This is a genomic window from Streptomyces sp. NBC_01428, from assembly GCF_036231965.1.
GTDB lineage: Bacteria > Actinomycetota > Actinomycetes > Streptomycetales > Streptomycetaceae > Streptomyces.
The window spans coordinates 4,001,306-4,058,777 of record NZ_CP109499.1; the positions used below are offsets into that span (position 1 = coordinate 4,001,306).

Annotated in this window: 53 protein-coding genes and 4 tRNA genes (2 of these 57 cut by a window edge); 12 read left to right on the forward strand and 45 right to left on the reverse strand. The window is 68.2% G+C overall.

Features of this window, described 5'->3' with window-relative positions; genetic code table 11:
* The 6 genes in view from rpsS to rpsJ are tightly spaced (at most 39 nt apart) and all read right to left on the reverse strand, a layout consistent with a single transcriptional unit that may run on beyond the window.
* A protein-coding gene (rpsS, locus tag OG406_RS17260) for a 30S ribosomal protein S19 (RefSeq protein ID WP_024755409.1) crosses the window boundary here: on the reverse strand, positions 1–210 show its 5' portion. 72 nt of this gene lie to the left of the window's left edge; 210 of the gene's 282 nt are visible here — the first part of the coding sequence; its start codon is at positions 208–210; its stop codon lies off the left edge, out of view.
* A gap of 12 nt (positions 211–222) precedes the next feature.
* The gene (rplB, locus tag OG406_RS17265; protein WP_081218889.1) at positions 223–1,059 is read right to left on the reverse strand and encodes a 50S ribosomal protein L2; all 837 of its coding nucleotides are present in this window, start codon (positions 1,057–1,059) and stop codon (positions 223–225) included.
* A 39-nt stretch (positions 1,060–1,098) separates the two neighbouring features.
* On the reverse strand, positions 1,099–1,515 hold the full coding sequence (gene rplW / locus OG406_RS17270) for a 50S ribosomal protein L23 (protein ID WP_189190335.1): 417 nt from the start codon (positions 1,513–1,515) through the stop codon (positions 1,099–1,101).
* Positions 1,515–2,171 carry a 50S ribosomal protein L4 gene (rplD, locus tag OG406_RS17275; RefSeq protein WP_164373152.1) on the reverse strand — a complete coding sequence of 219 codons (657 nt, stop codon included), beginning with the start codon at positions 2,169–2,171 and terminating at the stop codon, positions 1,515–1,517. Before rplD ends, rplW begins: the two co-directional genes overlap by 1 nt.
* 4 nt (positions 2,172–2,175) lie before the next feature.
* Entirely contained in the window at positions 2,176–2,820 is a 645-nt protein-coding gene (gene rplC / locus OG406_RS17280; RefSeq protein ID WP_081218886.1) for a 50S ribosomal protein L3, read from the reverse strand.
* Between the two features lie 17 nt (positions 2,821–2,837).
* Positions 2,838–3,146, reverse strand: a complete 309-nt coding sequence (gene rpsJ / locus OG406_RS17285) for a 30S ribosomal protein S10 (RefSeq protein WP_003948644.1) — start codon at positions 3,144–3,146, stop codon at positions 2,838–2,840.
* 522 nt (positions 3,147–3,668) lie between these two features.
* Here rpsJ and OG406_RS17290 point away from each other — a divergent pair.
* On the forward strand, positions 3,669–4,376 hold the full coding sequence (locus tag OG406_RS17290; protein ID WP_329186523.1) for a hypothetical protein: 708 nt from the start codon (positions 3,669–3,671) through the stop codon (positions 4,374–4,376).
* A gap of 53 nt (positions 4,377–4,429) precedes the next feature.
* On the opposite strand, the gene OG406_RS17295 is transcribed toward OG406_RS17290, so the two are convergent.
* From OG406_RS17295 to OG406_RS17320, 6 genes are all read right to left on the reverse strand, one after another.
* Positions 4,430–4,924 carry a hypothetical protein gene (locus OG406_RS17295; RefSeq protein ID WP_329186525.1) on the reverse strand — a complete coding sequence of 165 codons (495 nt, stop codon included), beginning with the start codon at positions 4,922–4,924 and terminating at the stop codon, positions 4,430–4,432.
* 197 nt (positions 4,925–5,121) lie between these two features.
* Positions 5,122–5,592: a hypothetical protein gene (locus OG406_RS17300; protein ID WP_329186527.1), complete on the reverse strand. Its 471-nt coding sequence runs from the start codon at positions 5,590–5,592 to the stop codon at positions 5,122–5,124.
* Positions 5,593–6,340: 748 nt separating this feature from the next.
* Entirely contained in the window at positions 6,341–10,933 is a 4,593-nt protein-coding gene (locus OG406_RS17305) for an RHS repeat-associated core domain-containing protein (protein WP_329186529.1), read from the reverse strand.
* A gap of 141 nt (positions 10,934–11,074) precedes the next feature.
* Positions 11,075–11,719, reverse strand: a complete 645-nt coding sequence (locus OG406_RS17310; RefSeq protein WP_329186530.1) for a hypothetical protein — start codon at positions 11,717–11,719, stop codon at positions 11,075–11,077.
* A 46-nt stretch (positions 11,720–11,765) separates the two neighbouring features.
* Positions 11,766–11,966, reverse strand: coding sequence for a DUF397 domain-containing protein (locus OG406_RS17315; RefSeq protein ID WP_443067084.1), 201 nt, complete (start codon positions 11,964–11,966; stop codon positions 11,766–11,768).
* A 5-nt stretch (positions 11,967–11,971) separates the two neighbouring features.
* A complete protein-coding gene (locus tag OG406_RS17320; RefSeq protein WP_164373159.1) occupies positions 11,972–12,826 on the reverse strand; it encodes a helix-turn-helix domain-containing protein in 855 nt (284 codons plus the stop codon).
* 413 nt (positions 12,827–13,239) lie between these two features.
* Between OG406_RS17320 and OG406_RS17325 the strand changes: the two genes are divergently transcribed.
* The 3 genes from OG406_RS17325 (at position 13,240) to OG406_RS17335 (ending at position 16,240) form a co-directional block, all read left to right on the forward strand.
* Positions 13,240–14,331, forward strand: coding sequence for a helix-turn-helix domain-containing protein (locus OG406_RS17325; protein WP_329186535.1), 1,092 nt, complete (start codon positions 13,240–13,242; stop codon positions 14,329–14,331).
* Positions 14,315–14,944 carry a Uma2 family endonuclease gene (locus OG406_RS17330; protein ID WP_329186537.1) on the forward strand — a complete coding sequence of 210 codons (630 nt, stop codon included), beginning with the start codon at positions 14,315–14,317 and terminating at the stop codon, positions 14,942–14,944. The genes OG406_RS17325 and OG406_RS17330 overlap by 17 nt, the downstream gene beginning before the upstream one ends.
* Positions 14,945–15,007: 63 nt before the next feature.
* A complete protein-coding gene (locus OG406_RS17335; RefSeq protein WP_329186539.1) occupies positions 15,008–16,240 on the forward strand; it encodes a cytochrome P450 in 1,233 nt (410 codons plus the stop codon).
* A 122-nt stretch (positions 16,241–16,362) separates the two neighbouring features.
* On the opposite strand, the gene tuf is transcribed toward OG406_RS17335, so the two are convergent.
* The 15 genes from tuf to OG406_RS17410 form a co-directional block, all read right to left on the reverse strand.
* A complete protein-coding gene (tuf, locus tag OG406_RS17340) occupies positions 16,363–17,556 on the reverse strand; it encodes an elongation factor Tu (RefSeq protein ID WP_081218875.1) in 1,194 nt (397 codons plus the stop codon).
* A 143-nt stretch (positions 17,557–17,699) separates the two neighbouring features.
* Entirely contained in the window at positions 17,700–19,829 is a 2,130-nt protein-coding gene (fusA, locus tag OG406_RS17345) for an elongation factor G (protein WP_164373162.1), read from the reverse strand.
* Positions 19,830–19,868: 39 nt separating this feature from the next.
* On the reverse strand, positions 19,869–20,339 hold the full coding sequence (rpsG, locus tag OG406_RS17350; RefSeq protein WP_055517367.1) for a 30S ribosomal protein S7: 471 nt from the start codon (positions 20,337–20,339) through the stop codon (positions 19,869–19,871).
* A 2-nt stretch (positions 20,340–20,341) separates the two neighbouring features.
* Positions 20,342–20,713: a 30S ribosomal protein S12 gene (gene rpsL, locus OG406_RS17355; protein ID WP_003948652.1), complete on the reverse strand. Its 372-nt coding sequence runs from the start codon at positions 20,711–20,713 to the stop codon at positions 20,342–20,344.
* 642 nt (positions 20,714–21,355) lie between these two features.
* On the reverse strand, positions 21,356–25,255 hold the full coding sequence (locus tag OG406_RS17360; RefSeq protein ID WP_164373163.1) for a DNA-directed RNA polymerase subunit beta': 3,900 nt from the start codon (positions 25,253–25,255) through the stop codon (positions 21,356–21,358).
* Positions 25,256–25,369: 114 nt separating this feature from the next.
* Positions 25,370–28,855 carry a DNA-directed RNA polymerase subunit beta gene (gene rpoB / locus OG406_RS17365; protein ID WP_164373164.1) on the reverse strand — a complete coding sequence of 1,162 codons (3,486 nt, stop codon included), beginning with the start codon at positions 28,853–28,855 and terminating at the stop codon, positions 25,370–25,372.
* Positions 28,856–29,494: 639 nt separating this feature from the next.
* Entirely contained in the window at positions 29,495–29,875 is a 381-nt protein-coding gene (gene rplL / locus OG406_RS17370; RefSeq protein WP_164373165.1) for a 50S ribosomal protein L7/L12, read from the reverse strand.
* A gap of 110 nt (positions 29,876–29,985) precedes the next feature.
* Positions 29,986–30,516, reverse strand: coding sequence for a 50S ribosomal protein L10 (rplJ, locus tag OG406_RS17375; protein WP_164373166.1), 531 nt, complete (start codon positions 30,514–30,516; stop codon positions 29,986–29,988).
* Between the two features lie 321 nt (positions 30,517–30,837).
* On the reverse strand, positions 30,838–31,683 hold the full coding sequence (locus OG406_RS17380) for a DUF1396 domain-containing protein (RefSeq protein ID WP_266849448.1): 846 nt from the start codon (positions 31,681–31,683) through the stop codon (positions 30,838–30,840).
* A gap of 185 nt (positions 31,684–31,868) precedes the next feature.
* Positions 31,869–32,783, reverse strand: a complete 915-nt coding sequence (locus OG406_RS17385; RefSeq protein ID WP_329186541.1) for a hypothetical protein — start codon at positions 32,781–32,783, stop codon at positions 31,869–31,871.
* A gap of 189 nt (positions 32,784–32,972) precedes the next feature.
* Positions 32,973–33,698 carry a 50S ribosomal protein L1 gene (gene rplA, locus OG406_RS17390; protein WP_081218866.1) on the reverse strand — a complete coding sequence of 242 codons (726 nt, stop codon included), beginning with the start codon at positions 33,696–33,698 and terminating at the stop codon, positions 32,973–32,975.
* Between the two features lie 94 nt (positions 33,699–33,792).
* Positions 33,793–34,227 (reverse strand): 50S ribosomal protein L11, encoded by a 435-nt coding sequence (gene rplK, locus OG406_RS17395; protein ID WP_164373168.1) that lies wholly within the window; start codon positions 34,225–34,227, stop codon positions 33,793–33,795.
* Positions 34,228–34,420: 193 nt separating this feature from the next.
* Positions 34,421–35,299, reverse strand: a complete 879-nt coding sequence (gene nusG / locus OG406_RS17400) for a transcription termination/antitermination protein NusG (RefSeq protein ID WP_164373169.1) — start codon at positions 35,297–35,299, stop codon at positions 34,421–34,423.
* 77 nt (positions 35,300–35,376) lie between these two features.
* Positions 35,377–35,655 (reverse strand): preprotein translocase subunit SecE, encoded by a 279-nt coding sequence (secE, locus tag OG406_RS17405; RefSeq protein WP_081218863.1) that lies wholly within the window; start codon positions 35,653–35,655, stop codon positions 35,377–35,379.
* 108 nt (positions 35,656–35,763) lie between these two features.
* Positions 35,764–35,836, reverse strand: a tRNA-Trp gene (locus tag OG406_RS17410).
* Between the two features lie 247 nt (positions 35,837–36,083).
* Between OG406_RS17410 and OG406_RS17415 the strand changes: the two genes are divergently transcribed.
* The gene (locus OG406_RS17415; protein WP_081218862.1) at positions 36,084–37,310 is read left to right on the forward strand and encodes a pyridoxal phosphate-dependent aminotransferase; all 1,227 of its coding nucleotides are present in this window, start codon (positions 36,084–36,086) and stop codon (positions 37,308–37,310) included.
* 172 nt (positions 37,311–37,482) lie between these two features.
* Positions 37,483–38,502: an adenosine deaminase gene (locus OG406_RS17420; protein WP_081218861.1), complete on the forward strand. Its 1,020-nt coding sequence runs from the start codon at positions 37,483–37,485 to the stop codon at positions 38,500–38,502.
* Positions 38,503–38,512: 10 nt separating this feature from the next.
* Here OG406_RS17420 and OG406_RS17425 read toward each other — a convergent pair whose 3' ends face one another.
* On the reverse strand, positions 38,513–39,145 hold the full coding sequence (locus tag OG406_RS17425; protein ID WP_267048298.1) for a TetR/AcrR family transcriptional regulator: 633 nt from the start codon (positions 39,143–39,145) through the stop codon (positions 38,513–38,515).
* Between the two features lie 136 nt (positions 39,146–39,281).
* On the opposite strand from OG406_RS17425, the gene OG406_RS17430 reads away from it, so the two are divergent.
* Entirely contained in the window at positions 39,282–39,914 is a 633-nt protein-coding gene (locus OG406_RS17430) for an NAD(P)-dependent oxidoreductase (RefSeq protein WP_266615773.1), read from the forward strand.
* A gap of 101 nt (positions 39,915–40,015) precedes the next feature.
* Here OG406_RS17430 and OG406_RS17435 read toward each other — a convergent pair whose 3' ends face one another.
* From OG406_RS17435 to OG406_RS17470, 8 genes are all read right to left on the reverse strand, one after another.
* On the reverse strand, positions 40,016–41,071 hold the full coding sequence (locus OG406_RS17435) for a UDP-N-acetylmuramate dehydrogenase (RefSeq protein ID WP_267048297.1): 1,056 nt from the start codon (positions 41,069–41,071) through the stop codon (positions 40,016–40,018).
* 155 nt (positions 41,072–41,226) lie between these two features.
* A complete protein-coding gene (locus OG406_RS17440) occupies positions 41,227–42,849 on the reverse strand; it encodes an MFS transporter (protein ID WP_329186546.1) in 1,623 nt (540 codons plus the stop codon).
* Between the two features lie 94 nt (positions 42,850–42,943).
* Complete coding sequence (locus OG406_RS17445; RefSeq protein ID WP_329186548.1) at positions 42,944–43,513, reverse strand: TetR/AcrR family transcriptional regulator; 570 nt, start codon at positions 43,511–43,513, stop codon at positions 42,944–42,946.
* A gap of 146 nt (positions 43,514–43,659) precedes the next feature.
* Positions 43,660–44,088 (reverse strand): MaoC family dehydratase, encoded by a 429-nt coding sequence (locus OG406_RS17450; protein WP_266615768.1) that lies wholly within the window; start codon positions 44,086–44,088, stop codon positions 43,660–43,662.
* 1 nt (position 44,089) lies between these two features.
* Complete coding sequence (locus OG406_RS17455; protein WP_081218857.1) at positions 44,090–44,542, reverse strand: MaoC family dehydratase N-terminal domain-containing protein; 453 nt, start codon at positions 44,540–44,542, stop codon at positions 44,090–44,092.
* A gap of 168 nt (positions 44,543–44,710) precedes the next feature.
* Positions 44,711–44,875: a 50S ribosomal protein L33 gene (gene rpmG / locus OG406_RS17460; protein ID WP_004571794.1), complete on the reverse strand. Its 165-nt coding sequence runs from the start codon at positions 44,873–44,875 to the stop codon at positions 44,711–44,713.
* Positions 44,876–44,962: 87 nt separating this feature from the next.
* A tRNA-Met gene (locus OG406_RS17465) sits at positions 44,963–45,035 on the reverse strand.
* Positions 45,036–45,081: 46 nt separating this feature from the next.
* Positions 45,082–45,154, reverse strand: a tRNA-Thr gene (locus OG406_RS17470).
* A 417-nt stretch (positions 45,155–45,571) separates the two neighbouring features.
* On the opposite strand from OG406_RS17470, the gene OG406_RS17475 reads away from it, so the two are divergent.
* Positions 45,572–46,819 carry an amidohydrolase family protein gene (locus OG406_RS17475; RefSeq protein WP_327409148.1) on the forward strand — a complete coding sequence of 416 codons (1,248 nt, stop codon included), beginning with the start codon at positions 45,572–45,574 and terminating at the stop codon, positions 46,817–46,819.
* A gap of 367 nt (positions 46,820–47,186) precedes the next feature.
* Here the strand turns inward: OG406_RS17475 and OG406_RS17480 are convergent, their stop codons facing one another.
* Complete coding sequence (locus OG406_RS17480; RefSeq protein WP_329186552.1) at positions 47,187–48,209, reverse strand: hypothetical protein; 1,023 nt, start codon at positions 48,207–48,209, stop codon at positions 47,187–47,189.
* A gap of 267 nt (positions 48,210–48,476) precedes the next feature.
* Here OG406_RS17480 and OG406_RS17485 point away from each other — a divergent pair, with 267 nt between their 5' ends.
* Both OG406_RS17485 and OG406_RS17490 read left to right on the forward strand, forming a co-directional pair.
* The gene (locus OG406_RS17485; protein WP_329186553.1) at positions 48,477–49,133 is read left to right on the forward strand and encodes an SDR family oxidoreductase; all 657 of its coding nucleotides are present in this window, start codon (positions 48,477–48,479) and stop codon (positions 49,131–49,133) included.
* A gap of 139 nt (positions 49,134–49,272) precedes the next feature.
* A complete protein-coding gene (locus tag OG406_RS17490) occupies positions 49,273–49,485 on the forward strand; it encodes a hypothetical protein (protein ID WP_081218853.1) in 213 nt (70 codons plus the stop codon).
* Positions 49,486–49,597: 112 nt separating this feature from the next.
* Here the strand turns inward: OG406_RS17490 and OG406_RS17495 are convergent, their stop codons facing one another.
* Complete coding sequence (locus OG406_RS17495) at positions 49,598–50,116, reverse strand: hypothetical protein (RefSeq protein WP_329186555.1); 519 nt, start codon at positions 50,114–50,116, stop codon at positions 49,598–49,600.
* 212 nt (positions 50,117–50,328) lie between these two features.
* Positions 50,329–50,410, reverse strand: a tRNA-Tyr gene (locus OG406_RS17500).
* Positions 50,411–50,610: 200 nt separating this feature from the next.
* Here OG406_RS17500 and OG406_RS17505 point away from each other — a divergent pair.
* Complete coding sequence (locus OG406_RS17505; protein WP_081218834.1) at positions 50,611–51,099, forward strand: YajQ family cyclic di-GMP-binding protein; 489 nt, start codon at positions 50,611–50,613, stop codon at positions 51,097–51,099.
* A gap of 152 nt (positions 51,100–51,251) precedes the next feature.
* On the opposite strand, the gene OG406_RS17510 is transcribed toward OG406_RS17505, so the two are convergent.
* Entirely contained in the window at positions 51,252–51,518 is a 267-nt protein-coding gene (locus OG406_RS17510; RefSeq protein WP_081218833.1) for a GlsB/YeaQ/YmgE family stress response membrane protein, read from the reverse strand.
* Positions 51,519–51,702: 184 nt separating this feature from the next.
* On the opposite strand from OG406_RS17510, the gene OG406_RS17515 reads away from it, so the two are divergent.
* Entirely contained in the window at positions 51,703–52,953 is a 1,251-nt protein-coding gene (locus tag OG406_RS17515; protein WP_329186558.1) for an APC family permease, read from the forward strand.
* Positions 52,954–53,074: 121 nt separating this feature from the next.
* On the opposite strand, the gene OG406_RS17520 is transcribed toward OG406_RS17515, so the two are convergent.
* The 5 genes from OG406_RS17520 to OG406_RS17540 all read right to left on the reverse strand — a co-directional run.
* Complete coding sequence (locus OG406_RS17520) at positions 53,075–53,641, reverse strand: SMI1/KNR4 family protein (RefSeq protein ID WP_164373179.1); 567 nt, start codon at positions 53,639–53,641, stop codon at positions 53,075–53,077.
* A 51-nt stretch (positions 53,642–53,692) separates the two neighbouring features.
* Entirely contained in the window at positions 53,693–54,889 is a 1,197-nt protein-coding gene (locus OG406_RS17525; protein WP_329186560.1) for a barstar family protein, read from the reverse strand.
* Between the two features lie 3 nt (positions 54,890–54,892).
* A complete protein-coding gene (locus OG406_RS17530; protein WP_081218829.1) occupies positions 54,893–55,285 on the reverse strand; it encodes a YccF domain-containing protein in 393 nt (130 codons plus the stop codon).
* On the reverse strand, positions 55,282–56,145 hold the full coding sequence (gene htpX, locus OG406_RS17535; RefSeq protein ID WP_081218828.1) for a zinc metalloprotease HtpX: 864 nt from the start codon (positions 56,143–56,145) through the stop codon (positions 55,282–55,284). The genes OG406_RS17530 and htpX overlap by 4 nt, the downstream gene beginning before the upstream one ends.
* 262 nt (positions 56,146–56,407) lie before the next feature.
* Positions 56,408–57,472: the 3' portion of an NADH-quinone oxidoreductase subunit N gene (locus tag OG406_RS17540; protein ID WP_329186562.1), read on the reverse strand. It continues 435 nt past the right edge of the window; the window shows 1,065 of its 1,500 coding nt (coding positions 436–1,500); its start codon lies off the right edge, out of view — the gene reads right to left on this strand; its stop codon occupies positions 56,408–56,410.

The following is a 57,472-nucleotide window of genomic DNA, read 5'->3' on the forward strand; positions in this document are numbered from 1 at the left end:
CTTGTGGCCGACCATCGACTCGGTGACAAACACCGGGATGTGGGTCTTGCCGTTGTGCACCGCGATCGTGTGGCCGAGCATGGCCGGGATGATCATCGAGCGACGGGACCAGGTCTTGATGACGTTCTTGGTACCGGCTTCGTTCTGTACGTCCACCTTCTTTACAAGGTGTCCGTCGACGAAGGGTCCCTTCTTGAGACTGCGCGGCATCTAAACCCGCTCCTAGCGCTTCTTGTTCGTCTTGCGGCGGCGGACGATGTACTTGTTCGAAGCCTTCTTCGGCGAACGAGTACGACCCTCCTTCTGACCCCACGGGGAGACCGGGTGGCGACCACCGGAGGTCTTGCCCTCACCACCACCGTGCGGGTGGTCAACCGGGTTCATCGCCACACCGCGGACGGACGGGCGAACGCCCAGCCAGCGCTTACGGCCGGCCTTACCCCAGTTGATGTTGCTCTGCTCGGCGTTACCGACCTCGCCGACCGTGGCGCGGCAGCGCTGGTCGACCAGGCGGATCTCACCCGACGGCATGCGGAGGTGGGCCATGGTGCCCTCCTTCGCGAGCAGCTGCACCGAGGCACCGGCGGAGCGGGCGAACTTGGCGCCGCCACCGGGACGGATCTCGATCGCGTGGATCGTGGTACCGACCGGGATGTTGCGGAGCGCCAGGTTGTTGCCCGGCTTGATGTCGGCCCCGGGACCGTTCTCGACGCGGTCACCCTGCGACAGGTTGCGGGGGGCGAGGATGTAGCGCTTCTCGCCGTCCGCGTAGTGAAGCAGCGCGATGCGCGCGGTGCGGTTGGGGTCGTACTCGATGTGCGCGACCTTCGCCGGCACGCCGTCCTTGTCGTGACGACGGAAGTCGATCACTCGGTAGGCGCGCTTGTGTCCGCCACCCTGGTGGCGAACGGTCACACGACCGGCGTTGTTACGGCCGCCCTTGCTGTGCAGCGGGCGGACCAGCGACTTCTCCGGCGTGGACCGCGTGACCTCGACGAAGTCGGCGACGCTGGAGCCACGACGGCCCGGCGTAGTCGGCTTGTACTTGCGGATTCCCATTTCTCAGTCCTCGTCCGATATTCGGACCAGGGCGCTCCGTTAGGAGGCCTGGCCGAAGATGTCGATACGGTCGCCCTCAGCGAGGGTCACGATCGCGCGCTTGCTGTCAGCACGCTTGCCGAAGCCCGTCTTGGTGCGCTTGCGCTTGCCCTGACGGTTGATCGTGTTGACCCCGGTGACCTTGACCGAGAAGACCGCCTGGACGGCCTGCTTGATCTGGGTCTTGTTGGCCCGCGGGTCGACGACGAAGGTGTACTTGCCCTCGTCGAGCAGCGCGTAGCTCTTCTCCGAGACGACCGGCTTGAGGAGGACGTCACGGGGGTCCGTGAAGCTCTTGCTCAGCGGGGTCTCGACGGTGTTCTTGCCTTCGGCCTCGTGGCGCTTCGCCTTGGCGACGCGCGCGACCTTCTTGGCCTTGGCGGCCTTCGAGGCAATGCTCGGGTGACGCGTAGCCATCAGGCTTCGCTCCCTTCGGTGTCAGCGGCCTGGGGGCCAGACACGAAGGACTCGAAAGCGGCCTGGGTGAAGACCACGTCGTCCGAGACGAGAACGTCGTACGTGTTGAGCTGGCCCGGCTCCAGGATGTGGACCTGGGGCAGGTTGCGCGCGGAGAGCAGCGCGGCCTCGTCGGAGCGCTCGATGACCAGGAGCACGTTCTTGCGCTCGCTGACCTTGCCGAGGAAGCTCTTCGCGGCCTTGGTGGAGGGGTTCTCGCCCTCGATCACGCCGGTGATGACGTGGATGCGAGCGTTGCGGGCCCGGTCGGTGAGGGCGTGGCGCAGGGCCGCGGCCTTCATCTTCTTCGGGGTCCGCTGCGAGTAGTCACGCGGGGTGGGGCCGTGAACGACGCCACCGCCGGCGAACTGAGGCGCGCGGGTCGAGCCCTGACGGGCGCGGCCGGTGCCCTTCTGGCGGTAAGGCTTGCGGCCACCACCACGGACCTCGCCACGACGCTTGACCTTGTGCGTGCCCTGACGGGCCGCGGCCAGCTGCGCGACGACAACCTGGTGGAGCAGCGGGATGCTGATCTTCTCTACATCGAAGATCTCGGCCGGGAGCTCTACGGTCCCGGCGTTGTCGCCGGAGGGCGACAGAATGTCAATGGTGCTCATGTCCTCAGGCCCCCTTGGCCGCGGTACGGACCAGGACGAGGCCGCCGTTCGGACCAGGGATCGCTCCCTTGATGAGGAGCAGGCCCTTCTCCGCGTCAACGGCGTGAACGGTCAGGTTCTGGGTGGTGACCCGCTCGTTGCCCATGCGGCCCGCCATGCGGACGCCCTTGAACACACGGCCCGGGGTGGCACAGCCACCGATGGAGCCGGGAGAGCGGTGCTTGCGCTGGACACCGTGTCCGGCGCCGAGGCCCTTGAAGTTGTGACGCTTCATGACACCGGCGAAGCCCTTGCCCTTGCTCTTGCCGGTCACGTCCACCTTGAGGCCGGCCTCGAACACCTCAGCGGTGATCTCCTGGCCGAGGGTGTACTCGCTGGCGTCAGCGGTACGGATCTCGACGAGGTGGCGGCGGGGCGTGACGTCGGCCTTGGCGAAGTGACCCTTGAGGGGCTTGTTCACCTTGCGCGGGTCAATCTCGCCGAAGGCGATCTGGACCGACTCGTAGCCGTCGGAGTCATTCGTACGGACCTGGGTCACGACGTTCGGGCCGGCCTTGACGACGGTGACGGGAACAACACGGTTGTTCTCGTCCCACACCTGCGTCATGCCGAGCTTCTCGCCCAGGATTCCCTTGATCTGCTTAGCCATTCTCAGATCACCGATCCCTAGAGCTTGATCTCGATGTCGACACCGGCCGGAAGGTCGAGTCGCATCAGGGAGTCAACGGTCTTGGGCGTCGGGTCGAGGATGTCGATGAGGCGCTTGTGCGTGCGCATCTCGAAGTGCTCGCGCGAGTCCTTGTACTTGTGCGGCGACTTGATGACGCAGTACACGTTCTTCTCAGTGGGCAGCGGCACCGGGCCCGCGACCGACGCACCAGTGCGCGTCACCGTCTCGACGATCTTCTTCGCCGAGGAGTCGATGACCTCGTGGTCGTAGGCCTTGAGCCGGATGCGGATCTTCTGTCCCGCCATGGCTACTCAGTAGTCCTTTGTCTAGTGAAACGCTCTGGAACCCGGGGGTTCGCGTCCTGGTCTCCGACCCACGCGGTCGGGTGTGTCGCGCTCCTGCCGCACAGATATCCGTCAACGGATTTCCCTGCGAGGGACGCGGCTCGCCCGAAAGCAACCGCTGGACCGGGGGCTGAACACCCACCGGGCGCCTGGCCTGCACCCCGCTGACACTTCCCGGAAGATTCCCGTACGTCCGCCCGAGCGCTGCCTTACGGCAGATCGAGCGACGAGTACTGTGGGACTCGCTTCCAGTCCTCCCGACGGGAGGCGCGCAGCATCGGCACTCGACCGAGCAACCCCGCTAGTCTGCCATACGGGGCAGGGACCTGGCCAATCGAGCCGAGGATCGTACCCCTAAGGTGACGCAGGTCAAACCCAGGACCCCTTGCACTCTCCGGCCGACGCCGAATTGGGTGGCGTGAACATGCCCTGAGAGGCAGACGACACCGGCCCGCGGGATCGCGTTGCGGCAGGATCACCGACGTGACGCGAGATGACATACCCCTGGAGCGGATGGCAGAGGTCCTGGACTTCCAGAGAGGGCTCTGGTCGACCGAAGGGCTACAGCCCTCTCGCGTGCTGTGGTCGGAGGACGGCGAGCACCTGGGCATCCGGATCGCGTCGGCCGACTGGCACGTCCTGCTGACCGTGGACGTGCACCGAAGCGGCTGGGCCCGCCTCTTCTTCTCCTCCCCCACGCATACCGCCGAGGAGCCACGCCGCATCCGCTCCGTCGATGCCTGGAGCGCCCTGCTGGACGAGGCTGTCGCCCGCGCCTCCCGGCTGCGCCTGCTGCCCGCCCGTCTGCTGGCTCGCACCTGTACGACGGGGTGGCTGGACTGGATACACGGCGAGCTGTGGCTGCTCCCGGACGCCCTGATCCGCGTGCGCAGCGGCCTGATGGATTCCGTGGCGAACTCGGCGAGCGGCTCGGGCGTCTCGGCGAAGGACCCCTACGAGGTGATCCCCTTCGACGCCGAGAGCGTTCGCTCGGTCCACCGCACGAACAAGGTGATCCCCCTCGCCGAACTGTCGGAGGCCAGCCTCCACCGGGGCCTCTCGACGTCCGGGATGACGGCGACCATGCGAGACGGCAGCCGCCACAAGCTCCTGTGGCTGTCGACGGAGCCGGCGGGCCGCCTGCTGAGGGATCGGCTGCTGCCGGTGCTGGGGCAACGCCTCACGCACTGAGGGTCGTTGCCCCGATTGCTTCCCAGCACAGCGATACTCCGCCGCCTCGATGATCAGTCCCAGGGATCACGTAGCGGCCTGCGCTTCCACCACACTCCGAGTTCCGCCTCGGGCCTCGTCCTGGTCGGACGCACCCAGGCACGGAGCGAATGCTCGGGATCCGGAACTGTCGCGGCCACGAAGCGCTCGTCCAACTGCGACAGCAGCCGGCTCAGGCTGCCCTCCCGCGCCTCCGCGAGCTGTGTATTCATCAACTGCCCCAGCGAGTCACGGGAGTCGAGGTCGTTCGCATAGGCGCTGATGGGATAGAAATCATCGCTCGCCCACCCGGGCTCCATGCGGCGGACCACACGCTCCCAGGATGCGAACCGCTCCTGGACCGAATAGACGGGGGACGTGATCCTCTCCCGCAGCTCCGGGGCGACCCGGGAGCGCTCCACTTCAAGGCGCTCCGCGTCACACCCAGCGACGGCGTCCCTGACCGCCGCGGGCAACGCGGCCCATGCAGCATTGGTTTCCGGCGCGGAACGAAACATCTCGTGCGCCACGAGGCCTTCCTTCCGGTGCGCTCCGAGCCTCAAGGGAACTCATGGTCCGCGAAAGGCTCGGCGTGCGCACCCCAGTTGAAGCTGTAGTCGCCATTCCCGGCAACGGGGACAACGCACGGACCAAGGCCAGGCAAGTTGAACTCGCGTTCCACCCAGCCGTCCATCGAACGCGTCCGTCACTCGCTCCCGGACACCGGTCAGCTCTTCCTGCGCAGGGTCTTCCGGACATCACCGACCGCGTACACGAACTCCAGCCGCCAGGTCTCCAGCTTGTCCCGAATCCTCGACTCGACCTTCCACCACTTGAGCCACAGCGGCAGATCGCGGAACGGCACGAAACACAGGGTGTCGGCGATCGCGTTCACAGCGATACTCATGCGGCCGGGGCCTTCCGCGCGCAGCGCGGCGTACAACTCCGGCGTCAACGCCCCATTGAGCCGGGCCGCGACACCGGCCGCGGTGAACGCAAACACGCGCTGGTCGATGTCCGACAGCCGCATCGCCCTGCCGATCCGCGGCGAGGCTTCCTCCAGAGAACAGTTGAAGGCCAGCCCGATCACCGCGGTCCCGAGGTGTCCGTTGCCCCGCTCGAAGGCGGCGTCCACCTCGGCGGGGTCATGGACACGGATCAGACCCTCGCCGGTGTCCCAGTTAGGACCGGATGTCATGCCGGTACTTCACCGCTCCCCCTGACGCTGGCCCACACAGCGATCCTCCACCGCTTCGATGATCAACCACGCGCTCCCAGGACGCGAACCGCTCCGCGACTGAATAGACGGGAGCCGTGACGCAGTCCCGCAGCTCCGGCGCTACCCGGGAACGCTCTACACGAGTGCCGCCTAGAACATCCCGTAGGACGCTGCCTACTCGTACGGATTCGGGGAGAACACAGGGCGGGGGCTCGGGAAGTCCTCCGGAAAGAACGGAGGTTGAAGCTCTCTGGTCAAGAGGTCCAGCACGACCCCCGTTGAAGTTCTCGACGAGACGATGAAGTCAAGCTGCCCAGCCTGGATGATTACGGTCGGCCAGTCGGCAGGGTCCCCGTCAGGAATCCACAGTAGAGAGTCCCCGTTGTCGGTCGTACCCCACTGGATGAGGTCTCCTGGCTCCGACTGGTGTCGTGCAAGAGCTTCACGGAGATCTGGAGCGGCTTTGCTGTCCAGGATGGACCGCATTGTTCCGGTAGCGATTCCGATGTCGAGGTTCGCGTTGTCCGCACCCGCCGCGAAGATCCATAGGAATTCGTCAAAGCATCCGGTTCCATAAGCGTCAACCAGAGCATGATGGCTTTGAGGAAGTCTCGGGACCTCACACGGTGACGGCAGACGGGGCATTTCTGGAGGCGGACAGAGTGATGTGAGATCCGAGAGATCGTCCGCACCCACACGATCCGATCCAGTCATGAGATACACCTCTCTACAGATTCGACAGTCGCCGACTGAACGACCAGCCGAAGTCATCCGCAGCCTCTATAAGCACGTGGCTGGGAACATTTCCACCGTTGGCATATTCAGGAGTCACACTCATGGTGACGGTGTTGCCGGAAGATCTAACATGCCCAGCGATCAGGTCTTCGGCATCGGAGATCGGTCCATTGTTTTGTGCCGTACCTTGCGTGACGATATTCCGCATGTCCCGACCGTCCCCTCCGAACTGCTGGCCGATCAGATGTCCCCTCGAATGACCGGCGGCACCACCCTGGAATCCAGGGGGCGCGTACCTGGGCCCGCGCCCCGGAGGACTCCCGATCAGCTTGTTGGCCGCATCGTCCAAAGTCTGCGGGCTGACCTCCGCATAGGCAGGACCTCGCTGGCCGTTCGGCGCGATATCGCTGTAGTAGGGGCTCAACCCGAGCGGGTCTATTCCAGTGTGCGGGTTGTGGACGTAAGCAACTGGATTCGGAGCGGGCGCCAGGCCGAGAGGGTCAGGCGTCAGGTAGCGCGCACTCTCCGGATCATACAAGCGGAAATAGTTGTAGTGGAGCCCCGACTCTGGATCATAGTACTGGCCAGGGAATCGCAATGGCGTGTAAGCCGTAGCATCGGCATTCCACGCCGCTTTGCCCCAGAGGTTAGACCGTGCTCGCCACGCGACTGCACCACCTTCGTCGAAGAGCTCTGTCGGCGTACCGATGAGATCGGTAATGATACCGAAGAACCGTGAGTCTATTTCCTCCTGAGGCGCTTCGGCCTCCGCGATACGTTCCGTCTGCGCTATCGGGTGGAAGCCGTCATAGTCCCATGTGACCGTTACCGCATGAGAGTAAGACCGTTCACGCGTGGTCTGCTCGCAAAGAGTGGCACCGTCCCATGTGAAAACCACCTGCTCCGCAACGGTTCGCCCGTCCTCAGCGATGCGCTGCTTGGCCGTACGCCGCCCAAGCGGATCGTACATGTATCGCCAAAGCGTTCCGTCCGGTGTCGTAACCGATGTCAACCTGCTTTCGACATCCCATGTGTAACGCCAGGTGTCAGGCTTGCGCGACAGTCGTTTTTTCCGTCGGAGAACCGTTCGACCCAAGGCGTCGTACTCGTAGCCGGTGCCGCCTGAACCGACGAGCCTCGTACCAACGTATGCACGGTCTCCGGTGGAATCTTTACCGAAATATTTCGCGGGCCAGGAGGCACGGGTGAGATTGCCCGCTCCATCGTACGCATAGCTCTCGGTCCAGTTATTGGCGTGCACGGCCGTGACACGGCCGGCGAGATCCAGATCGAATCGACGATCGCCGTGGACCTGGTCATCGTCGCCTACGAGATTTCCGTCCGCACCGAAACGGTAGGCACGGTGCAGCACGGGAACTTCACCGCGGGCGCTCAGTGACAGGGAAGTACGGCGGCCGAGGCCGTCATAAGCGTGTGTGAGGGTGATGTTCTCACCCACCGAGCGACGGACCTCGTTGCCCGACCAGTCCCGCTCGAAGAGCACACTGTGGCCTGAGGCGTTCAGCTGTGTGCGGTTACCTGCCGCATCGTACGTCCAGGTCGTAGAGGCCCCGGAGGGGGTCGTTCGACCTTTCAGGCGTCCCAGCGCGTCACGGCAGTAGGTTGTGCTGCGGCCGCCAACAGTCTCCGAGATGACCTGCCCGCTCGGGTCGAGCTCAAGAGTGAGCGACACATCCGGCCCGTTCGCTTCGACCAACCGTCGATTCGGGTCGTACGCGAACTCAGTGGCACCGTCGTCAGTGACTTTCTTGACCACATCTCCGAGGATGTCGCGTTCGTAGTGGACGCGATTGCCGAGGATGTCTGTGCGAGTGGTAAGGCGTCCCGCCTTGTCGTAGGTATACGCGACGCTCCGGTCGTCGAAATCGGACTCCGAGATCAGATGCCCGGCTGCATTGTGTTCGTACTCCCATGTCAGACCTTGCGGATTGATGACGCTGGTAAGCCGAAGGTTCTGATCGTGGATGAATTCGTACCGCGCCCCGTCTGGACCGACCCGAGCGGACGGCAGGTCGAAGTGGGTGTACTCGAAGAGCGTGGTGGCGCCTGCAGGTGTCGTATGGCTGGTGCAGTTGCCCTCCCCGTCGTAGGACCAGCTCTCAACGGCGCCGTCCGCAGTCGTGCGGCTGGCAATCTGACCCTCGACTGTCCATTCGATCTGAGTACTGTGGCCCTCCGGATCCGTGTAGGTGACTATGCGACCAAATGCATCACGCTGCCAGGTGGTCATTGCGCCGAGGGGGTCGGTTGCTGCCACCGGAAGTCCCGCCGGGTCACACTGGACGGTCCTGACATTGCCCAAAGCGTCTGTCACTGCGACGAGTTGACCCACGGTGTCGTAGGTGAACCGAGTGGTGGCCCCCACCGGATCGGTCATGGCCGTGCAGTTTCCGCGCTCGTCGTATTCTCTGTACCAGGACGCTCCGTCAGGCATAAGGATGATCGTGGGACGGTTCAGGTCGTTGTAGTCGATGCTCATCGTCGCAGAGTCCGGGCGGAGGACTTCCGTCACAGAGCCCCTCTCATCGACGACAAAACGCGTGGAGTGGCCCAGTTCATTGGTGCGCGACACAACGTGGTGATGAGCGTCGTACTCGGTACGGACCACTGAACCGAGGGAGTCAATGTCGGCGATGACCTGACTGGCTTCGTTGATGACGAAGCGTGTGATGGCGCCGTCGGCCGTAGTCAGGCTGGTGATGCGGCAGTTCGGCCAGGCCGGGTCGCTTCCGTCATAGTCGAGGGCGATGGTGATGTGGCCCGCCTCGCCGCCTTCGCCGACACAACGGTCGTGCTCGTCGTACTCATACTCGTAACGACTGTCGTTGGTGTCAGTCCACGACGTGATGCGGAGACGATCGTCGTACGTGAACCGCAAAGGAAGACCAGTCGAGTTCACGACCTCGGTGAGATTGCCATCGGTGTACCGATAGCGCTTGATGACGACGTCAGATCCGTCGGGGGCGGTGTCCGCCAGAGCCAGAGCGGTGACGCGGCCGTCTTGGGTATCCAGTTTGAGGTGATACCCGCCCGAGTGGCGGATGGCCACGGGAGCTTCGTACTCGTCGTAGTCAACCGTGATGGTGTTGTTGTTGCGGTCGGATATATGCGTGAGCCTGGCAACACCGCCTGCAGGAGCGGCAAAGTGGCGAGCGTGACCGGAGAGCGGATCGTCGACGCGGTAGCCACCGTCGCCGAGGAGAGTCAGGCCCCACCGTGGGCCGGCCTCCGGATGAACGGGTATGCCAGGTCCTGTTGGGTGGGAATAGGCCAGAAGCAGACCTTCTTCGGTGACGAAGACAGCGCCTCGGTCGTCGACCTCGAGACGCTGGTCGATGGTGGAAGCCCAGCCAGGGCCGAACCACCACCCGCAGCGATAGTCGGACGCAATCCGTCGCGTGAAGGCCAGAGGAAGGTTGCCGGGAAGTTCAACGTCGGTCTGAGGTAGGAACATCGCCCCGGTGGCCATGTCCACAGGGTCGCTGCCCTTGGAGCGAACCACGCTCTTGACCCGGTTGTACGCGCCCTTCGCCCCGTCCGCGAGCATCCCCCGGGCGTTCTTGCCCAGCCCCCGCGCCGCCAGGCTCATCCCCTTCAGGCCGCCCTTGAGGCCCTTCATCGCGGCGAGGCCCCCCTTGAGGCCCTTGGCCAGGCCGCCGAGGGTGGTCAGGCCCTTCATGCCGGGTATGCAGTCCAGCGCAGCGAAGGCCACATCCCATAGGGACGCCTGCCCCTTCGCGTATTTGTTGAGGGTGTCCGCCAGGACGACCAGGGCGGCGATCAGCACGATCGCGCCGAGAATCGGCCCTCCGATGATCATCGCGATGATGCCGAGCACGGCGACGACGACCTTGCACACTGCGACGATGGTGTCCCAGTTGTCGGAGAACCAGTCCCCGACCTCCTCCCACCACTTCCGGTTGTGAATCCCGGCATCCGACGCCTCGTCGATCTTCGACTTAGCGTCCCGCGCCGCCTCCTCCCGCATCGTCCGCGCATCCGCAGCCATCTTCTTCGCCGCATCCAGCGCGTTGCTCGCCGTCGTCACATCCGACTGAGCACTGTCGTGCGCGGACTTGGCATGCTGGGCATCCCGCGTGGCGGCCCGTACCTTCGCCTCGTCCGGCTTCTCGGCATCCTTGCTGCCGGTCGGGTCGTCCTTGTACTTGTCCGCTTCCTTGTTCGCCCGCGTCACCCACGAATCAGCAGACGAAAGACGCGACTTCGCCGACGAAAGATCGGACTGCGCGTCCCGCCCCTTCGCCAGGGCCTTGTCCGCCAGTGCCTGCGCCCGCTCCAGCTTCGGCCAGTACGCGGCCAGGGCATCCCCCGCCATCTCGTACGACTTCTTCAACTTCTTCAACTGCTTCGGCACACCGGCGAACTCGTCCTGAAACGCCTTCGCCGACTTCCCCGCCCACTGCAGAACCGTGTCCTCGTCCGCCATCCCCTTGATCAGACGCAGCGCATCACCCACGTCATCGGCGAAGTCATGCAGATTCTTCGACAGATGCCGCACCCGATCCGGATCACCCGGCGTCGGATCCCTCTCCAGATCCAACACATGCCAGTCACCCGGCCGATTCCCCGCCATGCCGCAACCCCCGTGACAGCAACACCAATGACAACGTGCGTATGCACACGCGAACTTACAGGGAACAGGGGTTCGCTTCCCAGCCGTCCCCGTGAAGCCGTCCCGCCGGCATCACATCGGCGTCAGCAGCCGTTCCAGTTCCTCGTCGTACGCACGATGCCCCGCCCTGACCCACTCCGGCGCAGCCGCATTCGGGTCGAGGAGGCCGGGCAGGTGAGCGACCCGCCACATGCGGAACACCCCCTCCGGAGTGTTGCGCCCCGTGCCGTCCACGAGTTCGCATGCGAGACGGAGGATCGAGGCGATCTCGTCCGTCCCCTCCGGAAGCCCGACTCCCGCCCCCACCCCTGCGGCCACCAAACCATCCAGCAGACAGGTGAGTTGGAGATCCGCGCCCATGCGGCACATACGGCGCATCACCTGCGGATCTTCCAGGTAGGCCAGGTCATCCTCCGAGGGCCGCGGACCCCGAGGTGCCCAGGTGACTCCCGCCGACCAGAGCAGCAGGGACCGCACGTCGACAGGATGGTCGCGCAGGTATCCCAGTTCGTGTGCCTCGGCCATGACCGGGTCGCTGAACCGGCCGACCGCCTGGACGCCGGCCACGATCCGCGCCACCTCATCCCGCCTCAGGGCCAGGAAATCTCCCACCGACGTGTCCGACGTCTTCCAGGTTCCTGCGTGGTTCAGCGCACCGATCTCCACGACTCCCCCCAGGGCCGCGAACACAGGCCGGGCGTCGCTGCCTGGGTGCATCACCGCTCCGTCACTCGGGTGGGATGTGCAGCGGCGCAGGGACGGTTCAGCCCTGCGCGGCGAAGGTGAGGAACGCCGACCAGGTGGAGGGAGCCAGGGTGAGGTGCGCGCCGTCCGGGCGCTTGGAGTCCCGGACGTGGACCCTCGGCGGAGCGGTGGCCACCTCGACGCAGTCGTTTCCGTTACTGCTGTCGCTGTAGCTGCTCCTGCGCCACTGAAGGCCCGCGGCTTCCTCGGCAGAGGTCATGTGGATCACGTTTCTCCCAGCAGTCGCTCGATGAAGGCCACGGACTCCCTCGGTGTGAGCGCCTGGGCCCGGATGATGCCATACCGCAGTTCCAGGACCCTGAGCTGCCGCGGTTCGGAGACAGGGCGTCCGGCGAACTCGTCGTCCGTACGCCCGGCGGCAGTGCCGTCTCCGAACTTCAGCACCTGGATCCGCCCACCCGTGCCCGGGTGATCGGCGCGACTTGTCGGCATCACCTGGAGCTCCACGTACGGCAACTGGGCCAGCTCCAGCATGTGTTCGAGTTGTCGGCGCAGCACCATTGTGCCTCCCACAGGGCGGCGCAGCGTCACCTCTTCTTGGACGAAACTCAGCTCAGGTGCCGGCACGCGTTCGAAGACGGTTTTCCGAGCCACCCTCGCCGCGACCATGCGCTCCAGCTCGTCCGATGAGTACGCCGGACGCCATGTGCCGAGCAGCGCCCGCGCATACTCCTCCGTCTGCAACAACCCATGGATGTTGTGGTTGCTGTACAGCAACTGCTCGACGGCCCTGGCCTCCAGCTGAGCCAGCTCCCGCACCTTCTTCGGGTAGCGAGCCCTCTCCATGTCCTCCTTGAACGCCGCGATATGCCCGCCCGCGTTCAGAACCCCGTCCGCCCTGTCCAGGAACTCCGCCCGGGGAATCCGGGCCCCCCGCTCCACCTTGCGGACCAGGTCCTCCCCGTAGCCGATCGCCTGCCCCAGCTCGACGACGCGCATCCCCGCGGCCTCTCGCCACAGCCTGACCTGGCGGCCCGCCGCCTCGACCACCGGGGCGATCTCGTCCTCGGGGCTGACGTCCCACCCCGGCTCGTCCGTACCGTCACCGTTCACTCCCACCCACCTCCAACGCCCACCCTTCCCGTCCGGCACCCAGGACAGCCGGGACAGAACGGGACAGCGGGCGGACAGCCCGTGTACGTACGGGGGCACGGTCGCACCGGAGCGCGGATCTTCACGTCTCGGTGCACGACGACGCGGTCGCACGCGACGTAAAAGATCCCAAGTACCGGGGAGAGAACCCCTGCCAACCCCACCAGCCTCCCGTCGGCCGCCAGATCACCCGCAAGGGTGACAATCGCCAACTGAGCTGGATTCTCCGCACGTTGGGGGGCATATGCTCGCGGCGAACCACAACCGCAGCCCCACCATCAGTGGGTGGGGCACGCACCACCGCGGACATACGACGGCCCCCGGCCGGGACTGGCATCCCGATCGAGGGCCTCACCAACAAGGAAGCAGCAACCTTCCCGATGGATACCCAAAACCTTAGCGCGCCCTCGTGCGCCCAACCCCGGATTCCGCGGGGTATCACCCACATCAACGTCCGCCAGACCACGCGCTACACCGTGATCGGCAACCACCTCGCCCAGCACCGCGAGCTGTCGCTCCTCGCGATCGGCCTCGGCGCCCACATCCAGTCGCTGCCCAGCGGGGCCCGCGTCGACATCAAGTCGCTCACGGCACGCTTCCCCGAAGGCGAGACGCGGATCGCATCCGCCTTACGGGAGTTGGAGGCGCACGGCTACCTCTCCCGTACCCGGGAACGACTCCCGAGCGGCCAGGTGGTCACGCACACGGTGTCGTACAACCAGCCTCGGGAATCCGCCGTACAGCGCGCCCGGGCCGCGCTCGCGGGCCTCCGGCATCCAGGGCGCGCACGCGTCGACCCCCTCCGCCCCCTGCGAAGCGACCCGATCCTCACCCGCGCGCAGGGAGCCCCGGACGGCCCCATCACGTGCGTCGAGCCATCCGTCGGGCCCCCCACCGCCCGCGCCGACTCACCGGTCGAGCCGCCCACCCCTCCGGTCGGGACACCCCCGGCCCCCGCCGTCCCTCCCCCGGCATCCGGCGAAATCCCCGCGCAGGCCCGGCGCAGGCCGACGCTCCCCACCCCACAGACCCCCGGCCCGGACGGCGACCGCACCGCGGCCGACCTTCTCGCCGGCCTGCACCGGTACGACCCCCGCCTCCTGCTCGCCGAACGCGACCTTCTCCGTCTCGCGCCCGCCGTCACCGCCTGGCTGGAACGCGGGCCCACCCCCGAGGCCGTGCGCCGGGCCCTGACCGCGGACCTCCCCGAGCCGCTCCGCCACCCGGCCGCCCTGCTCGCCCACCGCCTGACCGAGCTGCTGCCGCCCCCGCTCCCCGCAACGCTCCCGCCCCCGCACCGGGACCCCCTCCAGAACTGCGACGGCTGCGACCGCGCCTTCCGCGCCCCGGAACCGGGCCACTGCCGCGACTGCCGCCACCGACCCCGGCCGGAGGGAGCCGCCCAGCATGAACGTGACGACCCTTGCCCCCGGGCAGAGACGAGGAGCGCACGCCATGAGCATCGTCCCTGACAACGCGCGGCGAGACGCCCACCACCTCTACCGGGCGATGCGCGAATTCCTGGAATCGATGGACGACACGCTTCCGGGCAAATTCGAGATCACCAAGGAAGGGATCGTCCACGACATGCTGGCGCCCGTCGGCCCACATGAACTGACCACCATGCACCTCCGAAGGCGCCTGGAGAAGGTCATGCCGGAGGAGCTCGTGGCCCACACGGGCACTCCGGACGTGGAAGCCGAATCCGAGGGCATCATGCGGCATCCCGACGTCATGGTCATCGCGATGGCCGACATGGACGTCCCGGGTTCCATCGACGGACGGACGCTGATCGCCGCCATCGAAGTGGTGTCCCGCTCCAACCCTGAGAACGACTGGGTCGGCAAGACACGCGACTACCCGTGCCTCGGCATCCCGATCTACGCGATCTTCGACCCCCGCACCGCCACCGGCGCCGTACTCTCCGACATCCACCCGACCCCCAGCGGCCCTCGTTACGCCACCCGCAAGGACTTCCTGTACGGCGAGGACGTCACGATCGCCGACTGGACCATCTCCACGGTCGGGCTCCCCCGCTACGGAGACACCCCCACGGACAGCACCGCCACCGACCCGTCGTCCTGACTCCCCCCGCCACCTGGCCCACTCCCCCGCGACACCCCCCACCCGTCCACGGACAGTGGAAGCATGGCTGAACAGACCACCCTGCTGACCGGGCAGAACCTTCCTCCCGTGCGGGACTGGATCGCGGGGGACGTGAAAGGGACCGACTTCGATCCCGTGCTGGCCGAGTTGATGCAGGACGGGCCCCTCGCCCGGATCAGGCTGCCGCACGGGGAGGGCTGGGCCTGGCTCGCGACCCGGTACGAGGGCGTACGGATGATCGCCGACGACCCCCGGTTCAGCCGGGCCGCTGCCGTCGAGCTGCCGATCACCCGCCCCGCGCCCACCTTCGAGCCCGACCCCGGATGCCTGGCCTTCGCCGATCCGCCCGATCACGGCCGGCTGCGCCGCACGGTCGAGAGCGCCTTCACTGACAGCGCCGTGGAACGGCTGAGGCCGCACGCGCAGCAGATGCTCGACGAGCTGGTGGACGGCATGCTGCACGACGGCCCCCCGGCCGACCTCGTCGAGCGCGTCCTCGAACCCTTCCCCGTCGCCGTCGCCTGCGAGGTCATGGGCGTGCCCTCGGGAGAGCGCCGGCAGGTGCAGGCCTGGGTGCGGCAGATCGGCTCGACCGACGGCTGCGCCGACACCGCGAAGCGGGCGAAGGGGGCCCTGTCCGCTCTCTACGAGTGGATCGGCAGCACCGTGCGGGAGCGCCACGAGAGTACGGACCTGGACGTGCTGTCGCTGCTCGGTGCCGCCGTCGGGCGCGGGGACATCAGCGACGCCGAGGCGGTCGGCCTCGCGGGACCGCTCCAGACCGGCGGTGACGCCGTCACCCACACGTGCGGGCAGATGCTGTTCCTCATGCTGACGGACACCGCGCTGTACGAACGGCTCCGCGGGCAGCCCGAGTCCCGTACCGCGGCCGTCGACGAGCTGCTGCGCCACCTCCCGCACCGCGCGTCCGTGGGCCTCGCCCGTATCGCCCTGGAGGACGTCGACGTGCACGGCGTGCGGATCTCCGCCGGCGAACCGGTCTACGTGTCCTACCTCGCCGCCAACCGCGACCCGGACGTCTTCCCCGACCCCGACCGGCTCGACGTCGGCCGGGACGCCGGGGCTCACCTCGCCTTCGGCAGCGGGCCGCACCACTGCGCCGGCGCCGGCTTCGCCCGGATGCAGACCGAGCTGCTGGTCGACACCCTGCTGGACCGGCTCCCGGGACTGCGCCTGGCCGTGCACGTCGACCAGGTGCCGTTCCGCCGGCGCGCGATGGTCCGTGGACCGCGGAGCCTGCCCGTCCGCTGGTGACGGCATGGACAGGCGCCCGCGACGGTGACCCGTCCGGGAACAGCGAAAGGGCCCGCACGACCGAAGTCGTACGGGCCCTTTCTGGAGCTCGTGAAGGAGCTACCAGGTCATACGGTCAACAATTACTTGTTGATCTTGGTGACCTGGCCGGCGCCCACGGTCCGGCCACCCTCACGGATGGCGAACTTCAGGCCCTCTTCCATGGCGACGGGCTGGATGAGTTCGACCTTCATCTCAGTGTTGTCGCCCGGCATGACCATCTCGGTGCCCTCGGGGAGGGTCACGACGCCGGTCACGTCCGTGGTGCGGAAGTAGAACTGCGGGCGGTAGTTGTTGAAGAAGGGGGTGTGACGGCCACCCTCGTCCTTCGACAGGATGTAGGCCTGGGCCTCGAACTCGGTGTGCGGCGTGACCGAACCGGGCTTGATGATGACCTGGCCGCGCTCGACGTCCTCGCGCTTGATGCCACGGAGGAGCAGACCGACGTTCTCACCGGCCTGGCCCTCGTCGAGCAGCTTGCGGAACATCTCGATGCCGGTGACCGTGGTGGTGGTCTTCTCCTGCTTGATGCCGATGATGTCAACGGTCTCGTTGACCTTCAGGACACCACGCTCGATACGGCCGGTGACGACCGTACCGCGACCGGTGATCGTGAAGACGTCCTCGACGGGCATGAGGAACGGCTTGTCGACGTCACGCTCGGGGGTCGGGATCGCCTCGTCGACGGCGGCCATGAGGTCCAGGACCGACTGGCCCCACTCCTTGTCGCCCTCGAGCGCCTTGAGCGCCGAGACCTTGACGACCGGAAGGTCGTCGCCCGGGAACTCGTACTCGGAGAGGAGCTCACGAACCTCGAGCTCGACGAGCTCCAGGATCTCCTCGTCGTCCACCATGTCGGCCTTGTTCAGGGCGACGACGATGTACGGAACGCCGACCTGGCGGGCCAGGAGCACGTGCTCCTTGGTCTGCGGCATCGGGCCGTCGGTCGCGGCGACGACGAGGATGGCGCCGTCCATCTGCGCCGCACCCGTGATCATGTTCTTGATGTAGTCAGCGTGACCGGGGCAGTCGACGTGGGCGTAGTGACGGCCCTCCGTCTGGTACTCGACGTGCGCGATCGAGATGGTGATACCGCGCTGGCGCTCTTCGGGAGCCTTGTCGATCTGGTCGAAGGCCGAGGCCTCGTTCAGGTCCGGGTACGCGTCGTGCAGCACCTTGGTAATGGCGGCCGTGAGGGTCGTCTTACCGTGGTCGATGTGACCGATGGTGCCGATGTTGACGTGCGGCTTAGTCCGCTCGAACTTTGCCTTCGCCACTGGGGTCCTCCTGCGGAGTGGTTCTGGTACGCCTTACTCATCGGCGCCAGGTGATCTTTGCTGGGATGCCGCCCGCCGGGGTTTTCCCTCCCGGGTCATCCCCGGCGGTCGGTGTCAAGCCTAAAGCGTGTAAACGGGGTGTGTTACTCGCCCTTGGCCTTCGCGATGATCTCCTCGGCGACGTTCCTGGGAACCTCGGCGTAGGAGTCGAACTGCATCGAGTAGCTTGCGCGACCCGACGTCTTGCTGCGGAGGTCTCCGACGTAGCCGAACATCTCCGAGAGGGGCACGAGGCCCTTCACGACGCGAGCGCCGCTGCGCTCCTCCATGGCCTGGATCTGGCCACGGCGGGAGTTGAGGTCGCCGATGACATCACCCATCGACTCCTCGGGCGTGGTGACCTCGACGGCCATCATCGGCTCGAGCAGCACGGGGCCGGCCTTGCGAGCGGCCTCCTTGAACGCCTGCGAACCGGCGATCTTGAAGGCGAGCTCCGAGGAGTCGACCTCGTGGTAGCCACCGTCGATGAGGGTGACGCGCACACCCGTCATCTCGTAACCGGCCAGGATGCCGAACTGCATGGCCTCCTGCGCACCGGCGTCCACCGACGGGATGTACTCCCGCGGGATACGGCCACCGGTGACCTTGTTCACGAACTCGTACGCCGGACCGTCGGTCTCGGTGATGGGCTCGATCGCGATCTGCACCTTGGCGAACTGACCGGTACCACCGGTCTGCTTCTTGTGGGTGTAGTCGTGACGCTCGACGGTCTTGCGGATCGTCTCGCGGTAGGCGACCTGCGGCTTACCGACGTTGGCTTCGACCCTGAACTCGCGCTTCATACGGTCGACCAGCACCTCGAGGTGCAGCTCGCCCATACCGCCGAGGATGGTCTGGCCCGTCTCCTCGTCCGAGTGAACGTGGAAGGAGGGGTCCTCCTCCGCGAGACGCTGGATGGCTACACCCAGCTTCTCCTGGTCACCCTTGGACTTGGGCTCGATGGCGACCTGGATGACCGGCGCCGGGAAGTCCATGGACTCCAGGATCACCGGGTTCTTGTCATCGCAGAGCGTCTCACCGGTCGTGGTCTGCTTCAGACCCATCACGGCGACGATGTCGCCGGCGCCCACCGCCTCGATCTCCTCACGCTTGTTCGCGTGCATGCGGTAGATCTTGCCGATGCGCTCCTTCTTGCCCTTGACGGAGTTCAGCACCGCAGTGCCGGTCTCCAGGCGGCCCGAGTAAACCCGGACGAAGGTGAGCTTGCCCAGGTGCGGGTCGCTCATGATCTTGAACGCGAGCGCGGACAGCGGCTCGTCGGTCGACGGCTTGCGCTTGATCACGAGCTCCGCGTCCTTCACGTCGTGGCCCTCGATGGCCTCGACGTCAAGCGGAGTCGGGAGGTAGCGCACGACCGCGTCGAGCAGGGGCTGAACGCCCTTGTTCTTGAACGCGGTGCCACAGAACACCGGGGTGACCGTGACGCCCTCGGACTTGCCGGACGCGATGGTGACGCGACGGATCGCGGCGTACAGCTGCTCCTCGGTGGGCTCCTGGCCCTCCAGGAACAGCTCCATGATCTCGTCGTCGTGCTCCGCGACGGTCTCGACCAGCTGACCGCGGTACAGCTCAGCTGCCTCGACGTGCGTGGCCGGGATGTCGACGACGTCGTACATCTCGCCCTTGGCCGCCTCGGCGGACCACACGAGCGCCTTCATGCGGACGAGGTCCACAACGCCCTGGAAGTCCATCTCGGCACCGATCGGGAGCTGCATGATGATCGGGACAGCGCCGAGGCGGTCCTTGATCATGTCCACGCAGCGGTGGAACTCGGCGCCGGTACGGTCCAGCTTGTTCACGAAGCAGATGCGCGGCACGCCGTAACGGTCGGCCTGACGCCACACCGTCTCGGACTGCGGCTCGACACCGGCGACACCGTCGAACACCGTGACGGCACCGTCGAGGACGCGGAGCGAACGCTCCACCTCGACCGTGAAGTCGACGTGCCCGGGGGTGTCGATGATGTTGATCGTGTAGTCGTCGTCCTCAAGCGGCCAGTGACAGGTGGTGGCAGCAGAGGTGATCGTGATGCCACGCTCCTGCTCCTGCTCCATCCAGTCCATGGTGGCAGCGCCGTCGTGGACCTCACCGATCTTGTAGCTGACGCCGGTGTAGAAGAGGATCCGCTCGGTGGTGGTCGTCTTACCCGCGTCGATATGCGCCATGATCCCGATGTTGCGGACCTTGGCCAGGTCAAGTGAAGTGGTAGCCATAAGGCTTCGGTCTTCTCTCGGTCTCGATGGGGGTAGCGACTACCAGCGGTAGTGCGCGAAGGCCTTGTTGGACTCGGCCATCTTGTGGGTGTCCTCGCGCTTCTTCACAGCGGCACCAAGGCCGTTGGAGGCGTCGAGAAGTTCGTTGAGCAGACGCTCGGTCATCGTCTTCTCGCGACGGGCGCGGGAGTAACCGACGAGCCAACGCAGCGCGAGCGTGCTGGCGCGACCGGGCTTGACCTCGATCGGCACCTGGTACGTCGCACCGCCGACGCGGCGGGACTTGACTTCGAGGGTCGGCTTGATGTTCTCAAGCGCGCGCTTCAGCGTGATGACCGGGTCGTTGCCCGTCTTCTCACGCAGACCCTCCATGGCGCCGTAAACGATGCGCTCGGCGGTGGAGCGCTTGCCGTTCATCAGAACCTTGTTGATGAGGGAGGTCACCAGGGGGGAACCGTAGACCGGGTCGATGATGACCGGGCGCTTCGGGGCGGGGCCCTTACGAGGCATTTCTACTTCTCCTTCTTGGCGCCGTAGCGGCTGCGGGCCTGCTTGCGGTTCTTGACACCCTGGGTGTCGAGCGAGCCGCGGATGATCTTGTAGCGAACACCCGGCAGGTCCTTCACACGGCCGCCGCGCACGAGCACGATCGAGTGCTCCTGCAGGTTGTGTCCCTCACCCGGGATGTAAGCGGTGACTTCGATCCCGCTGGTCAGACGCACACGCGCGACCTTACGCAGGGCCGAGTTCGGCTTCTTCGGGGTGGTCGTGAACACACGCGTGCAGACGCCACGACGCTGGGGCGAACCCTCGAGTGCGGGCGTCTTGTTCTTCTCGACCTTGTCCTGCCGGCCCTTCCGGACCAGCTGCTGGATCGTAGGCACTACTTCTCCGGTTTCTGTGTGCCGAATGGTGAAGCTAACCTGGAACATCGCCGACCCACGCGGTCGGGTGTGTCGAACACTGCAGACTCTCGCCGTGAAGCGAGAAGGGCGCAGATTGCGGTGGCCGCTTACGGCTCTCGTTGCGGTTTGAAGGCACGCACCAGAGCCAGGGCACACCCCAGGCACAAGGTCTGAGGGTACCTACCTCATGGACTTCGGTCAAAACAAATGCCGTGGTGCCCGACACGCCGGACTTCTCCCCTTCCATTCTGGGCGTTCCCCGACCCTCCCGCAGCTTCGCGGAGGCCCGGAACGACCAGGTCGGTTGCGCTGTGCGTGAACACCGCGCGGGATGCTGACCGACTGCCGCCGACCGGTCACCACGCGTCGGCGACGCCCGCGTCCGCCGGACACCGACGCGCTTCCGCCGGCTCCCCGCTCCGCGCCTTCGGCCCCGCTCACCGGCAAGGGCGTACGCCGCCGCTGGACCGGCTCCCGCGGCATCCCCGGAACCCACTCACGGCATGCGGAGCAGGGAGCCCTCCTGCCGCCGCGGAACGCCTTCGAGGACGGCGCACGCAGGAGGGCGGCCACCCCCACCGGGGATGACCGCCCTCCGTACTACTGCCTACTGCCTACCGCTCACTGGTTGTACGGACCGTAGTCGTAGTCCTCCAGCGGGACGGCCTGGCCGGAGCCGGTGCCGAACGGCGAGTAGTCGATGTCGTCGTAACCGACGGCCGAGTACATCGCGGCCTTGGCCTCTTCGGTCGGCTCCACCCGGATGTTGCGGTAGCGGGACAGACCCGTACCGGCCGGGATGAGCTTACCGATGATGACGTTCTCCTTGAGGCCGATCAGGGAGTCGGACTTGGCGTTGATCGCCGCGTCCGTCAGAACCCTGGTCGTCTCCTGGAAGGACGCCGCCGACAGCCACGACTCGGTCGCCAGCGAGGCCTTGGTGATACCCATCAGCTGCGGACGGCCGGAGGCCGGGTGGCCGCCTTCCTGCACCACACGACGGTTCTCGGTCTCGAACTTCGAACGCTCGACCAGCTCGCCGGGCAGCAGCTCCGCGTCGCCCGACTCGATGATCGTCACACGGCGCAGCATCTGCCGGATGATGATCTCGATGTGCTTGTCGTGGATCGACACACCCTGCGAGTTGTAGACCTTCTGGACCTCTCCGACCAGGTGGACCTGGACGGCACGCTGACCCAGGATGCGCAGCACGTCGTGCGGGTTGGTGGCACCCACGGTGAGCTTCTGGCCCACCTCGACGTGCTCGCCCTCCGACACCAGGAGACGGGCACGCTTCGAGATCGGGAACGCCGTCTCGTCGCTGCCGTCGTCCGGGGTGACGACGAGCTTCTTGGTCTTCTCGGTCTCCTCGATCCGCACGCGGCCGGAGGCCTCGGAGATCGGGGCGACACCCTTCGGCGTACGAGCCTCGAAGAGCTCGACGACACGGGGCAGACCCTGGGTGATGTCGTCACCGGCCACACCACCGGTGTGGAAGGTACGCATCGTCAGCTGGGTACCGGGCTCACCGATGGACTGGGCGGCGATGATGCCGACCGCCTCACCGATGTCGACCAGCTTGCCGGTGGCCAGCGAGCGGCCGTAGCACATGGCGCAGGTGCCGACGGCGGACTCACAGGTCAGGACTGAGCGGGTCTTGACCTCCTCGATGCCGTGCTTGACGAGCTCGTCGATGAGGACGTCGCCGAGGTCGGTGTTGGCCGGGGCCAGCACCTTGCCGTCGACGGTGATGTCCTCGGCCAGCGCACGTGCGTACACGCTGGTCTCGACGTTCTCCGTCTTGCGCAGCACGCCGTCCTCGCCGCGCTCGGCGATGGCCAGGCGCAGACCACGGTCGGTGCCGCAGTCCTCCTCGCGGATGATGACGTCCTGCGAGACGTCCACGAGACGACGGGTGAGGTAACCCGAGTCGGCGGTACGCAGAGCGGTGTCCGCCAGACCCTTACGGGCACCGTGGGTCGAGATGAAGTACTCGAGCACCGACAGGCCTTCACGGAAGGAGGCCTTGATGGGGCGCGGGATCGTCTCGTTCTTGGCGTTGGACACCAGACCACGCATACCGGCGATCTGACGCATCTGCATCATGTTGCCTCGTGCGCCCGAGTTCACCATCATCGAAACCGGGTTGGTCTTCGGGAAGTTCGCGTTCATCGCCTCGGCAACCTCGTTGGTCGCCTTGGTCCAGATCGCGATGAGCTCCTGCGTGCGCTCTTCCTTGGTGATCAGACCACGCTCGTACTGCTTCTGGACCTTCTCGTCCTGGTCCTCGTAGCCCTTGACGATCGCGCGCTTCGCGTCGGGAACGACGATGTCGGAGATGGCCACGGTGACACCGGAACGGGTCGCCCAGAAGAAACCGGCCGCCTTCAGGTTGTCGAGCGTCGCCGCCACGATGACCTTGGGGTAGCGCTCGGCGAGGTCGTTGACGATCTCCGAGAGCTGCTTCTTGCCGATCTCGTAGTCGACGAACGGGTAGTCCTCGGGCAGCAGCTCGTTGAAGAGCGCGCGGCCCAGGGTCGTCCGCAGGCGGAAGGTGTCACCCTGCTGCCATTCCGGCTCGTTCTCGTCGCGGGCCGGCGGGGTCCAGCCGCGCGGCGGGATGGTGCCCACCGGGAAGCGGATGTCCACGCGCGACTGCAGCGAGAGCTCGCCGGCGTCGAACGCCATGATCGCCTCGGCCACGGAAGCGAAGGAGCGGTCCTCGCCCTTCACGTTCCGCAGGTCGCCGTCGGTGGTCAGGAAGAACAGACCGAGGACCATGTCCTGGGTCGGCATCGTGACCGGGCGGCCGTCGGCCGGCTTGAGGATGTTGTTCGAGGACAGCATCAGGATGCGGGCCTCGGCCTGCGCCTCCGCGGAGAGCGGCAGGTGCACGGCCATCTGGTCACCGTCGAAGTCCGCGTTGAACGCGGTGCAGACGAGCGGGTGGATCTGGATGGCCTTGCCCTCGACCAGCTGCGGCTCGAAGGCCTGGATGCCGAGGCGGTGCAGCGTCGGCGCACGGTTCAGCAGAACCGGGTGCTCGGCGATGACCTCTTCCAGGACGTCGTACACGACCGTGCGGCCGCGCTCGACCATCCGCTTGGCGCTCTTGATGTTCTGCGCGTGGTTCAGGTCCACCAGGCGCTTCATCACGAACGGCTTGAAGAGCTCCAGCGCCATGGCCTTCGGCAGACCGCACTGGTGCAGCTTCAGCTGCGGACCGACGACGATCACGGAACGCGCGGAGTAGTCCACACGCTTGCCGAGCAGGTTCTGACGGAATCGACCCTGCTTGCCCTTGAGCATGTCGGACAGCGACTTCAGCGGACGGTTGCCGGGGCCCGTCACCGGGCGGCCACGACGGCCGTTGTCGAAGAGCGCGTCGACGGCCTCCTGGAGCATGCGCTTCTCGTTGTTCACGATGATCTCGGGGGCACCGAGGTCGAGAAGGCGCTTCAGGCGGTTGTTGCGGTTGATCACACGGCGGTACAGGTCGTTCAGGTCGGAGGTCGCGAAGCGGCCACCGTCCAGCTGCACCATCGGGCGAAGGTCCGGCGGGATGACCGGCACGCAGTCGAGCACCATGCCCTTGGGGCTGTTGCTGGTCTGCAGGAACGCGGAGACGACCTTGAGGCGCTTGAGCGCACGGGTCTTCTTCTGGCCCTTGCCGGTGCGGATGATCTCGCGGAGGCGCTCGGCCTCCTCGTCCAGGTCGAAGGACTCGAGGCGCTTCTGCAGCGCCGCGGCACCCATCGAACCGTCGAAGTACGTGCCGAAGCGGTCACGCAGCTCGCGGTAGAGGAGCTCGTCGCCCTCCAGGTCCTGGACCTTGAGGTTCTTGAAGCGGGTCCACACCTCGTCGAGACGGTCGATCTCGCGCTGCGCACGGTCGCGCAGCTGCTTCATCTCACGCTCGGCACCCTCGCGCACCTTGCGGCGCACGTCGGCCTTGGCGCCCTCGGCCTCCAGCTCGGCCAGGTCGGTCTCGAGCTTCTTGGCGCGGGCCTCGAGGTCGGCGTCGCGACGGTTCTCGACCTGCTGACGCTCGACGGAGACGTGAGCCTCCAGCGAGGGCAGGTCGCGGGTGCGGCGCTCCTCGTCGACGAACGTGATCATGTACGCGGCGAAGTAGATGACCTTCTCGAGGTCCTTCGGGGCGAGGTCGAGCAGGTAGCCCAGCCGCGACGGAACGCCCTTGAAGTACCAGATGTGGGTGACGGGAGCGGCAAGCTCGATGTGGCCCATCCGCTCACGACGCACCTTGGCGCGCGTGACCTCGACGCCACAGCGCTCACAGATGATGCCCTTGAAGCGGACACGCTTGTACTTGCCGCAGTAGCACTCCCAGTCCCGGGTCGGACCGAAGATCTTCTCGCAGAAGAGTCCGTCCTTCTCGGGCTTGAGGGTGCGGTAGTTGATGGTCTCGGGCTTCTTGACCTCGCCGTGGCTCCACTGACGGATGTCGTCAGCGGTGGCCAGACCGATCCGGAGCTCATCGAAGAAGTTGACGTCGAGCACTATGCGTCAATCCCTCTCAGGGTTGTAAGTCTTAGGGGTCTGATACGGGGGTCCTGGGGCCGGCGGGCCTTGATCACCTTTTCCACAGGCGGTCAAGGCCCGGCCGGACTCCCGTCAGACCTCTTCGACGCTGCTCGGCTCGCGCCGGGACAGGTCGATGCCGAGCTCCTCCGCCGCGCGGAAGACGTCCTCGTCGGTGTCACGCATTTCGATGGACATGCCGTCGCTGGACAGCACCTCCACGTTGAGGCAGAGGGACTGCATCTCCTTGATGAGCACCTTGAAGGACTCGGGGATGCCGGGCTCAGGGATGTTCTCGCCCTTGACGATGGCCTCGTAGACCTTCACGCGGCCGGTGACGTCGTCGGACTTGATCGTCAGGAGCTCCTGGAGGGCGTAAGCGGCGCCGTACGCCTCCAGCGCCCACACCTCCATCTCACCGAAGCGCTGACCACCGAACTGAGCCTTACCACCCAGCGGCTGCTGGGTGATCATCGAGTACGGACCGGTCGACCGGGCGTGCAGCTTGTCGTCGACCAGGTGGTGGAGCTTGAGGATGTACATGTAGCCGATCGAGATCGGGTCCGGGAACGGCTCACCCGAGCGACCGTCGAACAGCCGCGCCTTGCCGGACGGGAGGACCAGACGGTCACCGTCGCGGTTGGGCAGGGTGTGCTCGAAGAGACCGGCGAGCTCGTCCTCACGCGCACCGTCGAAGACGGGGGTGGCGACGTTCGTGCGCGGCGGAACCTTGTCGGCTCCGATCGCCTGCAGTCGCTGCGCCCAGTCCTCTCCGAGACCGGAGACGTCCCAGCCGCGGCTGGCGAGCCAGCCGAGGTGGATCTCCAGGACCTGTCCCGGGTTCATTCGGGACGGGACACCCAGCGGGTTGAGGATGATGTCGACCGGGGTGCCGTCCTCCAGGAACGGCATGTCCTCGATCGGCAGGATCTTCGAGATGACACCCTTGTTGCCGTGACGGCCGGCGAGCTTGTCACCGTCCGTGATCTTGCGCTTCTGCGCCACGTAGACACGAACCAGCTGGTTCACGCCCGGCGGCAGCTCGTCGCCCTCTTCACGGTCGAAGACGCGGACACCGATGACCTTGCCGATCTCGCCGTGCGGGACCTTCAGGGAGGTGTCGCGGACCTCACGGGCCTTCTCACCGAAGATCGCGCGCAGCAGGCGCTCCTCCGGCGTCAGCTCGGTCTCACCCTTGGGCGTGACCTTGCCGACGAGAATGTCGCCGGCGACGACCTCGGCACCGATACGGATGATGCCGCGCTCGTCGAGGTCGGCGAGGACCTCTTCGGAGACGTTCGGGATGTCCCGGGTGATCTCCTCGGGGCCGAGCTTGGTGTCACGGGCGTCGACCTCGTGCTCCTCGATGTGGATCGAGGAGAGGACGTCGTCCTGTACGAGGCGCTGCGACAGGATGATCGCGTCCTCGTAGTTGTGACCCTCCCACGGCATGAACGCCACGAGCAGGTTCTTGCCGAGCGCCATCTCGCCGTCCTCGGTCGCGGGACCGTCGGCCAGGACCTGGCCTTCGATCACGCGGGCGCCCTCGTCCACGACAACCTTCTGGTTGACGGAGGTGCCCTGGTTCGACCGGGAGAACTTGTGCAGGCGGTACGTGGTGTACGTGCCGTCGTCGTTGGCGGTGGTGATGTAGTCCGCGGAGACCTCCTGGACCACACCGTCCTTCTCCGACTTCAGGACGTCACCGGCGTCGACCGCGCAGCGGTACTCCATGCCGGTGCCGACCAGCGGCGCCTCGGACTTGATGAGCGGAACGGCCTGACGCATCATGTTCGCGCCCATGAGGGCACGGTTGGCGTCGTCGTGCTCCAGGAACGGGATCATGGCGGTCGCGACCGACACCATCTGGCGCGGGGAGACGTCCATGTAGTCGACGTCGTCACCGGGGACGTAGTCGACCTCTCCGCCACGACGGCGGACCAGGACGCGGGACTCCTCGAAGCGGAACTCGTCCGACAGCGGCGCGTTGGCCTGCGCGATGACGAATCGGTCCTCTTCGTCGGCCGTCAGGTAGTCGACCTCGTCGGTGACGACGCCACCGGTGACCTTGCGGTACGGGGTCTCGACGAAACCGAACGCGTTGACCCGGCCGTAGGAGGCGAGCGAGCCGATCAGGCCGATGTTCGGGCCTTCGGGGGTCTCGATCGGGCACATGCGGCCGTAGTGCGACGGGTGCACGTCACGGACCTCGAAGCCGGCCCGCTCACGGGAGAGACCACCCGGGCCAAGAGCCGAAAGGCGGCGCTTGTGGGTGAGACCCGACAGCGGGTTGTTCTGGTCCATGAACTGCGACAGCTGGCTGGTGCCGAAGAACTCCTTGATGGAGGCGACGACCGGCCGGATGTTGATCAGGGTCTGCGGCGTGATCGCCTCGACGTCCTGAGTCGTCATGCGCTCGCGGACGACGCGCTCCATACGAGCCAGACCCGTGCGGACCTGGTTCTGGATGAGCTCGCCGACGTTACGCAGACGACGGTTGCCGAAGTGGTCGATGTCGTCGGTCTCGACGACGATCGAGGTGCCGTTGTCACCAACGGTCTCGGTCTCACCGGCGTGCAGCTTCACCAGGTACTTGATCGACGAGATGATGTCCTCGACGGTCAGGATCCCGGCGTCGAGCGGGGCGTCGCTGCCCAGCTTCTTGTTGACCTTGTACCGGCCGACCTTGGCGAGGTCGTAGCGCTTCGGGTTGAAGTAGAGGTTCTCCAGAAGCGTCTGCGCGGCCTCGCGGGTCGGCGGTTCGCCCGGACGCAGCTTGCGGTAGATGTCGAGCAGCGCGTCGTCCTGGCCCTGGGTGTGGTCCTTCTCCAGGGTGGCGCGCATGGACTCGTACTCGCCGAACTCCTCGAGGATCCGCTCGGTGGTCCAACCGAGGGCCTTCAGGAGAACGGTGACGGACTGCTTGCGCTTGCGGTCGATGCGGACACCGACCATGTCGCGCTTGTCGATCTCCATCTCCAGCCAGGCACCCCGGGACGGGATGACCTTGGCGGAGAAGATGTCCTTGTCGGACGTCTTGTCGATGGAGGAGTCGAAGTAGACACCCGGCGAGCGGACCAGCTGCGACACGACGACACGCTCGGTGCCGTTGATGACGAAGGTGCCCTTGTTGGTCATGAGCGGGAAGTCGCCCATGAAGACCGTCTGGGACTTGATCTCGCCGGTCTCGTTGTTGGTGAACTCGGCGGTGACGAAGAGCGGGGCCGCGAACGTGAAGTCACGGTCCTTGCACTCGTCGATGGAGTTCTTCGGGGGCTCGAAGCGATGGTCGCGGAACGTCAGGGACATCGACCCGCTGAAGTCCTCGATCGGGGAGATCTCCTCGAAGATCTCCTCCAGACCGGACTTGGTGGGGACGTCCTGTCCGCTGTCCAGAGCCGCCTCGACACGAGCCTTCCACGCGTCGTTGCCGAGCAGCCAGTCGAAGCTCTCGGTTTGCAGCGCAAGAAGGTTCGGAACCTCGAGGGGCTCCTTGATCTTTGCAAAGGAGATGCGCAGCGGGGCGGTGCTGGCGCCGTTGTTCGTATTCGCGGTCGAGGCAGTGCGCGAGGCGGCCAAGAGGGGGTCCTTCCGAGGGCTCGGACTCACTACGCGCGTACCGGTCCCATGTCGGACACAGCATCGGGCCTTTCTCTGTCCGGCCGGATAAGGCCAGGTCAGAGATGATCCGATCGTCGATGCTCCAGCATGGGTATGCCCCTGGTGACGGGCAGGAGGCAGCTAACAGGCAGCGCAAAGGGTCAGTGTAGCCACTCGGCCCACTGATGTCCAGTCCCGGTTTTTGAGACCCTTTTCGTCGTCCTCAACACCTGCCGCAAGCCATGCCCTCGATGCACATCGATACTGCCCTCTTCGCCGCCGATCCATGCCTCGGATACGGATCGTTGTGACGACGCGTCCTGAGAATTGCGCGCTGCGTGCGGTTCGTCAAGGCCCCCCAGGCCCAAAGCGTGTGCCGCGATCGTCACGTCCGGCCCGTCCCGCAACCCGTCTCTCTGCCTGTCACAGGGCCGCGGGGGGCACAACGAAGATCACCATACCCGCCGTGACCTGCAGTGCAAGGCAGCCGCTTCGGGACCCCCGGCAACGCCGAAGAGCGACCACCCAGTTGGGTGATCGCTCTTCGGTGCGTCAGCGTTACAGCGCTACGAGAGCGGCTGTGGCAGCTTCACAGGAGCCCTTGAGAGGCTCGTCGAGTTACTTGACCTCGACGGAGGCGCCGGCGCCCTTGAGGGACTCGGCAGCCTTCTCGGCGGCCTCCTTGGCGACCTTCTCGAGGACCGGCTTCGGAGCGCCGTCGACGAGGTCCTTGGCCTCCTTCAGACCCAGCGAGGTGAGCTCACGCACGACCTTGATGACCTGGATCTTCTTCTCGCCGGCACCCGTGAGGATGACGTCGAACTCGTCCTGCTCCTCAGCGGCCTCGGCGGCGGCGGCGGGGCCGGCCGGGGCAGCGGCGACCGCGGCGGCGGCGGTGACGTCGAACTTCTCCTCGAAGGCCTTCACGAACTCGGAGAGCTCGATGAGGGTGAGGTTCTCGAACTGCGCGAGCAGCTCTTCCTGGGACAGCTTCGCCATGATGGCGTCCTTCCACTCATTCGGCAGGTGCCGGTATGTACTGGTGAGGCGGGCGTACGTTCGGCCCGCTGCGACCGTCGCCTCAGGCGGCGGTCAATGCGCGAGCCGAATTACTCGGCACCGCCCTGCTCGGCCTGCTTGGCACGAAGCGCCTCCGCGGTGCGGACGAACTTCGAGGGGAGCGCCTGGAAGAGCTGAGCAGTCTGCGTCTGCTTGCCCTTGAAGGCACCCGCCAGCTTGGCGAGCAGAACCTCGCGGGACTCGAGGTCCGCAAGCTTCTTGATCTCGTCGGCGGACAGCGCCTTGCCGTCAAGGACACCGCCCTTGATGACGAGGTTCGGGTTGTCCTTGGCGAAGTCACGAAGACCCTTCGCCGACGTCACCGGGTCACCGGTGATGAAGGCGACCGCCGTCGGACCGTTGAAAAGGTCGTCGAGCGTAGAGATCCCGGCCTCGTTGGCCGCAATCTTGGTCAGCGTGTTCTTCACCACGGCGTACTGGGCGTCTTCACCGAGCGAACGACGCAGCGTCTTGAGCTGCGCCACGGTGAGACCCCGGTACTCGGTCAGCACAGCGGCGTTCGAGCTGCGGAACTGGTCCGCGAGCTCGGCTACCGCGGCAGCCTTGTCGGGCCTTGCCATAAGCGTGGCCTCCTTCCGGGTGATGAGGACCGCTCAGAAGGGGCCGACAAAACAAAACGCCCCGGCGCAAGCGCACGGGGCGTAGCTCTACCGGATGATCCGCACGCGTGGCAGCGGGTTCCGGGAACATATTCCACGAACACCTACGCGGGTCGTCCGCAGTTTCAGCGGATCCTTCGGCCACCACGCCCTCTTGCGAGAACGAGGCAACGACCAGCGGTCTTTGGCTTCTCGTGGAGAGTACGTGAAACGAACTCCGCGAAGCAAATCCGGCCGAACGGCCCAGTGACACCGGGCGCCGGCCGGACCCGCCCACGCGGATCAGCCCGCCTGGGCGCCCTTCATCATCTCGGCGAGATCGGCGGTGTCCTTGGCCGGCGGGGCCTTCACGGTCACCGGCTTGTTGTAGTCGAGGAAGGTGACGGTCATGTCGAGCGGACCCTTGTCGGCGGTCCCCCGCATGCGGAACTGCTTGGTGCGGCTCTCGCCGTCGATCCAGGCGTCCATCGTGAACCCGTCGAGGCCCATCTTCTCGTACTGCTCGAGGCTCTTCTCGCGCTGCTCGCGGGTGGCCTTCTTCTCGCCCTTCAGCGTCTTGCGGAGGCCGGCGAGGGTGATCGACCCCTTGTAGTGCGTGGTCTTCACGCCCTCGACGGTCTCGGTGCCGACCTTCTTCACGTTCTTCGAGCCGGTGAGGAAGGTGGACTCGGCCGCCGGGTTCTTGTCGGCCTCGCCGCCGCCGAGCTGGTCAGCGTTCATTCCCTTGTCGGCGCCGAGCGCGGACATGTCGAACTTGATCCAGCTCTTGCCGTCCATCTCCTTGGCGGCCTGCGCGCCGCCGCCTATGTACATCGCGCCGTCCACCAGGCGCATCTCGACCGGGCCGTCGGCGCCCGAGCCCGCGGCCGTCATCTTCATGCTCATGGCCAGCGGCTTCATGCTCATCGACGCCTCGGCGGTGACCTTCCCCTCCTCCGGGACCGTGCCGGCCATCCGGTAGTGCAGGGAGGTGATGTCGTCGGTGTTCTTCGCCGCCTTCGCCACGGCCGCGGCGGGCGACATCTCCGGCGACTGGTCGGTGCCCTGGGAACAGGCCACCGCTCCCCCGCCCAGGACCAGGGCCGCGAGGGCCGCGCCGGTCGCTCCGCGTCGTACCGAGGTGTGCACAGCAGGTCTCATGATTCCCCCCAGGAAACAGATGAGTGATTCACAGATTCAGATGCGGCATGAACATACCTGAGGGCTCGGACAAGATCCTCAGAGTTTCCGGCGCCCCGGACGGCGGGCGCGCTGCCGCGCGAGACCGCCTCCGGACCGCTGCGCGGGCGGACCGGAGGCGTGGCCTCCGGAGGTCAGGACGTGGCGCCTCCGGCGGCTCCCTGGGCCTTCAGGAGGTCCTTGAAGTCGGCGGTGTCGGAGGTCGGGGGCTTCTCGGCGGAGACCTTCGTCCCGTAGTCGCTGTAGTACGCCGTCGACGTCATGGTGCCGCTCGTCAGCTCGCCCTTCTCGACCTTCTTGACGAGCAGGTCGTCGCCGTCCACCCAGATGTCGACCTTCTCGGTGCTGACGCCGGCCGTGGTGAGCTGCTTCTTGAGATCGGCGAGCTGGCCGGCGCTGAGGTGGGACGACCTGGTCGCGAGGTCGGCCACGTCGACCGTGCCGGAGTAGTGCGTGGTCCGCCGGCCGCGCACGGTCTCCGGGCCGACCTTCCGTACGTCCCCGGAGGCGAGCAGGAGCTTCACCGACTGGTTCGGCGTGGTGTTCTGCATCTGGTCCTTCAGATACGCGCCCGAGCTGCCGCCGAACTGGGCGAGGTCGTCGTACGCGTACCGGATCCAGTGCTTGCCGCCCGACTGCCGGGCGAACGTGTCGCTCATCCGCGCGTAGTACGCGTCGGAGAGATACCGCGCCTGCATCGAGGTGCTGCCGGTCCGCCGCATGGTGTCGGCGAGCGTGCCACCCGTGTAGGTGATGGTCATCGTGCCGGTGAGGCCGTCCGCCCAGCCCATGACGCCGTCGGCCTTCATGTCCATCAGCGTGCCCATGGACGTCGTGGACTCGACCTTCGCGGAGTCCGCGCCGTCGGTGGACCGCTCCGCCGAGCGGAGCGCCGCTATGGGGCTCAGGCGGGTGGTGCCCTTGTGGACCGCCTTGTCGTCCTTGCCGGAACTCCCGGACACATCCGAGGAGTTGCAGGCGGTCAGGCCCCCGAGCGCGGCGGTCAGCGCGATCGAGAGGCTCACCCTGCGCACGATGGTGCTCTTCATTCGTCCCCACCCCTGTGTGATTCCTGTGACCGCACGCTAGCGCGGGCCACTGACGCACGTGTCCGGAATCCCGCCGGGCGCTCGCCGCGGAAGGGCTCCGGACATGAGGACGGGCCCCGCACCTCGAAAGGTTGCGGGGCCCGTCTCAGATTCGCGTGCGCGACGCGGTCACCGGGGTGAGCGGAGGGCTCAGACGGCGGCCGGGTCCTCCTCGACGAGGAGGTTGCGGGTGCGGTTGGGGTCGACCGGGACGCCGGGGCCGATCGTCGAGCTGAGAGCGGCCTTCTTGATGTAGCGACCCTTGGCGGCCGACGGCTTCAGACGAAGGATCTCGTCGAGGGCGGCGCCGTAGTTCTCCACCAGCTGGGTGTCGTCGAAGGACACCTTGCCGATGATGAAGTGCAGGTTCGAGTGCTTGTCGACGCGGAACTCGATCTTGCCACCCTTGATCTCGGTGACAGCCTTGGCGACGTCGGGGGTCACGGTGCCGGTCTTGGGGTTCGGCATGAGACCACGGGGACCGAGCACGCGGCCGAGGCGGCCGACCTTGCCCATGAGGTCCGGGGTGGCGACGACGGCGTCGAAGTCCAGACGGCCCTTCGCGACCTCGTCGATCAGTTCGTCGGAGCCGACGATGTCGGCGCCAGCGGCCTCCGCGGCCGCAGCACGGTCACCGGTCGCGAAGACCAGGACCCGGGCGGTCTTGCCGGTGCCGTGCGGCAGGTTCACGGTGCCACGGACCATCTGGTCGGCCTTGCGCGGGTCGACACCCAGGCGGAAGGCGACCTCGACGGTGCCGTCGAACTTGCTCGTGGAGGTCTCCTTGGCGAGACGGACGGCCTCGAGCGGGGCGTAGAGCTTCTCCCGGTCGATCTTGGCGTCCGCAGCGCGGAGAGACTTGCTGCGCTTGCTCACTACTGCTCCTGATGTGTTCTGAGGAGTCGTGGTGTGGGCCGAGCAGGCCCTGCCACGTGCGGCCGGAGCCGCAGATTTCCTACGAAGGTGGGTGTCAGCCCTCGACCGTGATGCCCATGGAACGGGCGGTGCCGGCGATGATCTTCGACGCGGCGTCCAGGTCGTTGGCGTTGAGGTCGGGCATCTTGGTCGTGGCGATCTCACGGACCTGCGCCTGGCTGATCTTGGCGACCTTGGTCTTGTGGGGCTCGCCGGAGCCCTTCTCGACACCCGCGGCCTTGAGGATCATCTTGGCGGCCGGCGGAGTCTTGGTGATGAAGGTGAAGGAGCGGTCCTCGTAGACCGTGATCTCCACCGGGATCACCCAGCCACGCTGCGACTCGGTCGCGGCGTTGTAGGCCTTGCAGAACTCCATGATGTTGACGCCGTGCTGACCCAGCGCGGGGCCGACCGGCGGGGCCGGGTTCGCCGCACCGGCGTTGATCTGGAGCTTGATGAGCCCCGTGACCTTCTTCTTCTTGGGAGGCATTCCGGGTCCTCTTTCGTTTTCGCCTTCCTACGTCCGAGTCGCCCCGGACGGCTGCCCCCAGTCGGACCAATGATCCGGATGGAGGCATACCGCACAACGATAACGGGTATCCATGCGCGGCTAAAAACCGAGCAGGTCAGACAGGCTGCGAGAGCCCGTCTGACCTGTTCGGAAGACGTACGTCCAGAAGCTGCTAGTTCTTCTGGATCTGGTCGAAGGAGAGCTCGACCGGAGTCTCGCGACCGAAGATCTCGACGAGGCCCTTGACCTTCTTCGAGTCGGCGTTGATCTCGTTGATCGTGGCCTGCAGCGTGGCGAACGGGCCGTCGGTGACGGTGACCGAGTCGCCGACCTCGAAGTCCAGGACCTGGACCTCGACCTTGCGCTGCGGCGCGGGCTTGCCCTCGGCCTCGGCAGCCTCGCGGGCCGCCTTCTCCTCGGCCTCCGGAGCGAGCATCTTGACGATCTCGTCCAGGGTCAGCGGGTACGGGTCGTAGGCGTTGCCCACGAAGCCGGTGACGCCGGGGGTGTTGCGAACGACGCCCCAGGACTCGTTCGTCAGGTCCATGCGGACCAGGACGTAGCCCGGGAGCTTGTTCTGCTTGATGGTCTTGCGCTCGCCGTTCTTGATCTGCGCGACTTCTTCCTGCGGCACCTCGGCCTGGAAGATGAAGTCCTCGACGTTCAGCGAGACGGCACGCTGCTCGAGGTTGGTCTTCACGCGGTTCTCGTAACCGGCGTACGTGTGGATGACGTACCACTCGCCGGGGAGCGTGCGCAGCTCCTCGCGCAGGGCGGTCACGGGGTCGACGGGCTCGGCCTCTTCTTCGGCCTCGGCCTCGGCGGCTTCCTCGGACTCGTCGGCGGCGACGGCCTCGGCGGGCACGTCCTCGTCCGCGACGTCCTCACCGGACTCGTCCTCGACGTGCAGGGCCGCGTCCTCGGCGGGCTCGCCGGCGGCGGCATCGGCAGCCTCGAACTCGTCCACGACGTCCGCTCCCTCGACGACCTCGAGTTCGTCGTCAACGGACTCGACCGACTCGGAGGCGTCGTTCAGGTTCGGGTCAGACACGGTGGCTGCTTCTTCCTGGATACATGGGGGTGGAACGCGCGAAAGGGGCGCCGGTGACGGCGCCCTTCGCTCTCGGCTCAGCCGAAGACGTACTTGGCGGCGTGGTTGAGCCCATAGTCAATCACGGTCACCAGGCCGATCATGATGACGACGAAGACAATCACCACGGTGGTGTACGTCGTGAGCTGGTTGCGAGTCGGCCAGACGACCTTGCGGAGCTCCGCGACGATCTGGCGGTAGAAGGTGGCAAGGCGCTTCAGCGGGCCCTTCTTGGCACGCTTACCGCCCTTGCGGGGCTTCTTGGACTCGGGCGCCTCGGCATCAGGCATGTCGATGGAGCCCACGGCGTCCGTCACTCGTCCTCACCTGATTCCGGGTCGTGGCCGTGCCGCGCCCGGTTGAGCCGCACGGCGGTGCAATGCAGTACGTACATGCGCACACATCCTGGCGAAAGGTGTGTGAAGCAGGGCCGGAGGGACTTGAACCCCCAACCGCTGGTTTTGGAGACCAGTGCTCTACCAATTGAGCTACGACCCTTTGATTTCCCCCAACGTACCGCATCCGCCCGGGTGCTCGGTGGCATCGGTTGGGTGCGGCCGGTGAAGGCCAACGAGGTGAGAGTGTACGTGCTCCTGAGCCGGGCGTCGAACAGAAAGTGTCCGCACGTGCCGCCTCCGCTGAAGATCCACTGGTGGGGCCCGGAGAAGCGGACGGATGTTCTGTCGCTGTTCAGTCTGTGAAACCCGCGTGCCGGGGGCGTTTCCGGTCTGAAACGATGGGTGCCATGAGCGCTGCAACCCCTCCCACCGAGCGCCGGGTCTCCGCCCGAGTCGGCTCGATCTCCGAGTCCGCCACTCTCGCCGTGGACGCCAAGGCCAAGGCCCTCAAGGCCGCCGGACGTCCGGTGATCGGCTTCGGCGCCGGTGAGCCGGACTTCCCGACCCCCGACTACATCGTGCAGGCGGCCATCGAAGCCTGCTCGAACCCCAAGTACCACCGCTACACCCCGGCCGGCGGGCTCCCCGAGCTGAAGGCCGCCATCGCCGCGAAGACCCTGCGCGACTCGGGCTACGAGGTGGAGGCCGCCCAGGTCCTCGTCACCAACGGCGGCAAGCAGGCCATCTACGAGGCCTTCGCCGCGATCCTCGACCCGGGCGACGAGGTCATCGTCCCCGCGCCGTACTGGACGACCTACCCGGAGTCCATCCGTCTCGCCGGCGGTGTCCCGGTGGACGTCGTCGCCGACGAGACCACCGGCTACCGCGTCTCGGTCGAGCAGCTGGAGGCCGCCCGCACCGAGAACACCAAGGTGCTGCTCTTCGTCTCGCCGTCCAACCCGACGGGCGCGGTCTACACCCGCGAGCAGATCGAGGAGATCGGCCGCTGGGCCGCCGAGAAGGGCCTGTGGGTCCTGACCGACGAGATCTACGAGCACCTGGTCTACGGCGACGCGGAGTTCCACTCCCTGCCCGTCGTGGTGCCCGAGCTGCGCGACAAGTGCATCGTCGTGAACGGCGTCGCCAAGACGTACGCGATGACCGGCTGGCGTGTGGGCTGGGTCATCGGCCCGAAGGACGTCATCAAGGCCGCGACCAACCTGCAGTCGCACGCCACGTCCAACGTCTCGAACGTGGCCCAGGTCGCCGCGCTCGCCGCCGTCTCGGGCGACCTCACGGCCGTCGCGAAGATGCGCGAGGCCTTCGACCGCCGCCGCAAGACCATCGTCCGCATGCTGAACGAGATCGACGGCGTGCTCTGCCCCGAGCCCGAGGGCGCGTTCTACGCGTACCCGTCGGTGAAGGCACTGCTCGGCAAGGAGATCCGCGGCAAGCGCCCCGCGGACACGGTCGAGCTGGCCGCGCTGATCCTGGAGGAGGCCGAGGTCGCGGTCGTCCCGGGCGAGGCCTTCGGTACGCCGGGCTACCTGCGGCTGTCGTACGCCCTGGGTGACGAGGACCTCGTCGAGGGCGTCAGCCGGATCCAGAAGCTGCTCGCCGAGGCGACGGCCTGACACCTCCCTCGTCCGCCGGTGCCCCTGGGAGCACCGGCGGACACCACGCTCCACGCGCACGTGCGGGGGCCGACCACCCACCCGGTGGCCGGCCCCCGTTTCTTCGTTCGGGCAAGCCCCCGATCAGGGAAAGCGCTACCGGCACGCCATCCGCGTGCGGCAAGATCCTGGGATGGAGCGCGTACGTGATGTAAGTGAACTGCCGAAGGCCCATCTGCACCTGCACTTCACCGGGTCGATGCGGTCCACGACCCTGCTGGAACTGGCCGACAAGTACGGCGTACGACTGCCGGACGCGCTGACCAGCGGGGAACCGCCGAAGCTGCGGGCGACCGACGAGCGCGGCTGGTTCCGCTTCCAGCGCCTGTACGACGCCGCCCGGTCCTGCCTGAGAGAGCCCGAGGACATCCAGCGGCTGGTCCGCGAGGCCGCCGAGGAGGACATCAAGGACGGCTCCGGGTGGCTGGAGATCCAGGTCGACCCGACGTCGTACGCCCCCCGGCTCGGCGGTCTGATCCCGGCCCTGGAGGTCATCCTCGACGCGGTCGACTCGGCCGTGCGGGACACCGGGCTCGGGATGCGCGTCCTGGTGGCCGCGAACCGGATGAAGCACCCGCTGGACGCCCGGACGCTGGCCCGGCTCGCCGTGCGGTACGCGGACCGCGGGATCGTCGGCTTCGGGCTCTCCAACGACGAACGGCGGGGCATGGCGCGGGACTTCGACCGCGCCTTCGCGATCGCGCGGGAGGGCGGGCTGCTCGCCGCGCCGCACGGCGGGGAGCTGACCGGGCCCGCCTCCGTCCGCGACTGCCTGGACGACCTGCACGCCTCCCGGATCGGCCACGGGGTGCGGGCCGCCGAGGACCCCCGTCTGCTGAAGCGTCTGGCCGACCGCGGAGTGACCTGTGAGGTCTGCCCCGCGTCGAACGTCGCACTGGGCGTCTACGAGAAGGCGGCCGACGTACCCCTGAGGACTCTGTTCGAAGCGGGGGTCCCGATGGCCCTCGGCGCCGACGACCCGCTGCTCTTCGGATCACGGCTCGCCGCCCAGTACGAGATCGCGCGGCGCCACCACGCCTTCACGGACGCGGAGCTGGCCGAGCTGGCCCGGCAGTCGATCCGCGCCTCGGCGGCACCGGAGGACATGCGCGCGAAGCTGCTGTCCGGCGTCGACGACTGGCTGACCTCCTAGATCGGCCGGGTCACCGGCCGACCGGCGCGATCCCGGTGAGCAGGGTGCGGGCGAGCCCCGGCGCGAAGGTGTCGAGCGGTGGGGCCGTGCCGTCCTGGGTCGCGTCGTAGGCGAAAGCGCGCTGCGCGCAGGCGCCGAGGAGGAGCGAGGCGGCGGCGTAGGTGTCGGCGCCGGGCTGGACCCGCCCGGCGTCCTGCTCCGCGCGCAGATACGCGGCGACACCCCGGATCGGCATGTGGGGCCCGGCTCCCATGGCCCGCATCGCCTCGTCGTGACGGCGCTTGAGCTGGGTCTCCGCGTACAGGGAGGCGGCGATCGGGAAGCTCTGCTCGTAGAAGAGGGCCGCCTGGCGGGCGATCGCGGTGAGGTTCTCCTCCAGGGAGTGCTGCTCCGGTTCGGCGGTCAGCCGCTCCAGCAGCGGGCCGAGCCGGGGCAGGCGCTCCTGCAGGACGCGGATGAACAGCTCTTCCTTGCTCGCGAAGTACTTGTAGAGGGCCGCTTCGGAACAGCCGGCCGCCTTCGCGATCTCCTTGGTGGTGGCACGGGAGAGTCCGAGGGTGAGCATGAGCTCGTGCGCCGCGTCGAGGATGCGGATCCTGGCCGGCTTCGACCGCTCGGGCTCGGCGGCGGATGTCTGCTGCATGGGGCCCAAGGATTCCACGGCGTGTCCTCGCGGGGTTGACGGGTGGGTGAGTACTTACTCACTCTAGAAGGAGCAGAGGTGAGTGAACACTCACCCACCTCACTCGTCCATCCCGTCCACCCGCTGGGAGCAGGTCATGAAACTCACCGTTCTCGGTGCCACCGGAGGCATCGGCCAGGAGATCGTCCGTCAGGCCCTGGGCTCGGGCCACCAGGTCACAGCCGTCGTGCGGGATCCCGCACGCCTCACGGTCACCGGCGCCGGTCTGGAGGTGTTCCGCACCGACCTCACCGACCCCGAGGCGCTGCGGCCCGCCGTCGCGGGCCGGGACGCGGTGCTGTCGGGTCTCGGCGCGCGCCGCCGCAAGGACGCCGGGGTCGCCTCACGGCTGACCCGTACGGTGCTGGGCGCCATGGAGGCGGAGCAGACCCGGCGGCTGCTGGTGGTCAGCGCGAGCCCGGTCGGCCCGGCGGCAGCGGAGGACGGGTTCGTCGACCGCGCCATGCGGGGGATGATCTCGTCGCTCCTGAAGGACGTGTACGCCGACCTGAGGGAGATGGAGGCCGCACTGGCCGCGAGCGCCACGGACTGGACCACCGTCCGCCCGCCCCGCCTCCAGGACAAGCCGGTGACCGGCTCCTACCGCACGGCCGTCGGCGGATTCCCGGCCCGGGGCCGCTTCATCGGACGCGCCGACGTGGCCCACGCGATGCTGGCGATGACCGACGACCCGGCGACGGTGAAGCAGGGCGTGGGCATCGCCTACTAGGCACCCCCGTGGGACCGCCGTCAGGAGACCGTCGCCGTCGGAGACCGTCGGCGGCAGCGAACCTCGGTGTCAGAGCGCCTCGGTGTCGGAGAGCCTTGGTGTCAGAGGCTGACGCCGACCGTGACCGGCTCGTTGACCAGGGTGATGCCGAAGGCGTCGTGGACTCCGGCGACGACTTCGCGGGCGAGCGCGAGGAGGTCCTCGGTGCTGGCCTCGCCCCGGTTGGTGAGGGCCAGCGTGTGCTTGGTCGAGATGCGGGCGGGGCCGGTTCCGTAGCCCTTGGTGAAGCCCGACTTGTCGATCAGCCAGGCCGCCGAGGTCTTGGTGTGACCCTCGCCGGCGGGATACGCGGGCGGCACGGCGTCGGCGCCGAGGCGCTCCCGCACGCGCGCGTGGAACGCGGCGAACGCCTCGTCGGTGAGGATCGGGTTCGTGAAGAACGACCCGGCGGACCAGGTGTCGTGGTCCTCGGGGTCGAGCACCATGCCCTTGCCGGCGCGCAGTTTCAGGACGGTCTCGCGGGCGTCGGCGAGGGGGACGCGGTCCCCGGGCTCGACACCGAGCGTGCGGGCGGTCTCGGCGTACTTGACCGGCGCCGAGAGGCCGTTCGCGTCCTCCAGTTCGAAGCGGACGCGCAGCACGACATGGCGGTCGGGGTCGGCCTTGAAGCGGCTGTGCCGGTACGAGAAGGCGCACTCGGCGTTGGTCAGCGTGACCGTCTCGCCCGTCTTCCGGTCGTAGGCGATCACTTCACTGATCGTCGACGACACTTCCTGGCCGTACGCGCCCACGTTCTGGATCGGGGTCGCGCCCGCGGAGCCGGGGATGCCGGCGAGGCACTCGATCCCGGCGAGCCCGGCCTCGACGGTGCGGGCGACCGCGTCGGTCCACACCTCGCCGGCGGCCAGCTCCAGCGTCGTGCCGTCGAGCGAGAAACCCTCCGTGGCGATGCGCAGAGCCGTGCCCGCGAAGCCCTTGTCGCCGATGACCAGGTTCGATCCACCGCCGATCAGCAGCAGCGGCGTACCGGCGGCGTCGGCCTCGCGCACGGCGGCGACCACCTCGGCGTCGGTCGTGGCGGTGATCAGCCGGGCGGCCGGGCCGCCGAGCCGGAAGGTGGTCAGCGGGGCGAGCGGGGCATCGTGGAGTTCCAGCACGGGGCCAAGACTACGAGAAGGGTCGGGAGCCCCCGGCCACCGGTGCGCGCCGGACGGCCGTGCCGGAGCCGCGGCGCCCCGGCACCGCACGCCACGGCGAACGGCCCCGCCGTCGGGCGGGGCCGTTCCGTCGTGCCGGGGAGACGTTCCGGGTGTCAGCGGGCGGCGGTCTCCAGGGCGCCGGTCTCCGCCCGGGCGGCACCGGTCCGAACCGTCTCGGCCCGGTCCGCTTCGGGAGCGGGCGCCGGTGTCCCACTCGTCTCGGCGCGTTCCGGGCGTCCGGCGCTCGGGATGGCCAGCGCGGCGAGACCCGCGAGACCCACCACCACGGCGCCGACGACCAGTGCCGGCCGCAGTCCGTCGATGAAGCTCTCTGGCGTCGCGTAGCCGCCCTGCGCCGAGAAGATCGAGGACATGACCGCGATACCGAGCGCACCGCCCACCTCGCGCAGCGCGTTGTTGGCTCCGGAGGCGATGCCCTGCTCCTGCGGCCGGACGCTGGACATGACCAGGTTGGACGCGGGGGCGAAGTAGAGGGACATCCCGATGCCGCTGATGATCAGCGCGGGCAGCTGCGCCGCGTACGAGGCGTCGGCGGCGACCACGGAGGCGTAGTAGGCGAGCCCGGCGGCCTGGAGGAAGAGCCCGGTCGCCACGACGGGACGGCCGCCGACGCGGTCGGAGAGGTAGCCGGCGATGGGTGCGACCAGCATCGGCATCCCGGTCCAGGGGAGCATCCGCAGGCCCGCCTCGGTCGGCGAGTAGCCGAGCACACCCTGCATGTACTGGCTGAGCAGGAAGATCGAGCCGAACATCCCGAGGAACATCAGCAGGCTGGCCGCGTTGATCCCGGCGAAGGCGCGGGAGCGGAAGAGCCGCATCGGGAGCATCGCGTTCCTGGCGCGGCTGCCGTGCAGGACGAACCCGGCGAGCAGCGCGGCACCCGCGAACAGGGCGGTCAGCACGAACGGGCTGGTCCATCCCTCGGCGGGCCCGCGGACCAGGCCGTAGACGATCCCGAAGAGGCCGCCGCTGGCGAGCAGGGTGCCGGGGAAGTCCAGCGGGTTGCCGTTGCCGAACGACTCCGACAGCCGCAGCCGGGCGAGCGGGAGGACGGCGAGCCCCAGCGGGACGTTCAGCCAGAAGATCCAGTGCCAGGACACGTGTTCGGTGAGGCTGCCGCCGATGAGGGGTCCGGAGGCGACCGCGAGTCCGTTCACCGCGCCCCATATCCCGTACGCCATCCCGCGCCGTGCGGCGGGAACCGCCGCGGTCAGCAGGGTGAGGGTCAGCGGCATCATGATCGCGGCGCCGACGCCCTGGACGGCCCGGGCGGCGATCAGGGAGTCGATGCCGGGAGCCATGGCCGCGGCGGCGGAGGCGCCGGTGAAGATGCTGAGGCCGACGAGGAAGAGCCGCCGGCGGCCGAACCGGTCACCGAGGGCCGCGCCGAACATCAGCAGGACGGCGAAGGTGAGCGTGTAGGCGCTCACGGTCCATTCCAGGTCGTCCAGCGCTCCCCCGAGGTCCTTGCGGATCGAGGGCAGGGCGGTGGTGACCACGAGGTTGTCGAGGGCCGCCATGAATCCGGCCACGCTGGTGATGACGAGGGCCCAGCCGGCGCCGCCGCGCCGCTTGTCCGGCGCCCCGGACGCCTTCTCCGTCGATGTCCCGGCCGGACCGCCCGGCCCGCCCTGTTCCGCCGGCCGGTCCTGCTCCGCCGATCGGTCCTGCTCCGCCGGTCCGTTCCGGTCCGTCCGTGCCGTCCGCTGTGTCATCGCTCCCCCAGAGGATGATGTGGATCATTGGTTAGTTATTGATGACTAACTTCTGCGGGCAGAAAAAAGCGCGGAACTCCGCCCTCCCCCGGCCCTACTTCTCCAGCCGGCCCGTGACCCGCGCCGACGGATACAGCCCTTCCCAGACCCGGTGCTCGGGCGGGAACCCCATCGACACCAGGCAGTTGATGAGCATGCCGTACGCCATGAACGTCGCCGTGTCGTCGACCTGCGCGCCGAGCGGCACGTGCACCGTGTCCCACAGCCGCATCCAGCCGGCCCGCACCGCTTCGCCGAGCTCGTGGTCGCCGGCCTCCTCGGCCGCCGCCACCGCGACGTACATCTGCATCTGCATGAGCAGCCGCTCCGGGTGCTCCGCGATGACCTTCACATAGGCGTTCGCCATGGAGTGCAGGGCTTCCTCGCCCTCCAGACCTTCGGAGGCCTCCTCCATCGTCTGCCGCGCGAGGTCCATGCACCGCTCGGCGGCCGCCAGGAAGATCGCCTTCTTGCCCGGGAAGAGCCGGAAGAGATACGGCTGCGAGACACCCACACGCTTGGCGATCGCCTCGGTGGACGTGCCGTAGTAGCCGCCCCGGGCGAACTCGCTCATCGCCGCGCGGACGACGCTCTCGCGCCTCTCTCCTGCGCTCATCCTGACCATGCGGCTAAGTTAGTACTCAATCACTAACTACGTCAAGAGACGGGGAACCGGCGGGTGCCGGAGACAGGTAAGGGGCGTCCGCAATGGGCGGACGCCCCTTACCCGGGCCTCGAAGCGGGCCTCGATCTTGCGCCGCGGGTTGCCGCTCAGGCCAGTCGTACGACCGCGCGGGACATCCCGAGGACCTTCTGGCCCGCGCTCGTCGCCGTGAGGTCGACGCGCACGGTGTTGTCGTCGAGCTTGGCGCCGATCTTGGCGCTGACCTCGATGGTGGCGCCCTTGTCGTCGTTCGGGACGACGACGGGCTTGGTGAACCGCACGCCGTACTCGACGACCGCGCCCGGGTCGCCGACCCAGTCGGTGACGACGCGGACGGCCTCGGCCATGGTGAACATGCCGTGCGCGATCACGTCGGGGAGACCCACCTCGACGGCGAACTTCTCGTTCCAGTGGATCGGATTGAAGTCCCCGGAGGCGCCCGCGTACTGGACGAGCGTGGCACGGGTCACGGAGAAGGTCCCGGCCGGCAGCTCGGTGCCGACCTCGACGTCCGCGTAAGAGATCTTCGCCGCCATGTCAGCCCACCTCCGCCGCGCGCGCCACAAGCTTCGTGACCGCTGTCACGACGTGCTCGCCCGCCTCGTCGTGGACCTCGCCACGGATGTCCAGGATGTCGTTGCCCGCGAGGGACTTGATCGACTCGATGGTCGAGGTGACCGTCAGCCGGTCGCCGGCGCGCACGGGCCGGGTGTACGCGAACTTCTGGTCACCGTGCACCACCCGGCTGTAGTCGAGGCCCAGTTGCGGGTCCTGGACGACCTGCCCGGCGGCCTTGAACGTGATGGCGAACACGAAGGTCGGCGGGGCGATCACGTCAGGGTGTCCGAGCGCTCGCGCGGCCTCGGGGTCCGTGTACGCGGGGTTACCGTCGCCGACGGCCTCCGCGAACTCGCGGATCTTCTCCCGGCCGACCTCGTAGGGGTCGGTGGGCGGGTAGGACCGCCCCACGAAGGACTGGTCGAGCGCCATGGGCTCGGCACCTCCTGGTTGTCTTCGCTGTATGACGCCGGGTCCACCGCGGACCCGGAAGAGCCGGGCCGCCGCGGACTCCGGTGCCCCGGATCCGTGCCGGACACGGTTGCACAACGACGCGAGGCCGCCCCCCGCGAAGGGGACGGCCTCGTGTACGAGCCTGAATTATCGCGTTTCGCGGTGCGCGGTGTGCGCATTGCAACGCGGGCAGTGCTTCTTCATCTCCAGTCGGTCCGGGTCGTTACGCCGGTTCTTCTTGGTGATGTAGTTCCGCTCCTTGCACTCCACGCAGGCCAGCGTGATCTTCGGGCGGACGTCGGTGGCAGCCACAGGAGTGCTCCTTGACGAACGGATGGGACATTAATGCATAGAAGAGTAGCCGATCGAAGGACCGACCCCGCAATCGGCTACTGTCAGTAGCGGTGACCGGACTTGAACCGGTGACACAGCGATTATGAGCCGCTTGCTCTACCGACTGAGCTACACCGCTTTGATGAGATCGGCCCCCGCCTTGCGACGGGAACCTCTCACACCAGAGCCCCAATACGGAATCGAACCGTAGACCTTCTCCTTACCATGGAGACGCTCTACCGACTGAGCTATTGGGGCGAGCGATGAAGACATTACACGGTCGCCCGCCGATCGCCCAAATCCGTTTCGCGGCACCCGCCCCGGCCTGTTCCCCGCTGTTCGCCCGGCCGTTCCCGGGACCTCTCAAGCACCCCTGGCGGCCCACGGATCACACGCGGTGACGAGGGCGTGACGAGGTCTCCCGAGGCCGTCCCGGCGCAGCCTGAGCCCCGCCGGTCCCGTCGCGCGCGCCGTGTCGCCGAACTCCCGCCCAGGTCCGGTCCGGTGCGGTCCTGCCTGGTCAACCACGCGCCGACGGACCACACCGGTACGACTATTGCGCTCCTCCCCGACGTTGACGGGTCGCCACCCTAGGCTCGACTCACGCTGCGTGATCTTGTGTCCCCTCGTTCCGCAGCCGTCCCTCCCGCAGCCGCCCTCGAGCCCAGGAGCGCGATGCCCGACCGACAGCAGCAGCCGCCCCCCTCCTCGTCGGGACAGACCGACACCTCAGCGCTGCTGCTGTGCGGAGCGCGCCTCACCGACGGCCGGTCCGTGGACGTACGGCTGGGCGGCGGGCGGATCGAGGCGGTCGGGACCGCCGGAAGCCTGGCGGGCGCCTCCGGGGCCCTCGCCGCGAAGGTGGACCTGGACGGCTATCTCCTCCTGCCGGCGCCCGCGGAGGCCCACGCGCACAGCGACACCGCCCTGACGGCCGACGGCGACGGCCCGCTCGCCTACGACGACCAGGAGATCCAGCGCCGGGCCACCGAGGCCGCCCTGCTGCAACTGGGGCACGGCGCCACGGCGTTGCGCTCCCACGTGCGCGTCGGCGACGTACAGGGGCTGGACGCGCTGGCGGCGGTCCTCCAGGTGCGGCGGTCGCTGCGGGGCCTCGCGGAACTGACCACGGTGGCGATGCCCCGGCTGCTGACCGGGGCGGCCGGGGCCGACGGGCTGGCGATGCTGCGGGACGCCCTGAAGATGGGCGCTTCCGTGGTGGGCGGCTGCCCGGACGCCGACCCCGATCCCACCGGGTACGTGGAGGCGGTCCTGGAGCTCGCCTCCGAACACGGCTGCCCGGTCGACCTGCACACGGACGCCGCCGACCCCGCGCGGCTCGCCCGGCTCGCGGCCATGGCGGGCGGGCTGCGGCCGGGCGTGACGCTCGGACCGTGCGGCGGGCTCGGCGGGCTGCCGACCGAGGTGGCGTCCCGCGCCGCGGACCAACTCGCCGCGGCCGGCGTGACGGTGGTGTGCCTGCCGCAGGGCGGCTGCGGCTCGGCCGACGTCCGCGCCACCGCTCCCGTACGGCTGCTGCGGTCGGCCGGCGTGCGCGTGGCGGCCGGCAGCGGCGCCCTGCGGGACGGGTCGAACCCGGTGGGCCGTGGCGACCCCCTGGAGGCCGCCTACTTGCTGGCCTCCCTCCACGGCCTGCGCCCCGAGGACGCCTACGAGGCGGTGAGTTGCGCCGCCCGGGCCGCTCTCGGGCTTCCGGAGGTGCGCGTGGAGGCGGGGTTCCCGGCCGAGTTGCTGGCCGTGCGCGGGGAGCGGCTCGACGGGGTGCTGTCCCTCGCGTACAGCCGGATCGTCGTGCACCGGGGGCGCGTGGTGGCGCGGACCAGCGCGGTGCGCGAGTACTGCAACTCGGCGTCCGCGTCGGGGCTCGACCTGCCGCGACAGGGGCGCGGGGGGCTCTCGTAGGACGCGATCCGGCCCGATCCGGCCTCGCCCGATCCGGCCTCGTGCCGATCCGGTCCACCCCGAGGCGGGACTCCGGCCGACCGCCTCCGCCCCACCGGCCTTCGGGGGCTTGCTGAGGCCGGTGGGGCGGAGGCGGTCGGCCGGAGACCGGTGGGGCGGAGGCCGGTGGGGCGGTTGCGGTGCGGGCTCGGCTCGCGCAGGTTGAGTGGGTTGGCGGGGTTCGCTCGTGCGGGTTGGTGGGGTTCGCGCGGGCAGGTTGAGCGAGTTGACGGGGGTCGCTCGCGCAGGTTGAGCGAGTTGACGGGCTCCGCTCGCGCGGGATGAGCGGGTTGCGGGGGTTCGCGCGGGCTCGGCTCGCGCGGGCGCTCTAGAGTTCGCCGCCGCCGAGCATGCCGCCGCCCAGTACTCCGGGGCCGACGCCGGGAAACGTGCCCGGCGGGAGTTCCGTGGCTCCCTTCGGCGCACGGACGTCTCCGGCCTCGGCGAGCTTCAGGACGAGGGGGAGCCTGCTGCCCTTGGGGCCGTCCGTGAGAGCGGCGAGGTCGATCCTGATCTGCCGGAGGTCGCCGTTCTTCAGGGTGAAGTCGACGGAGACCTTCTTGTCCGGGGCGTCCTTGAGGTCCTTCGCCGTGGGGAGTTCCATGCCCGCCGGAAGGTCGCCCTGGAGCGGCCGGAGTTTGGCGACGACGCCGGTGACCAGATCGCGGAAGTTGCCCGTGGCGACGACGTGCTCGACGCCGTCGGCCCCCTCCTTGGTACGGAAGGCGACCTTGCGGCCGATGACCGCGCCCACCGCGTCCAGGATCCTCTTCTGCGTCTTGGCGTCGATGTCACCAGGGCCGCCGGCGCCCTTGGGGCCGCCCGCGGACTTCTGCGCATCTTCCAGGGCCTTGGTGTCGATCTTCACCCAGTCGCCCTCGAAGACCTTCCGCATCTCCTTCTCGCCCGGCGGGAGATCGTCGGCGGAGGGCAGGGGGAAGCCCATCGTCCTGCCGAGGGCCTTCATGTCGGCGCGGTAGTACGTGAAGTCGCCGACGACACGGAACTCGGCCAGGACGCCGTCCGCTCCCGAGACCTTCAGGCTCGTTCCGAGAAGGTCCTTCTCGCCCGAATCCGCCAGCGGCTTCCTCGACTTGACCGAGACATCGACGTGCAGCGTGCTCAGGGCCTTCGCGGCCTCGGGCGGCAGCGCCTCGTCCGGGTCGGCGTCGCCGCCCAGCGCGCTGATCGCGGCTGCGTCGGCGTCCAGGTCCAACCGGAAGGAGAGGGACTTCTGTTCGCCGAGCCGGTCGACCGCGTGGTCCACCTTCTGACCGGCGGTGAGGTTCTCGACCGTGCCGCAGGCGGCCGCCGTGGCGAGGAGGGCGACGGTGCAGCCGGCCGCGGTCACGGTCTTGCGTATGGCGGTGATGGTGGTCTCCTCTACGACGCCGGGCGGGGCCGCCCGTCATCCTTCGTTCGCGTGTTCCGTCGTTCTCGACGTGACCACCGTGAGTCCGCCGCACCGGGCCATCGGCCCGTGCGGGCCGACCGGCGCACCTGATCCATCCGGTGCACCTGGCGCACCCGGTGCGTCCACAGTGATCACCCATGTGACGCATGAGTTGTCCACAGGGTTGTGCGGCGAACGTGTCCGTCCGGGCGTACGGTCGGAGACATGCGCATTGTCATCGCTGGAGGTCATGGTCAGATCGCGCTGCGGCTGGAGCGGCTGCTCTCCGCGCGCGGCGACGAGGTCGTGGGGCTCATCCGCCACGCCGAGCAGAGCGACGATCTGCGGGCGACGGGCGCCGAGCCGGCCCTGTGCGACCTGGAGTCGGCGTCGGTGGAGGACGTCGCGGCACACCTGCGCGGAGCGGACGCGGCCGTCTTCGCGGCGGGCGCGGGCCCGGGCAGCGGGGTGGACCGCAAGGAGACGGTGGACAAGGGCGCGGCCATCCTGTTCGCGGACGCCGCGGAGCTCGCGGGTGTACGGCGTCACGTGGTCGTCTCCTCGATGGGCGCCGACGCGGAACACCCCGGTGACGAGATCTTCGACGCGTATCTGCGGGCCAAGGGCGAGGCCGACGCGTACATCCGCGGCCGTAAGGGCCTGGACTGGACGATCCTGCGCCCCGGCAGCCTGATCGACGACGCCGGCACCGGCCTGGTACGGCTGGAGGCGTCCACGGGGCGCGGCATGATCCCCCGTGACGACGTCGCCGCGATCCTCGCCGAGCTGGTGGACACCTCGGCGACGGCCGGTCTGACCCTGGAGGCGATCGGAGGCTCGACACCGATCTCGGTGGCGGTGAAGTCGGTGGCCGGGAACTAGGGCTGCACCCCACCCTCGGCCCACATGCTGAGCACTGTTCGCGTACGCCGAGCGGTGCCGGCCGTGTGCGCCGTGCCGTCCGGTCCGTGTCACCGATGCCGTCCGACACGACCCGGCGGGCGCGGGGCACACTGATGACATGTCATCGCGTCGCAGACACTGCCCCGAGTGCCGCCGGGAGATCGCCGTCGTCGCGGGCCGGTTCGCTCGGCACGATCCGCCCGGCGGGCGGGAGAGCGGCGAGCTGGTCTCGTGCCCCGGTTCACGCCGTCAGGCCCAACTCGGCGCGGCCCAGCCCACCCTGGACGGTTACGCGGTCCCGGACTTCCCGGGCCAACTGCCGCTGTTCTGACGCGTCCTAGGGCCTCTGAGCACCCGGCGAAAGGTCGACGGGCCGGGCGCTCCGCCAGGGGCCCGGGCGCGGGTGTCCCGGGCGCATGCGAGAACCTCCGACCGCCGCTGCGTCATTCGAGCATCTGGACCAGCTCGCCCGTGCGCGCGACCTCGTTGGTGATGTCTTTCCGAGGGTGCCAACCGACGCGCACGCCATACGACTTCGAGTCGTCCGGCACGTTCCGCACGATGACCGGGAACGTGCACGCCGCCGCATCGTCGTAGGCACCCGTGCCGAGTGTGCCGGTCGCGACGACCAGGCCCTCGGAGTCGTAGACCGTGACGAGCGCACCCTTGTCGACGTCACTCCACGGCCCGTCACCGCTGCATGTCCCGGCCTGACCGGGTGCGCCCGCTATACGAATCCGCCCGACCAAGGTGAACGTCCCCGCTCCACCGTCACCGGCTCCGGACAGGGCCCACGCCGTCGCGACGGCCCCCGACCCGACGACGAGCCCGAGCACGGCCGCCACCGCCAAGGCGCCCCGCGCTCCGAGGACTCCGCGCTTCCGCCGGGGCTCGGACCCCTCAGGCCGGGCGGACGGCCGAACAGCTCCCGCACCGGACTCGGCGACCACCTCATCAGACATGACCGAAGCATGACAGCGACACGGGACGTTGTTCGGCACTCCCGTCACGGTCACGCAACGGCCCCGGAGGGACCGTTGGAAGCGGGGAGCAGCCCCTCGACCGGGCGGCGGGACGGGCCTCGACGGGGCGACTCGCCCCTGCCCTTCACCCCGACACGAAGAAACCCCCTCCGATCTACGTTTCCGCAGATCGGAGGGGGTTTACCTTCATGTGGCGGCGCGTGGATTCGAACCACGGAAGGCTAAGCCGGCAGATTTACAGTCTGCTCCCTTTGGCCGCTCGGGCACACCGCCAGGTTTGCTGCCTGAACCCCGCTTTTGGGCGGTGCTCCGTGGCAACGACGTAAACGATACCCGATGCCCGGGGGTGCTTCGCCACCCGATTGATCGAGCCTTGGAGGGAAGGGGGTGGCTAGGCTTATGCGGATGCGGCCGGGGCCTACGCCGGGCTCGACGGCCGCCCCCACGCACCCCGATACAAGGAGCCACAGGACATGGCCGACTCCAGTTTCGACATCGTCTCGAAGGTCGAGCGGCAGGAGGTCGACAACGCCCTCAACCAGACCGCCAAGGAGATCTCGCAGCGCTACGACTTCAAGAACGTCGGCGCCTCCATCTCCTGGTCCGGCGAGAAGATCCTCATGGAGGCGAACTCCGAGGAGCGCGTGAAGGCGATCCTCGACGTGTTCGAGACCAAGCTGATCAAGCGCGGCATCTCGCTGAAGGCGCTGGACGCCGGTGAGCCGCAGCTCTCCGGCAAGGAGTACAAGATCTTCTCGTCCATCGAGGAGGGCATCTCCCAGGACAACGCGAAGAAGGTCGCGAAGATCATTCGCGACGAGGGCCCCAAGGGCGTGAAGGCTCAGGTGCAGGGCGACGAGCTGCGTGTCAGCTCGAAGAGCCGTGACGACCTGCAGGCCGTCCAGGCCCTCCTCAAGGGCAAGGACTTCGACTTCGCGCTGCAGTACGTGAACTACCGGTAGGACGGACGGGAACGTCCCCTGCGAACCGGGGGCGCACCCGCGGTTCGGCGGGCGCGCCATGCGCCGGTGGCGTCACGAGAAGGGTGGGCACCCCCTGGGTGTCCACCCTTCTCGTCCTCCGGTCGCGGTCTCCGGCGGAACCCGCCGCGCGCTCAGTCGCGCGAGTTGCCGAAGAGGACCCGGTAGATGATCAGCAGCACGAGCGAACCGCCGATGGCGGCCGCCCAGGTGGCACCGTCGTAGAAGTGCTTGCTGATGGGGTGGTCCAGCCAGCGGGCCGATATCCAGCCGCCGATGAACGCGCCCGCGACACCGATGAGGGTCGTGCCGATGAACCCTCCCGGGTCGCGGCCCGGGAGCAGGAGCTTGGCCACGGCGCCTGCCAGCAGCCCCAGAATGATCCAGCTGATGATGCCCATGCCCTGAACCTGCCCCTCCGTGCCGCAGTCACGCTGTCCCGAACCTGTGAGTTCGGTCCGGCAGTGACGTGCTCGTCCTGTCCGTCCACGCTGCGGGTGACCTCTGCGTCCCGCCGGTGCCGTGTCGATGAACAAGACGTGGCCACGGCTCTTTTCGGTTGCAGAGATCAGTAGGGTGCGGCGCATGCCTCAGTCCAGCGCCGCGTTGCGCCGAACCCTCGGTCCGGGTGACGCCGTGGTCATCGGGCTCGGCTCGATGATCGGCGCCGGGATCTTCGCCGCACTCGGTCCGGCTGCGCGGGCGGCGGGCCCCGGGCTGCTGCTCGGTCTCGCGATCGCCGCCGTCGTCGCCTACTGCAACGCGATGTCCTCGGCCCGCCTCGCCGCCCTGTACCCCGCCTCGGGAGGCACGTACGTCTACGGGCGTGAGCGGCTCGGGGCCTTCTGGGGCTATCTGGCGGGCTGGTCGTTCGTCGTCGGCAAGACGGCCTCCTGTGCTGCCATGGCGTTGACGGTGGGCGCGTACGTCTGGCCGGCGCAGGCCCACGCGGTGGGGGTCGCGGCCGTGGTCGCACTGACCGCCGTGAACTACGGCGGCCTGCAGAAGTCGGCCTGGCTGACCCGGGTGATCGTGGCGGTGGTCCTGGGTGTCCTCGCTTCCGTGGTGGTCGGGTGTCTCGGCTCGGACGCCTCCGATGCCGGGCGGCTCGGCATCGGGTTGTCGTCCGGCCCGGGAGGCGTGCTCGAGGCGGCCGGTCTCCTGTTCTTCGCCTTCGCCGGGTACGCGCGGATCGCGACGCTCGGCGAGGAGGTGCGGGACCCGGGGCGCACCATTCCGCGCGCGATTCCGCTGGCCCTCGGCATCACTCTCGCGGTGTACGCGGCGGTCTCGGTCGCTGTCCTTTCCGTGCTCGGGCCGGGCGGGCTGGGGCGCGCGGAGGCGCCGCTCGTGGACGCCGTACGGGCGGCGGGGCTGTCCGGGCTCGTGCCGGTCGTGCGGGTGGGCGCCGCGGTGGCCGCGCTCGGCTCACTTCTCGCGCTGATCCTCGGCGTCTCGCGGACCACGCTGGCCATGGCTCGTGACCGTCATCTGCCCGGTGCTCTGGCCGCCGTGCATCCACGCTTCCAGGTCCCGCACCGGGCGGAACTGGCCGTGGGCGCGGTCGTCGCCGTGCTCGCGGCGACCGTGGACGTACGCGGGGCGATCGGCTTCTCCTCCTTCGGTGTCCTGGCCTACTACGCGGTCGCCAACGCGTCTGCCTGGACGGTGAGTTCGGCTCTCGTGTCGCGGGTCGTGCCGGTGCTGGGTCTCGTGGGGTGCCTGACGCTGGCGGTCGCCCTGCCCGTGGTGTCGGTGGTGGTGGGCGCGGGTGTGCTGGCGGTCGGGGCGGCTGTCTACGGCGTACGTCGGTGGGCGGCCTCGCTCTCGCGCTGATCGACGCGGGCGCCGGGCGACTGCGCCTGCTTCGAGGTCGGGCTCGGCCCGAGGACGCGGTCGGCCGCCGGTGGCGTCGTCCCCGCTCCGTCGAGCGTGGTGTGCGGTACGGAGCCGTGGGTCAGGGCGTCCCGGCTGTTGTCGTGCGCTGTGAGAAGGCGGTCCAGGGCTGGAGGTCCCCTCCGTCGTTGGACTCCTCGTACCAACCCGTGCCGTCGAGCCATGTGCGGAGCCAGGTCGCGAGGTCCGGTGCGTCCACGTACCAGGCGTGGTCCGCCTCGTCGGCGTTCGGCTCGTACAGCAGGACGGCCCCGTCGGGGTCCTGGCAGTCCACGCACGCGTACATGCCGCAGCCCCAGTGGGATATCGGCAGCACGCCCTCGGGCCAGGGCCACTCGGGGTCCTTGCGGCCGCTCTGCCGACTGGCCAGGTACTGCGGGACGACGGCCGGCTCACCCGACGGCGGGCCTTCCAGGAGGGGCAACAGGCCGTATTCCGGGCCGAATCCGCCGTCCCCTATCCGCAGGTAGAGCGAGGCGAGCAGTGCGGGCAGCGGGAAGCCCAGGACGGCCTCGGCACGGGCGACCTCGGCCGTGTCCACGGGCTCGGGGAGCGAAGGCCAGCCCCAGGGACGGGTGTTGCGGGCCTCCGTGGCGACCCGTGCCAGCAACTGCTCGATTTCGGTCATGGGTTCATCATGCAGCGCGCCGCTGACAATCGGGCAGCCTGTGGACAACCCTCAATCGAGACGGACATCGACCCCTTTTTCCCCCAGGAACGCGAGCAGTTCCTCGAAGGCCGGCGGGCGGTGATCGGTGGGCGGGATGCGGCCGAAGTCGGTGTGCGGGGTGGCGCCGAGACGGCTGCGGGCGACGGCCGACGCGTGCCAGACGAGGGTGAAGGGCCGTTCTGCGCCCCACCCTCCGCGCAGGCAGGCGCCGAGCGTGTCCAGGCTCCGGCCGAAGTAGCCGCCGGGGCCGTTGACCGCTTCGCCGAGCGCGCAGTGGAAGCCGGGGTGGTCGGTCATGTGGCGGCCGTCGAGGTGGAAGGTGGTTCCGGCGGGTGCGGACGGGGCGTCGCGGGGGTGGTGGTGACGGGCCGTGTCGAGCCAGCAGGAGCGGGCTTCCGGGCCGTAGCGGGCCCAGAGGCCGGGGGCGGACGGACGCCCCTCCCACCACAGGTCCCAGACCTCGGCGGCTCCGGGCGGCGGGCGCTCCGACCAGGGGTCCAGGGCGAGGTCGACCAGGCCCCGGCCGCGCGCCGACGGGATCCAGGCCGTCACCTCCCCCTCGACGGCCTGCTGGACCGTGCTGCCGTGGAGGTCGAGGCGCAGCAACTGGCCGTGGCCCAGGTCCTCGTCCCCGGCGTCCAGAGCGACGCGGAGGGCGCCGCCCGGCGAGCAGCCGAGCAGTCGTATCGGCGCTTCCGCCGGCTCGGGACCGAGGCGGATGTGAGCGAGGTCCCGGCACGTTCCCCAGGGCTCCTCCTCGGCGCCGAGGAGGAGGTAGCCGGGTGAGAGGGGCGGCCGTCGGGGGCTCTCCGTGGCGTTCTCCGCGGACTCGGACGCCTCGACGGTGATGTCGACCAAAGACGGATCGTCGGCGCGGGGGCGGTCGCCGAGAACGCGGACGTCCTCCAGGCACCAGGTCCAGGAGTCGGCACGCTCGCCCGTTCGGTCGAGGCTCTCCAGGCGGAGGGTGCCGAGCGGGGCGGTACGGCGCGCACGCGCGTGGGGGAGGGCTTTCCTCAGGTCGCCCTGGGGTGCGCATCCCAGCAGTTCGTACGTCCGGCGGGAGGGCGGGGGCGGGGCGCCGAAGAGGCCCTCGGCGTCGGCGCACAGCGCCCAGGGCTCGCCCGGAGCCTCCGTGCCGCACGGTGCGGCCTCGGCCTCGTACGGCACCAGCCGGTACTTCGGCGGCTCCTCCCCCGTGGTCATGCGCTAGCGCGCCGCGAACGGCTCGTCCGTGCGCACGATCTCGCGGCCCAGGGGGAACAGCGAGACCGGGATGAGCTTGAAGTTGGCGATGCCGAACGGGATGCCGATGATCGTGAGACACATGGCGATGCCCGTCACGATGTGGGTCAGGGCCAGCCACCAGCCGGCGAGGACCAGCCACAGGACGTTGCCCACGCAGGACGGGGCGCCCGCGTCATGGCGCTCCACCGTCGTATAGCCGAACGGCCACAACGCGTAGATGCCGATGCGGAAGGCGGCAATGCCGAACGGGATGCCGATGATGGTGATGCAGAGGATGACGCCCGCGGCCAGGTACCCGAGGAACAGCCAGAAGCCGCTCAGGATCAGCCAGATGACGTTCAGAATCGTTCTCATTGCTGTCGACCTGCCATCTGCTCGAGCCGGGCGATGCGCTCCGCCATCGGCGGATGCGTCGAGAACATCTTGGACATTCCCTGTCCCGGGCGGAATGGGTTCGCGATCATCATGTGGCTCGCGGTCTCGATGCGCGGCTCGGGAGGCAGGGGCAGCTGCTTGGTGCCGGCGTCGAGCTTGCGCAGCGCGCTCGCGAGGGCGAGGGGGTCGCCGGTGAGCTGGGCGCCGGACGCGTCCGCCTCGTACTCCCTGGAGCGGCTGATGGCGAGCTGGATGAGGGAGGCGGCGAGCGGTCCCAGAATCATGACCAGGAGCATGCCGAGGATGCCGGGGCCGTCGTCGTCGTTGGAGCGGCCGATCGGGATCAGCCAGGCGAAATTGACGAGGAACATGATCACGGAGGCGAGAGCACCGGCCACGGACGAGATCAGGATGTCGCGGTTGTAGACGTGACTGAGCTCGTGGCCGATGACGCCGCGCAGCTCGCGCTCGTCCAGGATCCGCAGGATCCCCTCGGTGCAGCACACGGCCGCGTTGCGCGGGTTGCGGCCCGTCGCGAAGGCGTTCGGCGCTTCCGTCGGCGAGATGTACAGCCGCGGCATGGGCTGGCGGGCCTGCGTGGAGAGGTCGCGGACCATGCGGTACAGGGCGGGGGCCTCGAACTCGCTCACCGGGCGTGCCCGCATCGCGCGCAGGGCCAGCTTGTCGCTGTTCCAGTAGGCGTACGCGTTCGTCCCGAGCGCGATGACCAGCGCGACGATCAGGCCGGTCCGCCCGAAGAAGCTGCCGATGACGATGATGAGTGCGGACAGTCCCCCGAGGAGTACGGCTGTCCTGAGCCCGTTGTGCCGGCGGTGCACGGTACGCCCTCCAAGTGGTGCGGCAGGGGAACCCTTTGCTTGCTTACTGCTCTGCTTCCACTCTTCAGTGGACCCTCCCGTACTGGTCAACGCCAGACGGGAGGGTCTAGTTCCCTTGTGCGCGCGGCCCGGCGGGTGGGCCGTGCGGGTGATCCGGGCGGTGCTCCACGCGCGCGTGGAGCGTGCGGAGGGGCCGGGAACGGGGTCGGATCGGGCCGGGAGCGGCGTCCGGTCGGGGCGGTCGGACCGCCGGTCTCCGGTTCTAGAAGAGGCCCGTCTCCGAGAAGCGCAGGATCAGCTGGGGCGCACCGGAAAGGGCGACGCCCAGTACGGCCGTCAGAGCGATCGCGGCCGTCAGCGGGGCGGGGACGCGGTGGGTGCCCGCCTCGCCCTCGGGGGCGCGGAAGAGGAGCGTCGTCCACTGGAGGTAGTAGAAGAGGGCGATCACCACGTTGACGGCCATGACGACGGCCAGCCAGCCGAGCCCGGCGTCGACGACCGCCGAGAAGACGGTCACCTTGGCGAAGAGGCCGATGATGCCCGGCGGCAGACCGGCGAGGCAGAGCAGGAAGAAGCCGAGCACCAGCGCGGAGAGCGGGTTCCTCGCGTAGAGGCCGCGGTAGTCGCTGATGCGGTTGAGCGGGCTCGTACGGGCCACCAGGGCGGCGACGGCGAAGGCGCCGAGGTTCACGGCGGCGTACATGAGGGCGTAGGCCACCGTGGAGCCGATGGCCTTCTGCGCGTCCTTGGAGTAGGCGGCGGACGCGATCGGCACCAGGAGGTAGCCGGCCTGTCCGACGGAGGACCAGGCGAGCAGCCGGACCGCGCTGTACGCGCGCGTGGAGCGCTGCCGCAGGGCGCCGACGTTGCCGACCGTCATGGTGAGGGCGGCGAGTGCGGCCAGCGCCGGGCCCCAGACGTCGGCGTACGACGGGAACGCGATGACGGTGACGAGGATCAGCCCGGAGAAGCCGACCGCCTTGCCGACGACGGACAGGTAGGCGGCGATCGGCAGCGGCGCCCCCACGTAGGTGTCGGGCACCCAGAAGTGGAAGGGCACCGCGGCCGTCTTGAAGGCGAAGCCGACGAGGGTGAGGACGACGCCCGTCTGGGCGAGGGTGTGGAACTGCCCGTCGACGTGCTGGATCCGGTCGGCGATCCGGGTGAGGTGGAGGGTGCCCGTCGTGGCGTAGACGAAGCTGACGCCCATCAGGCTGACCGCGGTCGCGGTGACCGACGACAGGAAGAACTTCAGGGCCGCTTCCGAGGACTTCCTGTCACCCCGCCGGATGCCGACGAGGGCGAAGGCGGGCAGGGAGGCGACCTC

Bases quoted from the DNA above. Each gene is read 5' to 3' on its own strand.
- rplK (WP_164373168.1), bottom strand. From the start codon at position 34,227: ATGCCTCCCAAGAAGAAGAAGGTCACGGGGCTCATCAAGCTCCAGATC.
- OG406_RS17440 (WP_329186546.1), bottom strand. From the start codon at position 42,849: ATGACACAGCGGACGGCACGGACGGACCGGAACGGACCGGCGGAGCAG.
- rplJ (WP_164373166.1), bottom strand. From the start codon at position 30,516: ATGGCAAGGCCCGACAAGGCTGCCGCGGTAGCCGAGCTCGCGGACCAG.
- rplC (WP_081218886.1), bottom strand. From the start codon at position 2,820: ATGGCTAAGCAGATCAAGGGAATCCTGGGCGAGAAGCTCGGCATGACG.
- OG406_RS17505 (WP_081218834.1), top strand. From the start codon at position 50,611: ATGGCCGACTCCAGTTTCGACATCGTCTCGAAGGTCGAGCGGCAGGAG.
- OG406_RS17485 (WP_329186553.1), top strand. From the start codon at position 48,477: ATGCGCATTGTCATCGCTGGAGGTCATGGTCAGATCGCGCTGCGGCTG.
- OG406_RS17495 (WP_329186555.1), bottom strand. From the start codon at position 50,116: ATGTCTGATGAGGTGGTCGCCGAGTCCGGTGCGGGAGCTGTTCGGCCG.
- OG406_RS17425 (WP_267048298.1), bottom strand. From the start codon at position 39,145: ATGCAGCAGACATCCGCCGCCGAGCCCGAGCGGTCGAAGCCGGCCAGG.
- OG406_RS17325 (WP_329186535.1), top strand. From the start codon at position 13,240: ATGGATACCCAAAACCTTAGCGCGCCCTCGTGCGCCCAACCCCGGATT.
- OG406_RS17330 (WP_329186537.1), top strand. From the start codon at position 14,315: ATGAGCATCGTCCCTGACAACGCGCGGCGAGACGCCCACCACCTCTAC.
- rplW (WP_189190335.1), bottom strand. From the start codon at position 1,515: ATGGCTACGCGTCACCCGAGCATTGCCTCGAAGGCCGCCAAGGCCAAG.
- OG406_RS17445 (WP_329186548.1), bottom strand. From the start codon at position 43,513: ATGGTCAGGATGAGCGCAGGAGAGAGGCGCGAGAGCGTCGTCCGCGCG.
- OG406_RS17520 (WP_164373179.1), bottom strand. From the start codon at position 53,641: ATGACCGAAATCGAGCAGTTGCTGGCACGGGTCGCCACGGAGGCCCGC.
- OG406_RS17315 (WP_443067084.1), bottom strand. From the start codon at position 11,966: ATGACCTCTGCCGAGGAAGCCGCGGGCCTTCAGTGGCGCAGGAGCAGC.
- rplB (WP_081218889.1), bottom strand. From the start codon at position 1,059: ATGGGAATCCGCAAGTACAAGCCGACTACGCCGGGCCGTCGTGGCTCC.
- OG406_RS17385 (WP_329186541.1), bottom strand. From the start codon at position 32,783: ATGAAGAGCACCATCGTGCGCAGGGTGAGCCTCTCGATCGCGCTGACC.
- rpsJ (WP_003948644.1), bottom strand. From the start codon at position 3,146: ATGGCGGGACAGAAGATCCGCATCCGGCTCAAGGCCTACGACCACGAG.
- OG406_RS17335 (WP_329186539.1), top strand. From the start codon at position 15,008: ATGGCTGAACAGACCACCCTGCTGACCGGGCAGAACCTTCCTCCCGTG.
- OG406_RS17530 (WP_081218829.1), bottom strand. From the start codon at position 55,285: ATGAGAACGATTCTGAACGTCATCTGGCTGATCCTGAGCGGCTTCTGG.
- OG406_RS17450 (WP_266615768.1), bottom strand. From the start codon at position 44,088: ATGGCGGCGAAGATCTCTTACGCGGACGTCGAGGTCGGCACCGAGCTG.
- fusA (WP_164373162.1), bottom strand. From the start codon at position 19,829: ATGGCTACCACTTCACTTGACCTGGCCAAGGTCCGCAACATCGGGATC.
- rplL (WP_164373165.1), bottom strand. From the start codon at position 29,875: ATGGCGAAGCTGTCCCAGGAAGAGCTGCTCGCGCAGTTCGAGAACCTC.
- OG406_RS17475 (WP_327409148.1), top strand. From the start codon at position 45,572: ATGCCCGACCGACAGCAGCAGCCGCCCCCCTCCTCGTCGGGACAGACC.
- OG406_RS17415 (WP_081218862.1), top strand. From the start codon at position 36,084: ATGAGCGCTGCAACCCCTCCCACCGAGCGCCGGGTCTCCGCCCGAGTC.
- OG406_RS17430 (WP_266615773.1), top strand. From the start codon at position 39,282: ATGAAACTCACCGTTCTCGGTGCCACCGGAGGCATCGGCCAGGAGATC.
- rplD (WP_164373152.1), bottom strand. From the start codon at position 2,171: ATGAGCACCATTGACATTCTGTCGCCCTCCGGCGACAACGCCGGGACC.
- OG406_RS17515 (WP_329186558.1), top strand. From the start codon at position 51,703: ATGCCTCAGTCCAGCGCCGCGTTGCGCCGAACCCTCGGTCCGGGTGAC.
- rpsG (WP_055517367.1), bottom strand. From the start codon at position 20,339: ATGCCTCGTAAGGGCCCCGCCCCGAAGCGCCCGGTCATCATCGACCCG.
- OG406_RS17510 (WP_081218833.1), bottom strand. From the start codon at position 51,518: ATGGGCATCATCAGCTGGATCATTCTGGGGCTGCTGGCAGGCGCCGTG.
- OG406_RS17525 (WP_329186560.1), bottom strand. From the start codon at position 54,889: ATGACCACGGGGGAGGAGCCGCCGAAGTACCGGCTGGTGCCGTACGAG.
- OG406_RS17300 (WP_329186527.1), bottom strand. From the start codon at position 5,592: ATGACATCCGGTCCTAACTGGGACACCGGCGAGGGTCTGATCCGTGTC.
- OG406_RS17490 (WP_081218853.1), top strand. From the start codon at position 49,273: ATGTCATCGCGTCGCAGACACTGCCCCGAGTGCCGCCGGGAGATCGCC.
- OG406_RS17420 (WP_081218861.1), top strand. From the start codon at position 37,483: ATGGAGCGCGTACGTGATGTAAGTGAACTGCCGAAGGCCCATCTGCAC.
- OG406_RS17455 (WP_081218857.1), bottom strand. From the start codon at position 44,542: ATGGCGCTCGACCAGTCCTTCGTGGGGCGGTCCTACCCGCCCACCGAC.
- OG406_RS17310 (WP_329186530.1), bottom strand. From the start codon at position 11,719: ATGCACCCAGGCAGCGACGCCCGGCCTGTGTTCGCGGCCCTGGGGGGA.